The 49,456-nt window shown below is 53.1% G+C and carries 42 protein-coding genes; 1 reads left to right on the forward strand and 41 read right to left on the reverse strand.

What is annotated here, in order from left to right; translation table 11 throughout:
• The 23 genes from NTU47_05690 to NTU47_05800 all read right to left on the reverse strand — a co-directional run.
• A partial coding sequence (locus tag NTU47_05690; protein ID MCX6133289.1) for a response regulator occupies nt 1–728 on the reverse strand: 728 nt, incomplete at its 3' end.
• 243 nt (nt 729–971) lie between these two features.
• The gene (locus tag NTU47_05695; protein MCX6133290.1) at nt 972–1,694 is read right to left on the reverse strand and encodes a response regulator; all 723 of its coding nucleotides are present in this window, start codon (nt 1,692–1,694) and stop codon (nt 972–974) included.
• The gene (locus tag NTU47_05700) at nt 1,687–3,471 is read right to left on the reverse strand and encodes an ATP-binding protein (GenBank protein ID MCX6133291.1); all 1,785 of its coding nucleotides are present in this window, start codon (nt 3,469–3,471) and stop codon (nt 1,687–1,689) included. Before NTU47_05700 ends, NTU47_05695 begins: the two co-directional genes overlap by 8 nt.
• Before the next feature lie 106 nt (nt 3,472–3,577).
• Complete coding sequence (locus NTU47_05705; protein ID MCX6133292.1) at nt 3,578–5,842, reverse strand: PAS domain S-box protein; 2,265 nt, start codon at nt 5,840–5,842, stop codon at nt 3,578–3,580.
• A gap of 110 nt (nt 5,843–5,952) precedes the next feature.
• Nucleotides 5,953–7,653, reverse strand: coding sequence for a GspE/PulE family protein (locus NTU47_05710; GenBank protein MCX6133293.1), 1,701 nt, complete (start codon nt 7,651–7,653; stop codon nt 5,953–5,955).
• Nucleotides 7,650–7,988 carry a zinc ribbon domain-containing protein gene (locus NTU47_05715; GenBank protein MCX6133294.1) on the reverse strand — a complete coding sequence of 113 codons (339 nt, stop codon included), beginning with the start codon at nt 7,986–7,988 and terminating at the stop codon, nt 7,650–7,652. Before NTU47_05715 ends, NTU47_05710 begins: the two co-directional genes overlap by 4 nt.
• A complete protein-coding gene (locus tag NTU47_05720) occupies nt 7,985–8,383 on the reverse strand; it encodes a response regulator (protein MCX6133295.1) in 399 nt (132 codons plus the stop codon). Before NTU47_05720 ends, NTU47_05715 begins: the two co-directional genes overlap by 4 nt.
• Nucleotides 8,384–8,447: 64 nt before the next feature.
• On the reverse strand, nt 8,448–8,837 hold the full coding sequence (locus NTU47_05725; protein ID MCX6133296.1) for a hypothetical protein: 390 nt from the start codon (nt 8,835–8,837) through the stop codon (nt 8,448–8,450).
• Between the two features lie 40 nt (nt 8,838–8,877).
• Nucleotides 8,878–9,318, reverse strand: a complete 441-nt coding sequence (locus NTU47_05730) for a hypothetical protein (protein ID MCX6133297.1) — start codon at nt 9,316–9,318, stop codon at nt 8,878–8,880.
• 120 nt (nt 9,319–9,438) lie between these two features.
• Nucleotides 9,439–9,819, reverse strand: a complete 381-nt coding sequence (locus NTU47_05735; GenBank protein MCX6133298.1) for a response regulator transcription factor — start codon at nt 9,817–9,819, stop codon at nt 9,439–9,441.
• 353 nt (nt 9,820–10,172) lie between these two features.
• The gene (locus NTU47_05740; GenBank protein MCX6133299.1) at nt 10,173–10,805 is read right to left on the reverse strand and encodes a response regulator transcription factor; all 633 of its coding nucleotides are present in this window, start codon (nt 10,803–10,805) and stop codon (nt 10,173–10,175) included.
• Nucleotides 10,802–15,898: a PAS domain S-box protein gene (locus NTU47_05745; GenBank protein ID MCX6133300.1), complete on the reverse strand. Its 5,097-nt coding sequence runs from the start codon at nt 15,896–15,898 to the stop codon at nt 10,802–10,804. Before NTU47_05745 ends, NTU47_05740 begins: the two co-directional genes overlap by 4 nt.
• Nucleotides 15,895–16,359: a PAS domain-containing protein gene (locus NTU47_05750; protein MCX6133301.1), complete on the reverse strand. Its 465-nt coding sequence runs from the start codon at nt 16,357–16,359 to the stop codon at nt 15,895–15,897. The genes NTU47_05745 and NTU47_05750 overlap by 4 nt, the downstream gene beginning before the upstream one ends.
• 471 nt (nt 16,360–16,830) lie before the next feature.
• The gene (locus tag NTU47_05755) at nt 16,831–17,571 is read right to left on the reverse strand and encodes a succinate dehydrogenase/fumarate reductase iron-sulfur subunit (GenBank protein ID MCX6133302.1); all 741 of its coding nucleotides are present in this window, start codon (nt 17,569–17,571) and stop codon (nt 16,831–16,833) included.
• The gene (locus NTU47_05760; GenBank protein MCX6133303.1) at nt 17,571–19,484 is read right to left on the reverse strand and encodes a fumarate reductase/succinate dehydrogenase flavoprotein subunit; all 1,914 of its coding nucleotides are present in this window, start codon (nt 19,482–19,484) and stop codon (nt 17,571–17,573) included. Before NTU47_05760 ends, NTU47_05755 begins: the two co-directional genes overlap by 1 nt.
• Nucleotides 19,485–19,539: 55 nt before the next feature.
• Nucleotides 19,540–20,202, reverse strand: a complete 663-nt coding sequence (locus NTU47_05765; protein MCX6133304.1) for a succinate dehydrogenase cytochrome b subunit — start codon at nt 20,200–20,202, stop codon at nt 19,540–19,542.
• A gap of 271 nt (nt 20,203–20,473) precedes the next feature.
• Nucleotides 20,474–21,361, reverse strand: a complete 888-nt coding sequence (locus NTU47_05770; GenBank protein MCX6133305.1) for a permease-like cell division protein FtsX — start codon at nt 21,359–21,361, stop codon at nt 20,474–20,476.
• 2 nt (nt 21,362–21,363) lie between these two features.
• On the reverse strand, nt 21,364–22,194 hold the full coding sequence (gene pheA, locus NTU47_05775; protein MCX6133306.1) for a prephenate dehydratase: 831 nt from the start codon (nt 22,192–22,194) through the stop codon (nt 21,364–21,366).
• A gap of 12 nt (nt 22,195–22,206) precedes the next feature.
• Nucleotides 22,207–22,713 carry a hypothetical protein gene (locus tag NTU47_05780; GenBank protein MCX6133307.1) on the reverse strand — a complete coding sequence of 169 codons (507 nt, stop codon included), beginning with the start codon at nt 22,711–22,713 and terminating at the stop codon, nt 22,207–22,209.
• A 99-nt stretch (nt 22,714–22,812) separates the two neighbouring features.
• Nucleotides 22,813–23,412: a hypothetical protein gene (locus NTU47_05785; GenBank protein ID MCX6133308.1), complete on the reverse strand. Its 600-nt coding sequence runs from the start codon at nt 23,410–23,412 to the stop codon at nt 22,813–22,815.
• Between the two features lie 31 nt (nt 23,413–23,443).
• Nucleotides 23,444–24,040: a recombination mediator RecR gene (recR, locus tag NTU47_05790; protein ID MCX6133309.1), complete on the reverse strand. Its 597-nt coding sequence runs from the start codon at nt 24,038–24,040 to the stop codon at nt 23,444–23,446.
• Nucleotides 24,041–24,187: 147 nt separating this feature from the next.
• Nucleotides 24,188–24,529: a YbaB/EbfC family nucleoid-associated protein gene (locus tag NTU47_05795; protein ID MCX6133310.1), complete on the reverse strand. Its 342-nt coding sequence runs from the start codon at nt 24,527–24,529 to the stop codon at nt 24,188–24,190.
• Nucleotides 24,530–24,693: 164 nt separating this feature from the next.
• The gene (locus tag NTU47_05800; GenBank protein MCX6133311.1) at nt 24,694–28,359 is read right to left on the reverse strand and encodes a PAS domain S-box protein; all 3,666 of its coding nucleotides are present in this window, start codon (nt 28,357–28,359) and stop codon (nt 24,694–24,696) included.
• A gap of 1,256 nt (nt 28,360–29,615) precedes the next feature.
• Here NTU47_05800 and NTU47_05805 point away from each other — a divergent pair.
• Nucleotides 29,616–29,939: a GIY-YIG nuclease family protein gene (locus NTU47_05805; GenBank protein MCX6133312.1), complete on the forward strand. Its 324-nt coding sequence runs from the start codon at nt 29,616–29,618 to the stop codon at nt 29,937–29,939.
• Between the two features lie 452 nt (nt 29,940–30,391).
• Here the strand turns inward: NTU47_05805 and NTU47_05810 are convergent, their stop codons facing one another.
• From NTU47_05810 to NTU47_05895, 18 genes are all read right to left on the reverse strand, one after another.
• A complete protein-coding gene (locus NTU47_05810; GenBank protein ID MCX6133313.1) occupies nt 30,392–31,081 on the reverse strand; it encodes a response regulator in 690 nt (229 codons plus the stop codon).
• The gene (locus NTU47_05815) at nt 31,074–33,761 is read right to left on the reverse strand and encodes a sensor histidine kinase KdpD (GenBank protein ID MCX6133314.1); all 2,688 of its coding nucleotides are present in this window, start codon (nt 33,759–33,761) and stop codon (nt 31,074–31,076) included. The genes NTU47_05810 and NTU47_05815 overlap by 8 nt, the downstream gene beginning before the upstream one ends.
• 95 nt (nt 33,762–33,856) lie before the next feature.
• The gene (locus NTU47_05820; GenBank protein MCX6133315.1) at nt 33,857–35,215 is read right to left on the reverse strand and encodes an outer membrane beta-barrel protein; all 1,359 of its coding nucleotides are present in this window, start codon (nt 35,213–35,215) and stop codon (nt 33,857–33,859) included.
• Between the two features lie 127 nt (nt 35,216–35,342).
• Nucleotides 35,343–35,537 (reverse strand): hypothetical protein, encoded by a 195-nt coding sequence (locus tag NTU47_05825; GenBank protein MCX6133316.1) that lies wholly within the window; start codon nt 35,535–35,537, stop codon nt 35,343–35,345.
• Nucleotides 35,534–37,669 carry a potassium-transporting ATPase subunit KdpB gene (kdpB, locus tag NTU47_05830; GenBank protein ID MCX6133317.1) on the reverse strand — a complete coding sequence of 712 codons (2,136 nt, stop codon included), beginning with the start codon at nt 37,667–37,669 and terminating at the stop codon, nt 35,534–35,536. Before kdpB ends, NTU47_05825 begins: the two co-directional genes overlap by 4 nt.
• A 1-nt stretch (nt 37,670) precedes the next feature.
• Nucleotides 37,671–39,413: a potassium-transporting ATPase subunit KdpA gene (kdpA, locus tag NTU47_05835; GenBank protein ID MCX6133318.1), complete on the reverse strand. Its 1,743-nt coding sequence runs from the start codon at nt 39,411–39,413 to the stop codon at nt 37,671–37,673.
• Entirely contained in the window at nt 39,410–39,502 is a 93-nt protein-coding gene (kdpF, locus tag NTU47_05840; GenBank protein MCX6133319.1) for a K(+)-transporting ATPase subunit F, read from the reverse strand. The genes kdpA and kdpF overlap by 4 nt, the downstream gene beginning before the upstream one ends.
• 106 nt (nt 39,503–39,608) lie before the next feature.
• Complete coding sequence (gene kdpC / locus NTU47_05845) at nt 39,609–40,202, reverse strand: potassium-transporting ATPase subunit KdpC (protein MCX6133320.1); 594 nt, start codon at nt 40,200–40,202, stop codon at nt 39,609–39,611.
• Nucleotides 40,203–40,804: 602 nt separating this feature from the next.
• Entirely contained in the window at nt 40,805–41,737 is a 933-nt protein-coding gene (locus tag NTU47_05850) for an NAD(P)-dependent alcohol dehydrogenase (protein MCX6133321.1), read from the reverse strand.
• A gap of 23 nt (nt 41,738–41,760) precedes the next feature.
• Entirely contained in the window at nt 41,761–42,807 is a 1,047-nt protein-coding gene (locus NTU47_05855; GenBank protein ID MCX6133322.1) for a S41 family peptidase, read from the reverse strand.
• Nucleotides 42,804–43,583: a hypothetical protein gene (locus NTU47_05860; GenBank protein MCX6133323.1), complete on the reverse strand. Its 780-nt coding sequence runs from the start codon at nt 43,581–43,583 to the stop codon at nt 42,804–42,806. Before NTU47_05860 ends, NTU47_05855 begins: the two co-directional genes overlap by 4 nt.
• A 205-nt stretch (nt 43,584–43,788) precedes the next feature.
• Entirely contained in the window at nt 43,789–44,799 is a 1,011-nt protein-coding gene (locus tag NTU47_05865) for an NAD(P)-dependent alcohol dehydrogenase (GenBank protein MCX6133324.1), read from the reverse strand.
• A gap of 97 nt (nt 44,800–44,896) precedes the next feature.
• On the reverse strand, nt 44,897–45,877 hold the full coding sequence (locus NTU47_05870) for an NAD(P)-dependent alcohol dehydrogenase (protein ID MCX6133325.1): 981 nt from the start codon (nt 45,875–45,877) through the stop codon (nt 44,897–44,899).
• Between the two features lie 133 nt (nt 45,878–46,010).
• Nucleotides 46,011–46,736: a hypothetical protein gene (locus NTU47_05875; GenBank protein MCX6133326.1), complete on the reverse strand. Its 726-nt coding sequence runs from the start codon at nt 46,734–46,736 to the stop codon at nt 46,011–46,013.
• Nucleotides 46,737–46,942: 206 nt separating this feature from the next.
• A complete protein-coding gene (locus NTU47_05880; GenBank protein MCX6133327.1) occupies nt 46,943–47,281 on the reverse strand; it encodes a heavy metal-binding domain-containing protein in 339 nt (112 codons plus the stop codon).
• A gap of 17 nt (nt 47,282–47,298) precedes the next feature.
• Nucleotides 47,299–47,661 (reverse strand): hypothetical protein, encoded by a 363-nt coding sequence (locus NTU47_05885; GenBank protein ID MCX6133328.1) that lies wholly within the window; start codon nt 47,659–47,661, stop codon nt 47,299–47,301.
• Between the two features lie 106 nt (nt 47,662–47,767).
• Entirely contained in the window at nt 47,768–48,691 is a 924-nt protein-coding gene (locus tag NTU47_05890) for a hypothetical protein (GenBank protein ID MCX6133329.1), read from the reverse strand.
• A 279-nt stretch (nt 48,692–48,970) separates the two neighbouring features.
• On the reverse strand, nt 48,971–49,423 hold the full coding sequence (locus NTU47_05895; GenBank protein ID MCX6133330.1) for a LytTR family DNA-binding domain-containing protein: 453 nt from the start codon (nt 49,421–49,423) through the stop codon (nt 48,971–48,973).
• Nucleotides 49,424–49,456: the final 33 nt, after the last annotated feature.

Raw genomic sequence — 49,456 nt, forward strand, 5'->3', positions numbered from 1 at the left:
TCGAGTTCACCTAACCCATGGACCCAACGCTCCTCGCCGTTGTCATGTCGAACTATCTTGTATTCCTTGTCGAAAAGTGAACATTTCGCAATTACTTCCCTGGCAAAATACTCCAGCATCATGTCACGACAATCCGGATGAATGAGTGAACCCCATCCTTCAACTGAACGAACATAATTTTCATCAATGCCGAAGATCCCGTCCAGCACTACCGAACTTGTCCAGGTTCCCTTCGGAATTTCAAGGACATAGGTCCCCAGGCCCGCGATCACCTGAGATTCCATAAGCAGGTGTTGGCTGTCCCGCAGATCGACAGCTTGCCGTTCAAGCTCTTCGCGCAAACGACCTATTTCAATATGGGTATGGACGCGTGCCAGAACTTCTTCTGCGTGGAACGGCTTGGTGATGTAGTCGACGCCACCCGCCTTGAAACCCTGGAGTTTGTCCTTGGTTTCGTCCATCACACTCAGGAACACTATGGGCAAATCACTGGTCGCTGAATCCGCCTTCAACCGGGCACACACTTCATAACCGCTCAGATCCGGAAGCTTGATGTCGAGCAATAGCAGGTCCGGCTTCGCGGCCTGAATGGACGCCAGTGCTTCCAGTCCGGACTTCGCGGCACGAACAGAGTAGCCACGCTCAGTTAACATGTGTGAAAGGAGGCGCAGATTGTCGAGCGTGTCATCGACAATCAGGATGCTTCCACCAGGCGTGTTATGTCTCATGGCATTTCTCCCGAATGTGGCTTACCGCAGTGCACACTTCAGATAATTTCGTGGTCAATCGAATTGCGACCACGTGGGTAACAATCACCTTCCCGAGCTCGATTAAGTGACCGGCACACCGCGCCGTGTAAGAAGTCCGATTCGATGTAGAAGTCCGTCTTGGTGTAGAAGCCCGTCTTCTGACTATGGTTTCTCTCTGTGAAAAGACGGACTTCTTACTTTGGTAACGGACTTCTGCCATGGTTAAAGAGCACCCCCCGGCGAAGTCTTCTGAGCAATCCCTGGGAAGTACAGCTCCGCGCAGTCCGGGCAGATCCCATGCGTCAACTTCGCGTCGGTGTGTTCTACCAGGTATTTCTCAAGTTGATTCCAGAAGCCCTTATCGTCGCGAATTTTCTTGCAGGAAGAACAAATCGGAACCAATCCATCCAGAGTCCTGATATTTTCCAGTGCTGATTGCAGTTCCTCTATCAGCTTTTCGCGCTCTTGTTCCACCCGCCGGCGCTCGGCGATTTCAATGGTAAGCCGTTCGTTGGACAATTCCAGGTCTTCAGTGTGTCGCTTCAGCTCAGTGCGCAAATGGCTTAGATTAACTTGCGTTTGGACGCGCGCCAGGACTTCTTGCTCGTGGAACGGCTTAGTGACATAATCGATGCCTCCGACCTCGAATCCATGGAGTTTGTCCTTGATTTCGTCCAATGAGCTGAGAAACATAATGGGCACATCACGCGTCGCCACATCCGCTTTTAGCAGGGTACAAACTTCATATCCGCTCAGATCCGGAAGCTTGATGTCGAGCAAAACCATGTCTGGCTTTGCGGCCTGAATGGACGCGAGCGCTTCCCGTCCGGATTTGGCTGCGCGGACAGAATGGCCGCCAGCGGTTAACATTTGTGAGAGCAGGCGCAAATTATCAAGTGTGTCGTCGACAATCAGGATGTTTCCGCCGCGCTTGTCTCTATGCATGGATATCCCCTTCAGTCGCGGCGCGGCAAAGCGCCGCCCGGATGGTATCGTAATCAAAATTCTTCGCGCATGTGCGTAACCTCGTCGCCGCGGCCGGGTTTTGCACGCACAGGCGATCGGCAAGCTCGGTAATCTTTAGAGCATCAGTACTGGTCACCGCCCCGTCCAGTTCCGCCCGCATCTCAGGATCTATGGATCGCAGGTCCATTTCGCCATCGGGCGGCAACGCCCCTCCTGCATCCTCCACCAGCTTTTCTTCATACACATACTGAAGCCCAACGTGCTTTGCCATGACCTCAAAAATCTCGTGTTCCCGGTACGGTTTTCCCACAAAGTCATCACAGCCCGCCGCGATGATATCTTCCCGCTCCTCTCCAAAAACATGAGCAGAAAGCGCAACCACTTTGGTGCGATTTCCTTTTTCAGTAGATTTGATTCGCCGCGTCGCCTCCAGTCCGTCCATCACCGGCATCCGGATGTCCATCCAAACAAAGTCAGGTTGCCATTGTTCAACTACGTCCACGGCCTCGCGACCATTGGAGACTGCACGCACATCAAGACCCACCGATGTAAGCAGCTTGACGAGAAGAGTCCGATTTGCCTCCGTGTCCTCCGCTACAAGCACGCGTGGAACCTTTTGCCGGGGCTCCAGTCCAATAACCCGTCGCGCAAGGGGCCTTTCCACAAAGTCTCCCCCTTTCCCCTCAGCAATGGGTATCTCGAAACGGAAGATGCTTCCCTCTCCCACATGGCTTCTGACAGAGATTTCTCCTCCCATCATCCGAATATAATCCTGACTGATTGCCAGTCCCAATCCCGTGCCGCTTCTGGAGAGCTTGCCGCTTTCGGTTTGGATGAAATACTTGAAAAGCTTGTCTTTTTCACCTTCTGCGATTCCCGGTCCGGTGTCTTCCACTTCTACACAAAGAATCATCTCCTCAGGACCTTCCTTCCGATGAGAGAGGCGCATCGTGACATAACCGTTTTGTGTGAACTTGACCGCATTCCCCAGCAGGTTGATCAACACGACGCGAAGTTTTTTTTCATCCGCTACGACGTAGCGAGGCAGTTCATCGATTCCGTAGATTTCGAAGAGCAGCTCTTTAGAGTCCGTCCGGACTTGAAACATCTTCTTCAGGTCAAGGATCAGGGCATGGAGATCAAAGGCGAAAGGTTCCAGCGTGACACGATTCGACTCGATCTTGGCGATCTCGAGCACATCGTTGATCAGTTCCAGTAAATGCTCCCCACTGCGATTGATAATCTTCAAGTTGTCCTGATGTTCGCGTAATAGTGAAGCATCTCTCTGCATGAGTTGTGAGTACCCCAGGATGGCGTTCAGTGGTGTGCGAAGTTCGTGGCTCATGTTTGCGAGAAAAGCGCTCTTGGCATGGTTCGCCGCTTCTGCTTGTTTTTGTGCCTCGCTCGCCCGCTCATTTGCACGCCGCATGGCTTCGGCAACGGTTGATATCATCGTGCCTGTAAGAACGAAAACGGCCACGCCAAGCCAATCGGCAGGGTTTTTTACGAACGGTTGTGCCGCAATCACAAACCACAACGTTGTTGCGATGAGACAGCCAAGCAACGTCCCTAGTAATCCCGACCAGAAGCCTCCGTATATCGCAATGACCATAACGGCGGGATAGAACGTCAACCACGCGAGAGTTGAACCAAGTGAATGGAGTGGCCACACTCGCAACGCGGCAGCTACCGCGATGATTGCGACAGTGACAATGAGACGCTTGAATGTCAATGGGGTAATACGATTCAAGAACATAGTTGCTTTCTCATCTTCACGTGGGTGCCCGGCGCCATGTGAGAAGTCCGTCGCCGTGTAGAAGTCGGACTTCTCAAGCAGGTTCTCGATGTAGAAGTCCGACTTCTCACCTGGACGGACTTCCCCCCGGCGAAGTCTTCGCAGCAAGCCCCGGGAAGTACAGCTCGGCACACTCCGGGCAGAGTCCATGCGTCAACTTCGCGTCCGTGTGGTCCACAATATATTTTTCCAGTTGGTTCCAGTAACCCTTGTCGTCGCGTATTTTTTTGCAGTGAGCGCAAATAGGGACCAAGCCATCCAAAGTCCTCACATTCTCGAGAGTGGTTTTCAATTCTTTGATGATCGATTCCCGCTCCTGCTCGGCCCGCTTGTGGGCGGTGATGTCGCGTGCAACTCCTACTGTCGCGATCACCTTTCCAGACTCATCTTTCACGACCGATGTCCAGAGCTCTATTGGAAAGTCAGTCCCATCTTTCCGGCGGTTGAAGATTTCACCATACCATCCCCCGGCAAGCGTTTCTTTCAGGATTTTGCTCCCGATCTCCGGAGAAGTCTTCCCCGAACGGACAATTACAACCGGATGGCCAACCAACTCTTCACGAGTATATCCATACGTGTGCAAGAAGGCATCGTTCACGAAGATGATATTGTCATCAAGATCTGTAACGGACACGCAGTCTTTCGTCGAGGAGAGGGTCTGCGCCAGCAATCTGATCTCGCGTTCCGCTTTCTTGCGTCCGCTGACGTCACGGATGATACCCGTGAACATCACAGAATCATCAACCTTCACCATCGCCAGGGAGAGTTCGATCGGGAATTCACTCCTGTCGCTCCTCAATCCGACTAACTCCACAGTTTTCCCAATGACCCTCGGCTTACCCGTTTCCAGCAGCCGATGCATTCCAATCCGGTGAGCGTCCCGATAACCTTCTGGAATGATCAGATTCAGTTGCATACCCAACGCCACATCGGACGAATAGCCAAAGATTCGCTCGGCCGCTTCGTTCCAGGAAAGGATGGCCCCTTCTTCTCCGACGGTCACGATGGCGTCTGTCGCTGTCCGCACGACGGCGCGCCATCGTTCTTCACTCCTTCGCATTTGCTCTTGAGCGAGCTTCAACTCCGTGACATCCTGGAGCGTGGTGCGAATTCCGGTGATGCGCCCGTCGGCATCCCGCAGAATCGTATCTTCGCTCACGACATCAATCGTCGTCATGTCTTTTCGACGGTAGACGCGCTCGACGCCTTTCGCCGGCGGTTTGGTGCCGGCCAATTTAGCAAGGACCGACTGCCTTGAGGCCTCCTGGTCGTCGAGAAATTCCCACACGAAGTGTCCCAGCATTTCTTCGAGGCGATAGCCGAGCGACCGGAGTTCGGTTTGGTTGACCCGAGAAATACGCCCTTCCAGGTCCAGTTCGTGATATGCTACCGGGGCATCGTCGAACAGCTCCTTGAAGTATTTCTCGCTTTCGATCTGTTCCTTCTCCATGCGCTTGCGTTTCGCATCGAGTTTGTTGAGCGATCGGGCGGTTCTCCACGTCAGAACCAACGCAATGGCGATGTATGCAGCCGCTGCAATGACATCGCCAAACTGATTGCCATAGAGACCGTTCCTTTCACCCTCCGTAGTGATCCAGCCAATAAGGATCGGTATGCCCACTGCAGCAGGCAACAGGCGGCGGGCCATGAAACCACCGAACCCGTCGACAATAATTTCGCCGATGATTCCATCGTCGGGATTGAGCGATAATACTCCGATAGAGAGAAGAATGAATGTCATCGCACCATGAGCAGCCATCCGCGTGTGCACGGCGTAGCCCAGGAATTCCGGCAAATTGGGGATGTAGCCGAGCAGACCAATCAACCCCAGAACGCCCACAATCGTCGCCAGGATCTGACTGAACACAATGCCGCGGCGACTTCTCGCTTCAAGCACAAAAAAAGCAATGCCAACGCAAACAAAGCTCACGGCAGCGCTGAAAGGCATTCGCCCCCCATGCAATGCACCAGCCGCTCCTGGTAAATCCTTAAACAGAAGTTGGTCTATTCCGGCATTCCAGCCAAACGTATACTCTATTGATGTGAGTAGCCCGATCAGGATGACGAACAACGCGAGAGCCTGTGAAACGCGTCTCAGCTTCATGCTTTGCGCTGACGAGTGTAGAAGCAACATGCATGTTCCAGCGAGCATAAATGCAAGCGCCGCGTTCGCTTTCATGGAAACCATGCTTGGGTGCAGGCTCTTCAAGAGTGGAATCTCAAACATCCAGCCGACAAGAACGATTGAACCGACGACAACCGCGGCGCCACCCGAGATACGCGGAAACGCGTTGATCCACATGTTGAGGGAATTGTTCGCTTGTTGGTTCATTATCTATCCATCCAAGTAAGAAGTCCGTCGCCTTGTAGAAGTCGGACTTCTCAGGCAGGTTCTCGACGTAGAAGTCCGACTTCTCACCTGGACGGACTTCTACCTTCTTCTTAAATCGTCTTCTTTGAAATCCGCCGCACCTCATCGAGTGTAGTGATTCCCGCCAGGGCTTTTTGTACACCGTCGAAGTACATGTCACGGAAGCCGTTCGCGGCGGCAAGAGCCCGAAGTTTGCTCGTCGTTACCTGTCCATAAATCATGTCGCGCATCTCCTCCGTTATCACAAAGACCTCATGGATGGCGACCCTCCCTTTGTATCCGCCTCCTCCACAGTAGGTGCAGCCGCGCCCGCGGAAAAACGGTGTCCCCCGTGGAAGGAGAGCCAAACCGAGTTCATCGAGCGTATTGGCATCGGGAACATACTCTTCTTTGCAGCGCGCACAAATCTTGCGGACCAATCGTTGCCCAAGGATCCCGATCACTGACGCACTGACCCAGAACGACTCGATCCCGAGATTGATCATACGTGAAATCGCTCCCACAGCGTCGTTGGTATGAAGTGTGCTCAAAACAAGATGCCCGGTCAACGCTGCTTCCGTTGCAATGGTCCCCGTTTCCGTATCCCGGATTTCCCCGAGAAGAATGACATTCGGATCCTGGCGAAGGATGGCGCGCAGTATCGAGGCAAACGTAAGTCCGCGGTCCGCGTTCACCTGGACCTGATTGACAAGTTCGAGCATGTACTCCACGGGATTTTCAACTGTCGTAATATTGCGATCCATGCTTCTGATCTCATTCAAGCCGGCGTAGAGCGTCGTGGTTTTTCCGCTGCCTGTCGGACCGGTAACCAGCACGATTCCGTTCGGCAGCCTGAGCAGCGAACGGAACAATGAGAGGTTCGCATCCGAGAAACCGAGATTGTCCAGATTGGCCATCATCGCGGTGGTGCTGAGGAGCCGCAACACCATCTTGTTCCCGAACAACAGAGGAAGTGAGCTGACCCGAACATCGATCTCGCGATCAGCGAATTTGAGAGACATTCTGCCATCCTGCGGAATCAATTGCTCGAACATGTCCATTCCGGATTTCGCTTTCAGAATAGAAAGGATCCCCGGGTGATACGACATCGGCAGAGACACGATGCGCCGAAGATAACCATCAACGCGGAACCGGATCAGGAGTTCGTGCTTCCCCGGCTCTATATGGATATCGCTGGCGCCCATCTTTGCCGCCCGGAGCAGGAGCTCCTCTGCAAGCCGGGCCATGGTTTCTTCCGCTTTCCCATCATCAGAGAATCCTTTGATTTTCCCCTCTCCCACCCGAATATCGAATTTGTCCAGATCAAACAACGATCCGACCCTTTGTACTTTGTCAAGGGCACCCGAATACTTGCTCAGGGCAGACTCGAAATCAGAGACAGTCGAGATGACCGGGAGCACCCTGTAACCGCTGATTTTCTGCAACAGCACGCGGATTTGAGGAGTTGGTGGATCGACGAATGCAACGGTCAGTTCCAATCCCATCTGGAAAATCGGAAGCACCCGATAACCGACGATTTCTTCTTCCGCGAAGATGCCGGTGGGCGCCGTTGCCATTTCGCGGGCAACATGCATCTGCGGAAGGTTGAACGACTTCGCGATAGTCCCGGCGACATCGGTTTCGGCCACATTCAGGATTTTGACGAGGCTTTTTGCGATTCCCTCGCGCCCGACGGCGTCGTCGAATTGCGACCGCTTCCCCTTCAGCACCTCTCCGTCGATTCTCCCTTCCTTGAGCAGGACGTCAATCAATTGCTGATATTCAGTGGTCATTTCGTCCTCCCGAACAGTTTGTCAATGTCGTCCTGACGGAGGCTTTCAAGGGAATCCTCTTCCTTCTTGAGCTTCGTCCGCAGGGAGAGAAGCTCTTTAATATCGCGGGCCGTGTACTGCCCTGGTCTGTCCGGCTGCGGCATTTCTAATGGGTCAGAAGGTGAAGACATCTCTTTGGGCATTTCCAGTAGCTTGAATCCGCACATGCCACAGTACGTATCGCCGAACGGGTTCACGATCTTGCAGCGATCACACATCACTCCGATCGCAATACCGCAGTCACGGCAGAACTTGCGGCCATCTTCGTTGTCAGCATCACAGTGTGTGCATTTCATGAGGCACTCCCCGGTCTGCTCGCAAGAATCTCGATGGCTTGATTTATCACCTCCTCGAACCTCTCCCTGTCAAAAGGCTTGAGAATGTAGAAGTCTGCCCCCGCATTTTTAAATGCCATCACCTTCGACTTGTCCGACAGGGACGAACAGATAACAACAACCGTGTTCGGACTCTCCTTCTTGATTTCCGGCAGCGCCTTTATCCCGTCCAGTTCGGGCATAATGCCGTCGAGGATAACAATGTCAGGCTTCGTCGATCTGGCTTTGTCCAGGCCGGCCCTCCCGTCTTCTGCAGTGTCGATAGTCTCAAACCCGAGGTTCTTGAAGTACCGTGTGAGTATTATCCGGACTTCGCCGGAGTCATCAATGATCAGTGCCGAATATGTCTTGGCCATGAAGGCGATCCTTCCTTTGTGATGACGCCTACTGTTCAACCCTCTGTCTCAACATTTTCTCATATCAATTGCTGAAAATGGTCTTCGTAATTTTTCTGGTCGTGATCGTGGAGGTAACTGTCACCGGGCTGGTGCCGTTATTTCCCTTCACGTTGCCAGTACCAATAATTGTCAGACCTGTCGTGCCAGACACGGTTGCCGTGAATGTCCCGGCTACAGTTTGCGTGAAGCCTTTGGGCAATTTGAAATTCGTGTATGTCCCCGCACCCCCGGCCTGTCGTTGGGACTTTGTCGCGTACTGTTCGGCAACGGCGTAGATTTGCTGCGCCTGCAACGCCAGCTGGTCTCTGTTTTGCTGCATGTTCTGGTCGTCAACCATTCGTAGTCCCACCCTGATCGAAATACCCACGACGATGGTGGCCAGAATCAATAAAAGCAATTGTTGTTGTCCCATGGTTCTTCTCCAGGTTGTTTTGTGACCTCAGACGGTTGTTTTAATTGATTTTCATCCCAACGCTGTCGATGCCGCCAAGCAATGCGTGAGAGTTGTCTCCCCTGATCGAGATGACAGCCTGCGCCGCTCCGCTCTTCTCGGCACAATAGGAGCCCAGAAACGCTATGATCGTGGTCTTCTCATCATGCGATATTTCTTTCCAAACGGCCTCGTCGACCACGACCGTGGCAGAAGCGTTGTCGATCGACTTCACGAACCCATCATGCTTCCACGCCGCTACAGTCCCTTCCTGATCGCGGAGATCCAACGGCAGACGGGCTCCCTTTTCGCGCGTAACCAAATCAACGGCAAAAACGATGAGTGCCAGGACTGTCACAATCCCGGCGATACGGAGAACCTTCTTGTTGCGAGTCTGGCTCACTTTTCCCCGCTCAGCCGTTTCCGCCATCTTCTGCTTCTGTTCTTCTTCTGACCAGCCCATACGCACCTCCTGTGTGTTGTAGAATAGTTAGCCTGCTTATGTGACGCATTCTCCCGTTATTATGATGAAGGTTCTCTTCTTGATTGCAGTGTGTACCCTGTATTCATCCTTACCAAATCCTCACAGTCTGGAATGGGAAAAGGTCTCTGCCAGAGCCTCTATGACATCGATCGCTTTCTCAAACTCCCTCGACTTATCAAAAAAATAGTCTGCCCCGAGCTTTTTGCATTCTTCACGATGCCTGCTTGTCGCATAGTTCGTCAGAACCATTACCAGTGGGTGCGATGCGAGCCCTTTGATGAGAGGCAGGACTTCGAAACCACTGGCGACCGGCATTTTCAAGTCGAGAATGACGAGATCGGGTTTTGATTCGGGGATACGACGTAGCGCCTCTGCACCGTCGGCCGCTTCACCGACGACCTCAGCATTCTTCAATTCTGAGACCATTCGAACGATGCGTTCACGTATTGCCGAGGAATCATCTGCTACAAACAGTTTCATTTTTCTTCACCAGGCCTCTCTGCCATTGTGCTGGCGGTGAAGGATACTCATGTCGCGTTCGATTCGGTATCGGACAATTCCTGATAAGTAGTAGGATTGTTTGCGATGTTCGTAACCGGGTCACTTTTGGGAAAGCTGCAGGAAGGCAATGGTGGCGGGACATCGGGGGATTTCAGCAAAGGAATATTCGATAATAAATGCGGGGAGTAGATTGGGCGAGGGGCGAGTTCGACTGAGTCAGAAGTCCGTCAACAAGTAAGAAGTCCATCGACAGGCAAGAAGTCCGTCTTCTCACCCAGTGTAGCGAAGTAAGAAGACGGACTTCTACACGTGACGGACTTCTACCAGAACCTTCACTCCACCAGCTTGTTCTCAATCGCGTACCGCATCAACTCGGCGTTCGTGTGCAAGTTCATCTTGTCCAGGATATGCGTCCTGTGTGTGTTCACAGTGCTGACACTCAGGTTCAATTGAGCCGCGATATCCGATATTGCTTTCCCCGCTGCGATCAACTGGAGGATCTGGAACTCCCGATCTGAGAGCGCTTCGTGCATCATCAACGGCACTTTCCCACGCACTTTTTCAAGAAGATTTTCCGACAAATTCTGACTCACATACTTGTGTCCCCCTTTTATCTGGCGGATTGCAGTCGCGAGCTCTGTAGCAGCGCCTTCCTTCGAAAGGTACCCATCTGCCCCCGCTTTGACCGCCCTCAGCGCAAAGCGGTCTTCGGGATACATACTCAGAATGAGAACACAGAGGTGGGGAAGCATATTCTTGACTTCTCTCAAAACCTCCATGCCCGGCCTGTCGGGCAGCCCCAGATCCAAAACAAGGATATCGCATTCGGACTCCGCAATCTTGGCGAGAATTTCCGCGGCAGTTCCCGCTTCTCCAACGACGCACAGGTCCGGTTCCTCTCGGAGGATTTTCTTGAACCCTTCCCGAATAAGGACATGATCATCAGCGATGAAAATTCTTATCATAAAGCGACACTCCCATTGGTAAGCGATTGTTCGTACGGTATGCGGAGAAGGATTGTCGTCCCCTTCCCCTCAATCCCGCTAATCTCCAGAGTTCCACCCAACAGAATCGCCCGCTCACGCATGCCGGTAAGTCCGAAAGACTGGATTCTTTGTTGGGCAGCGGATGAGATTCCTATTCCGTTGTCCACGATTGCGAGGACCAGACCCCCGCCTTCCTTTCGAAGCTCGACTTCGACACTCGTGGCCTTGGCATGCCGCGCCACGTTTGTGATGGCTTCCTGGAAGATCCTGTAGACTGCGATCGCTTTCGTTGCTTCAAGTGCGATCGGGTCAACCGTCGAACTGAATGTGCATGCAATGCCGCTTTTCCGTTGGAATATCTCCGCTTCCCACTCCAACGTCGGGATAATTCCAAGTTGGTCCAGGAGCTCAGGCCTTAGCTCGGACAAGATTTCCCGTATGATCGCGATCGCTCTGTCGATCATATCTTGGGACGACTCAATACCTTGAGCGATGACTGAACGTGACGGTACCTTGCTGGTGTCTGTGATTGCCCGGTTCAGCATCGATAAGTCCATTTTGATCGCAGTCAAAGCTTGCCCAAGCTGATCGTGGAACTCCTGCGCCAAATGCTTTCGCTCTTCTTCACGCACACTCTGCAAGTGTCCGGCGAGGAGGTGAAGCTGCTCTCGCGATAGCTTCAGACGCTCCTCACCGAGCTTGCGATCGGTGATGTCGCTGAAGAACGCGGCAAATCTGTTGCCGCCCAGGGCGCTAGCGTATACATCAAACCACCGATGGAGCGAAGCATTGTACTCCTCGAAGTGTATCGGCTCACGAGTTCGGACAAGCTTGCCATAGCGGTCCAGCCACGCCTGCTCAACGATTGGTAGTATCTCCCTGATGCGTTTACCAACCACCTGTTCTCTGCGAAGGCCCGAGTGCTTCTCGTAGGCAGGATTCACATCGAGGATGATGTTGTCGACCGGACGGCCCTCCGCGTCGAAAACCATTTCGCAGAGCTGAATTCCCCCGCCCATCCATTCGAATAGACCGCGGAACTTGGCCTCACTTTCACGAAGGTTTTCTTCCGCCTGCTTGCGCTCAGTAATGTCGCGTGCCAAACCGCGAACTGTCGGCACCGTTACACCTACGGTGCGCAGCGTGTTGAAATATTCCCATATGCGTTTTTCCCCGCTTTTGGTGATCACCGGAAGCAGACCGCTGGCGCTGCCAGTGGCTCGCATTCGAGCCAGGTAACCCTTGAACATCCTCCGACCTTCAGGAGCCAGGAATTTCAGCAAGTTCTTGCCCACCATCTCCTCTTCCGTGAATCCGCTAAGCCTGGTGGCAGCCGGATTTACCGAGAGCAGATTTCCTTCTAAGTCATGTATGCAAATGAGATCGAGGCTGTTTTCTACCAGGTCTCTGTAACGCTCTTCACTTTCACGCATAGCATCTGTCGCCAGCTTGCGCTCGGTGATATCCTGGGCCAGGATGGCGATATTTCCAGCCATCGGTACAACGACGATCCGGAATGAGGTCGGTGTTGGCATGCTTTCGCCAGAGTAGTCGGCCTCAAAGATGCGGGTCTCCCTTGATTCCGCGACCTGCTGATAGGTTCTCAGTATAGGCGTGCCGCGGTGGCCGGGGAACAGCTCCAGCAGTCGCTTGCCCACCACTGCTTGCGGATCCGTGCCGTTCAACCGCGCAACCGCAGCATTCTCATAAATCCAGGTGAAATCGACGACTCGCCCCTGGGCATCGAGTACTGGTTGAAGGATTGTGAACCCATCGGGGGACATATCCTGCGCAATACGGAATTGCTCCTGGCTCGCCCGCAGCGCCACTTCGGCACGCTGGTGCTCGGTGATGTCGCGAAAAACACTCAGCAACAATTCCGGATGACCGGGGATAGAGAGCACCGCGTTGGACATTTCCAGGAAGAGTTGATCGCCACTCCAGATCGTGACTTCCGCTTCCAGGAACGACGCGATTGTGCGATCCCGGAACGCTTCACGATATTGCTCCACTATTTTTTCATTCAGTATTGGAAGGTACGTCTCCGCCAGCGAACGCCCGACCAGTTCTTCGCTCCCTTTCTTAAACAATTGGCAAAACGATTGATTCACCATCACGATGTTTCCCTCTGCGTCAGTGAGCCGCATGCCGTCGAGTGCATGCTCCCACACGGTTCTGAATCTCGCTTCCGATTGGCTGAGATTCTCCAGCACGCGGTGCAATTGTGTTATGTCCCTGTTCACAACAATCAACCCGAAGACGCGATCGTCACTATCGCGCAGAGGCGTTTTCGTGGAGAGAAAGGCTCGCACGAGCTCACCGGTCGCTTCATCTCGCTTCAGTTCAGGTAAATCGTTGACGAGAGCTTCACCGCTCGTCAACACGCGAATGTCTTTCTCCCTCGCATCAGAGACAAAGCGTTCAGGAACGAGGTCTTCATCCCGCAGGCCTACCACCTCGTCCATCGTGTGCTTTCCCAATGCGAGCAAGCAGCCCTTATTGGCAAGGACGAATCTCCTCTCCAGGTCCTTAACCACGATCTCATCGGGAATAGCATCGATGATCGACCGCAACAGGTTGCGTTCTTCTTCAATGAGCCGTTCCGCCTGCTTGCGCTCGGTGATATTTTGAACAGAGCCAAAGATTCTGAGCTTACCCGCAACCGAAGGGTCAGAAACACATTTCATCTTGTTGCTGATCCATAACACTCTGCCATCCTTCGCCACAATCCTGAATTCTTGATTAAGAGATTCTCCTTCGTGCAAGCCGTTGAATTGATCAATAATGGTTTGGCGATCACCCTCGTGAGCTGTAAACAACCAACACTTCTGTTCTCTGAGTTCTTTTTCGTTATAACCGGTTATGGAGTAGAATGCATCAGTGATCCAATCAACCCAATAGCTTTTTTCACCGGAGTGTACACAAGAATATGAAAAGTCAGAACTCAATTGTGATAATGTCTTGAAGCGGGCCTCTGAAACTCTCAATGCATCCTCCGTACGCCTGCGCTCGGTGATGTCGCGGGCTGAAGTGTGCATGTAGAGCTTTCCATCAATCGAAATACACTTGTTGCTAAACTCCGTGTCTATCTTTATTCCTTCAGTTCGCAGTATCTTCGCTCCGCTGACGATTTCTTCTCCGGCAAATATTCGTTGATGAAAAGTCTTGTATGCATCCAGATCAGGATCTTCATGAAGATCGGCAATCCGCATGGTAAGCAATTGTTCACGCGAGTATCCCGTGAGGTCAGATGCAGCTTTGTTGACCGCAACAAATCGGGAATCCTGATCTGAGATGAACACAGAGTCGCGTGAACCCTCAAAGATCGCATCCTGCCATTCGAGCGCTCGTTTGAGGTTGTCTTCCGTTCGCTTGCGCTCGGTAATATCCAGAGCGATCCCGACCATCCCTATGACATTCTCGTCGTTGTCTTTGACAACGGATGAGGAGAGGTAGACAGGGAATTCATTTCCGTCTTTTCGCCGGTTCATCAACTCGCCTTGCCATCCCCTGGCGAGCGTCGCTTCGTGGATGTCCGCGGCCGTTGGAGCTCCATCGGATGGACGCAAGAATTGAATGGTCTTTCCAAGAACCTCGCTTTCCTGATATCCATACGATTCGAGGAAGCTGTCATTTACAAAAATGAGCCGCCCCTCGGTGTCGGTGACCGTGACGCACTCTGATACGCTCTTGATCGTGTGGGCCAAGAGGTGAATCTTTTCCTCAGCACGCTTTCGCTCTGTGATGTCGCGGGCAACCGCAAAAAGAACACCATCATCAGCTGGAGCCGCATGCCACTCCAGCACCTTGTAAGTACCGTCCTTGCACCGATAGCGATTTTCAAAATTGACAGTCGATTGTCCGGCAAGTTGCCTCTCCACTTCAACCATCGTTGATTCCCGATCATCCGGATGCATCAAATCGACATATGAGGTTGCCAGTAGCTGCTCCTGGGAAAACCCCAGGGTCTTTACAAAAGCTCGGTTCACATTTAGGAAATGGCCATCAGGACTTGCTGTGCAAATCATGTCAGGGACGAGGTCAAGTGTACGCTTGAGTTCATCTGTTGTTTTGGCAAGCGCCCCTTCCACCCGCTTGCGCTCGGTGATGTCTTTATCCACGCCGCGGTAACCTTTGAGATTTCCATCTATGTCCACTATGGGCACACCATTGGTCACGAGACAGATTCTTTCGCCCTTCGTCCCGACATTCCAATTCTCAAGGTCCTTTATGGGCGCCTTGTGTGCCGCGATGTCAGAAAATATTGACGCTACTCTCTTCGCTTCATCCGGTGGCATGAAATCGAATAGTGTCTTTCCGATAACATTTTCACGGGAGGGCCCAAATAGGTCAAAGCCCTTTTGCGAACTGTAGGTATAGACGCCGTTCTGATCCACCTCCCACACCCAATCAGCCGAGCTGAATATAATATCCCTCAGTCGCTCTTCGCTGATGCGGAGTTCTGCTTCTGCTTTCTTACGTTCTTCAAGTTCCCGCGCGACGCGCCCGGCAGACGTGTCAATGCGGTTGACGGCGATTCCGGTAAACGCTGCGGTGATTGAAAGGTAAATTGAGAAATCGGCGAAGACGTTTACTTGTGAATATGTCACCGCAGGTGCGGGCAGCAGATTATGCAACGAAAGATACACTATGAGTCCGCCTGCGAGGAGACTGCTAACCGTCACGGTGATGGCGCCCCGTAAGCCAAGCACCAGGCCGGCGAAAACGACGAGCGCTACATTCCCGGCGAAGGAACCCGACGTGATTCCTCCTTCTGTGAAGGTTCCTACTGTAAAGATGAGCCAAAGAGTGGAAGCTGTCAGAATACTGGAGAGATTGAGATGGCCATGGCGGAGGAGAAACATCCCGATGACGGTGCATAACATCGCTGAGGCGATGAATATATTCTGTCCGGCGATGATTGAAGCGGGCGCGACAAGATAGAAGAACACGGCAACAAATACGCAGAGAAAGCAAACGTGAAGTATTTCCGCGCGTCGTTGTTGTTGTTCGTTGTTCCACGTGCCGGGAGTCCTTAAAACCGTCCGTAGCTGTTCCCAAAGAGTCTTCATTTTATGCCTGTACGGGGATGACAGTGTGGAGAGGAGCTTGAGCCGTCCTGTGAAACAATCCTGGAATTGTCGGAGGTTAGGAGCCCGCCGGCATCCAGGATTGCGACTCCAACGGCATCGCGATCCGGCGAGACCAAATTAGCCTGTTCGGCAATACTGGTGACACCCTCCTCGGGGGTGGTAGACCCCAGCAGCTTTGCGAGAGCGGGGTTAACATCAAGAAATTTCATTTCAAAGGAGGAATGGAAGATGCCAGGAGAGGCATTGCAGTGAGAATCGCGATATTGGTACTGACTCTCACGCACGACAGCCGCTGCCTGTTTGCGTTCGGTGACGTCGCGGGAGATGATCTGCACACCACCGACGGTATCATCGTCTGACTGTTCAAGCCTTTTCAGCTCGGCCTTCAGAGTCCCGAGTTCACGGACTAATTGCGCCTTGGTCTTTCGCTCATCTTGCATGAGACACCTTCCGGTTCTCGTTGAATCAATCAGAAATGAAATAGTTTGATGCCCGCAGGTTCCATTTTGTCACGCTGGGGGCACCACAAACAAGAAAACCTCTTTCATCACATTCGTGAGTCCGGAGGTCCATCACAATTCCTCGTTTCTTGAAGCCATCCCCGGCTTCGATATGCGTTCATAGTAAGCCGATTCCAAGCGAGTGTCAAGGAGCCGAGATTTTCCTTCTCTTAACTCTCAATTTTGGCCAGTTTCCATCCAACACGAACCATGGTCCTCACGACATAGGAAGCTCTTGGCGGGGTTTTGGAACAACGAAACAAGAGCGGCAGGAAATACAAGTCTCCACTGCTGTCATCAGGGGTTGTTTCACGTAATAGCACAATAGTCCAAGGCAAGAAAAAAGACCGCATCGCAACAAAAAAAAGGCGACCGATGGTCGCCCTTTTGCTTTCTCTGATGAGAACAGTCTCAGGTAAGTTCTGCAAGCAGAAACTCTCTGTTCAAACGGGCGATGTGCGTGACCGAAATCTTCTTCGGACACTCCGCTTCGCATGCATAGTTGTTTGAACAGTTTCCGAAACCTTCCTTGTCCATCTGCTCAATCATCTTGAGGACGCGCTCCTTGCGTTCGACCTTCCCTTGCGGCAACAATGCCAGGTGAGAGACCTTCGCCGCAACGAAGAGCATCGCAGAGGAATTCGGACAGGCCGCCACACACGCGCCGCAACCGATGCATGCCGCCGCATCCATCGCCTCTTCGGCATCAGGTCTCGGAATCTGTATCGAGTTTGCCTCGGGCACAGCCCCCGTCTTGGATGAAATATACCCGCCGGCCTGGATAATCCTGTCGAGCGACGTGCGGTCGACAATCAGGTCCTTGAGGATCGGGAACGACTTGGAGCGCCATGGCTCGGCGACAATCGTCTCCCCGTCCTTGAACCCGCGCATCCGCAACTCACAGGTCGCGATGCCCCGGCCCGGACCGTGGGAACGCCCGTTGATCACGAGGCCGCAACTCCCACAAATGCCTTCCCGGCAATCGTGGTCGAATGCAACCGGCTCTTCCCCCTTCTTCACCAGGTCGATGTTGAGGATGTCGAGCACCTCCAGGAAAGACGCGTCGGGAAACACGTTCTTGACTTCGTACTCAACAAACCTGCCCCGGTCGTCCCGATTCTTCTGGCGCCAAATCTTCAGTTTGAAATCCATTACTTGTAGCTCCTTTGTGACGGTTTCACGTACTCGAACGTCAGTTGCTCTTTATTCAGGATCGGCTTCTTGCCAACGCCCGTAAACTCCCACGCTGCTACATAAGAGAATTTCTTGTCGTTCCGCTGGGCTTCCCCTTCTACCGTCTGGTGTTCCTCACGGAAATGACCGCCGCATGATTCCTCGCGATGCAGCGCATCGTAGGCAAGCAGCTCGCCAAGTTCAAGGAAATCGGCTACTCTTCCGGCCCGTTCCAGTTCTGCGTTCAGATCGTCCGATGCTCCAACGACTTTCACGTTCTTCCAGAACTCTTCGCGCACCGCAGGGATCTCCTTGAGAGCCTTCTGAAGGCTGGTCTTGTTTCTTCCCATGCCCACGTTGTCCCACATGATCTTCCCCAATTCACGGTGAAACTCTTCCACGGTCTTCTTGCCATTGATCGACATCAGCTTCCTGATCAATTCATCGACATCCGCCTGCGTCTTCTTGAACGCGTCGTCATCTGTTTTCACCGGTTTGAATTTCGTGGAGGCCAGATAGTCCCCCATCGTGTACGGGATGATGAAATACCCGTCTGCAAGCCCCTGCATCAGCGCGCTCGCTCCGAGACGGTTCGCGCCGTGATCGGAGAAGTTCGCCTCGCCGAGCACGAACAAACCGGGGATCGAGCTCATCAGGTTATAGTCCACCCACAGCCCGCCCATCGTGTAGTGCACCGCGGGATAGATCCGCATGGGAGCCTGGTACGGATTTTCCGCCGTGATCTCATGATACATGTCGAACAGGTTCCCGTACCGCTCTTCAATCACGTGCTTTCCAAGTCGATTGATGGATTCGGCAAAATCAAGATACACTGCAAGCTTGGTCGGGCCGACGCCAAATCCCTTGTCGCACATTTCTTTTGCCCGGCGGGACGCCACGTCGCGTGGCACGAGATTTCCAAACGACGGATACATCCGCTCGAGATAGTAGTCGCGTTCTTCTTCCGGAATATCCTGCGGCTTGCGCGTGTCGCCCTTCGCCTTCGGCACCCAGATGCGTCCGTCGTTGCGAAGGCTCTCGCTCATCAGCGTGAGCTTCGACTGGTAATCGCCGCTCTGCGGGATGCACGTCGGATGGATTTGCGTGAAGCATGGATTTGCGAACGCAGCGCCCTTCTTGTGTGCGCGCCAGATCGCGGTCGCGTTGCTGGCTTTCGCCATCGTGGAAAGATAAAAGGTGTTTCCATATCCGCCGGTTGCAAGTACCACCGCGTTGGCGGCATAGGTTTCGAGTTTTCCCGTCACAAGGTCGCGGACCACAATGCCGCGCGCCTGTCCGTCGACCAGAACAAGATCGAGCATCTCGCGACGCGGGAAGAACTTCACCGTCCCGGCCTTGACCTGCCGGCTCATCGCAGAATACGCGCCGAGCAGAAGCTGCTGGCCCGTCTGACCCCGTGCATAGAACGTACGGGAAACCTGTGCGCCTCCGAACGACCGGTTGTCGAGGTAGCCCGAGTAGTCGCGGGCAAACGGGACACCCTGCCCAACACACTGATCGATGATGCTGCCGCTGACCTGCGCGAGGCGGTAGACGTTCGCTTCACGCGCGCGGTAGTCACCGCCTTTGACGGTATCATAGAACAGACGCCAGATGCTGTCACCGTCGTTCGCGTAATTCTTCGGAGCATTGATTCCCCCCTGGGCAGCGATGCTGTGAGCCCGGCGGGGCGATTCGTGATAGGAAAAGGAGAGGACGTTGTATCCAAGTTCACCCAGGCTCGCAGCAGCCGAAGCACCGGCCAGACCCGTTCCAACCACGATGACCGAATACTTGCGCCTGTTGGAAGGATTGACCAGCTTCATTGCGAAGCGGTGATTGTCCCATTGCTTCTCTATCGGACCAGATGGTATCTTTGAGTCAAGCTTCATTGGTTGTAGCTCCCATTGCGATGGTCAACATTCGGGCGACACGGCATCGACGCGTTTACTTGAACCAGAGGAAATATGCCGGCATAGCGGCAAATGCGAGCGGAATGAACAGCCAGAATATCACCGCCACGCTGTCAATGAGCCACTTGTAGCGCTTGTCGCTCAGGCCCAGGGTCTGAAATCCCGACTGGAATCCGTGCCTGAGATGGAAGGCGAGAAAAACCAGCGCGACAAGATAGAACAGGCCATAGACCGGATCGGCGAACGCGGCGGCCACGAGATCGTAGTTCGATTGCGGCGCAGCAGCCCAGAACCGGTTTGGCACCCAGAAGGTCTTCAGGTGCACGACGAGGAAGAAACCCACGAGGCTGGCACTCGCAGTCAGCATCGGGGTCCTGGAGGTAAACGTCGTATTGTCCTTCAGCTGGTACATCTCATATCCAACCGGACGGGACGCGCGGTTCTTCAGCCACACCACGACGCCGCTGATCACGTGAGCAATCAGACCGGCGAACAGCACGATCTCGATCACTCGAATGAACGGGTTCGTGGACATGAACTCCGAGTAGCGATTATATGTCTCTCCACCGTCATGCTTGAAGATGAACAGGTTGATCACGAGGTGGACGACAAGGAAGGTGCAGAGGAAGAGCCCGCTCAGGCTCATGATGATCTTCTTGCCAACAGAAGACCGGTACAAGGCAGTGAATTTATTCATAGATCTTCGATAATGTGATAAATCGAATATTGAGCTTCGGTAATGTGATAAATCGAATATTGAGCTTCGGTAATGTGATAAATCGAATATAGATCTTCGCTAATGTGATCATTCGGATGAAGTCACTCCCAGGTTTGTGCCGCGTATGTACCGAAGGTACCCGCGGTCGGCCAAACCGGGCAGGTGGTGTCAAAGAGTGGGTTCTGCTGGACCTTGATGTGCTCGATCAGCGTGTGGAGAGTGTAGAAAAGAATCCCTGAAAAAGCAATTCTCAATTCTTTTCGTGTACGACGCTTTCGGTGATAAAGCGGCGTATCGAAATGGCGCTTCCGACAAATCCAAGAATGCAGCCGACTACGACGACGATGCCGTAATACAGCGGTTTCACGCGCACGAAATCCGCCAGTTCGGCGGAGATCCACCGCGCGAAGTATTCAAAAACGAGAAAAAGGATGGCCGCCGCAAGTGCGCCGCCGACAAAGCCCTGCACCAGCCCCTCGAGAATAAACGGCCCGCGGACGAACGATTTCGTCGCGCCGATGAGTTTCATCGTTTGAATGATCTTGCGTTTCGCATAAATGGCGAGTCGGATCGTATTGGCCACAAGAAAGACAGACGATATCGTTATAAAGAGGCCCATCCCAAACACGATCCAGAGAAACGTGGTGGCCCGGCGGTCGAGCATCTCCATGAGTGACTTGCGGTAAATGACGTCTTCCACTCCCCTGATCTTCTTCGCAGCCTCATAGACTTCTTCAGCCCCTTTCGCAGTCCGATAGCCATCTTTCAAGAAGATCTTTACAGACGCCGGAAGCGGATTGAAATCGAGGACTTTATGAACATCTTCTCCAAACTCCTCTTTGAAGATTTTGGCCGCATCCTCCTTGGAAACGTATCTCACCTCACGGACGCCCGGGATCAGGGCGATGCTGTCACGCACGATCGATGTCTCGACCGGCGAGATGTAGTCAGCGAGGAACGCCTCCATCTCCACCTTCTCCCGCAGCGATTCGACGACAGTGTTGGCGTTGAGGACAAGAATGGCGAACGACCCGAGCAGGAGGAGCGAGGCGCAGATTGTCATAATGGCCGCGAACGTGGAGAGCTTCGCCCGACGGAATCCCGAAAATCCTTCACGAAATATGTAGCTCAGCTGCATGGTCAACTCTTGATGGTTGATCCGAATGGATAGGCTCCGAGCACCCTCACGAATGTCGTGAGTTCATCGAGGTTCTTCAGCGCCTGACGCACCCTCGCCTCTGCGGGAGAGCCTTCGATATCGAGATAGAAGAGATACTCCCATGGTTTCCCCACGTGCGGGCGCGATTCGATCTTGAGCATGTTGATCTCTCTGAGCGCGAACACCGCAAGCGCTTTGAACAGAGCCCCCGGTGCGTCCTTCACCGCGAACACGAGGGATGTCTTCTCTTCGCTCTTCGCGGGGCCCTTCGCGGCGGAAAGGACAATAAACCGGGTAAAGTTGTGATGGTTGCTTTCGACGTTCCGTTTGAGAATCGACAAACCGTACGTGCGGGCCGCGCGGGCACTCGCAAGCGCAGCCGCGTCCCTTCTCCCTTCATCGCGAATCATCTTGGCGGATCCGGCGGTATCGTAGTAGGCAACGACGCTGACGGCCTTCAGGGAGCGGAGATACTCTTCACACTGCCCGAGCGCCTGCGAATGAGAGTACACAGAACGGATATCCTTCGCCTTCACTCCCGGCAGGACCATCATGTGGAGCTGAATCCGGAGTTTGAGCTCGCCGATAATGTGCAGCTTGTGGCGCAGGAGAAGATCGTAGTTCTGGTGGACGCTGCCAAAGACCGAATTCTCGATCGGAACGACGCCGAACCCTGACGGGTGTGCCGAAGCGAATTCGAAGACATCTTTGAAGCTCTGCTTGGGAAGCAGCTTCGCCCGGGGACCGAAGAAACTGCGCGCGGCTTCTTCGCTGAATGCGCCGGGTTCGCCCTGATATGCGACTTTCACCATGGTCGTGTTCGGTTAGAAATTTGATTCATCCCGCCAGCGAACGATTTGCCACGGCTTCGTCGGATTGGAACGGGCCAATGCGAGCGTGGCATACCCATCGATGCGGGGGTTGTCGCCAGGATTAAATGTGACCGTGAGATTGAAATTGCGGCTCACGCTTGCGTGCAGGTTCATGGAATCGCTGGAGACCGCGATGATGTTGTTCCACACGAGATCGAGCCGCTGCACGTTCATGAACAGTCCGCGCGTCGTCTGCATTTCTTCATCTCTTCCCCACGTCATTTCGACGCCGCGGTCGTAGTCCGTGAAGACGAATGAAAACTCGGAACTCAGCAGCTGGCCGTAGATCGTCGTGTCACGAAACGTGTACGCATACTTCATGTTCTGAAACACTCCGTCGATCGTCGCCGGGTCGCCCAGGATGGAACTCCCCTCCTGCAGATTTTCGTCCAACCCCGGCGCGAAAGGATTGCAGGAGGTGAACAGGAACAGAATCAGAATACTGGCTACCAATCTCATGAGACCCTGAACATCCGCTGATCGAGGTTAGGAATACAGAAGTCAGGAGTCAGAATCTTTGATTCTGTCTTCTGGATTCTGTTTTCTGGATTCTGCATTCTATTGCCCAAACTCGCCTTTTAGATCGCTCCACGTGAAGCTGCTTGTTCCGGTCGGCACATCGATCCATCGCCAGATGACCCAGTTTCTTGACCGGTCGGCGAGCAGGAGGAACTGCGCCTTCCCTGTCGCCTGCTTCGGGACGCTCGCCACGGAGTGCGAAGCGGTGAGCGTGTATGTCGCCTCGTACTGGGCGGAATCCGATTGAATGCTCTGCACAGTCAGCGTCTGAAACACGAGCGATGCAGCCGATCCGCTGGGTATTTTCGAGCGGAGGTTTTCGAAATACTGCTGCTCGGATTGCCTGTTCCAGAAGAGAAATGCGCCGCCATATTTGACTTTCGCCTGTGGTGTCGGCTCGAAACTGAAGCCCCGTCCAGCAGCCGACGAATCGGCAAACGACTTGAGATAGTTGAGAGAATTCAGATCACGGAACGCATTCGACATGTTCGAGAACACGAGCGATGGCTCCGTTGCAGGTGTGTAACTGGAGCTCGACTGCGTTGGCGGTTCAGGCGGCCTCGTCTCAAAGATGTTGCAGCTGAAGAACGTCGCTGCAATCCACAGGCCGAGCATCGGCAATCGGGTCTGCACATTCACGTTCGTGTCCTGATGTGCGAGGGGTTCCGCTTCAAACAGCGACCCGCCCTTCCAGCGCCCGGCTCAGCGTCGCCTCATCGGCAAACTCGAGGTCCGTCCCGATCGGCAGGCCGCGCGCAATGCGGGTTATCTTCATCCCCAGAGGCTTGAGCAGTTTCGAGAGGTAGAGCGTTGTCGCTTCCCCCTCAACATTCGGGTTCAAGGCCAGAATAATCTCTTCGACGCCCGCGTCGCTCACCCGGTGGAGGAGTTCCCTGATCCTGAGGTCTTCCGGGCCAATTCCATCAAGCGGAGAGAGCGCTCCCCCCAGAACATGATAGAGGCCTCTGAACTCGTTTGTTCGCTCAAGCGCCAGGACATCTGTCGGTTCTTCGACGACACATACGAGCGTCCGATCGCGTTTCGTGTTGGAACAGATCGGGCACGGGTCGGCTTCCGTGATGTTGGAACAGATCGTGCAGTATTTCACCTTGTCCTTCACATTGACAAGGGCGCGGGCGAGCGTGACGACTTCTTCCCTCTGCATCTTCACAATATAGAGGGCGAGCCGGTGCGCTGTCTTCCGGCCTATGCCGGGGAGCTGGGAAAATTGCTCGGCGAGCTGTTCTACTGATTCAGCAGTGAATATCAAGCCTTTGATTCCTTGTTGTTCAATCGCGCAGTGTGGAAGACGAACCGCTAAGGCCGCTAAGAGCGCAAAGCGCTGGAGTCTGCATGAACTCGGAATTCTTCAGTTATTTCTTGGCGTTCTTGGCGGTTTGATTCTAATCTTTATCTAGAAGCCAGGGATGTTGAGCCCGGGAATATTCGGCATCATGCCACCGGTCACTTTTTGCATCTCCTGCTGGGCCATCGCCCCCGCGCTCTCGAGCGCCTTGTTGGTGGCGGCGACGACGAGATCTTCGAGCATTTCCTTCTCTTCGGGGTTGACGACCTCTTTTTCGATTTCGATCTTGATGATCTGCTGTTTGCCGTTGGCGGTGACTTTCACCATTCCTCCCCCGGCTTCTGCAACCACGGTCTTGAGCTCAAGCTCAGCCTGGACCTGGGCCATTTTGTCCTGCATTTTCTGCAGCTGCTTCATCATCCCCTGCATGTTCGGCATGCCACCCTTCATCATAGATGCTCCCATTCGAAAGAGAAAATTGATCCAATTTTGAAGCAATATAGTCTGAAATGCGAGGAATGTCAACGAGACAGGACAGGGGAAGGAGGATCATCCGGAATGAATCCCGGGTCCGCCTTCCCCTCGTGCAATATGAAGGGATTGGAAATGTAAACTTACTCTTTCTGTGGAAGGAAATCGCGGATAAGTTCCCTCAGCTTGTCATACCGGTACGGTTTCTGGATAAAGCCTGTCAGTCCGAGCTCGCGAAGGTCATCCGACACCTCCGTTTCGCTGTAGCCTGAAGAGAGGATCACCTTCACATCGGGATTCACACCTTTGAGCAGCCGGAACGTTTGCTTCCCGCCGATACCTGGCATCGACAGATCGAGCAGGACGAGGTCTATTTCGCCGGGTTGAGACTCGTACGATCGCAGCCCCTCTTCGCCGTTCGCTGCCAGAAGTGTTTTGATGCCGGCATCTTCCAGCATGTCCTTGACAACATCGCGGACCGGCTCTTCGTCGTCGATGAGGAGTACGCAACCTTTGTAGCGCTGAAGCGCCGCCCGCTCGCTGCCGGAAACCGGCACCGGACGTTGATCGGCGCTGACCGGAAAAATGATCTTGAATGAGGTCCCCCGGCCGGCTTCGCTTTCGACGCGGAGGCCGCCGTGGTGCCCTTTCACGATGCCGATCACAGCTGACAGACCCAGGCCGCGGCCCGTCACTTTCGTGGTAAAGAACGGGTCGAAGATCTTTCGCAGCGTCTCCGCTGCCATCCCGACACCATCGTCCGACACTTCCAGAAGAACGAACTCTCCCGGCGTCAACGCGCCCGTGGCGCGGGTCCACTGATCGACGGCCCTCGGAATTATTGTTTCCACCGACGTGCGCAGAAATATCTTCCCCGACCGGTCTCCCACCGCTTCCGACGCATTGATGATCAGGTTCATCACAACCTGTTGCAGTTGTCCCGCATCCGCATCGATCAATGGCAGGTCCATTGCAAGATCCTCGTGCAGCGTCAGACCCTTGGGAATTGCCAGTTCCAGGAACCTGAGGTTCTCCTTGAGCAGCACATTCAAATCGAGCGGGCGGACATCGAACTTTCCTTTGCCCGAGTACGCGAGCAACTGCCGCGTCAGCTCCGCAGCGCGGTGAGCCGCGTGTTCGGCTTTTGAGACATTGCCAAAAGCGGGACTGTCTTTGGGAATCCGGCTCATCGCTAACGACGTCTGGCCGAGCATCGCCTGCAGGAGGTTGTTGAAATCGTGCGCGATGCCGCCGGCCAGCACGCCCAGGCTCTCCGTCTTCTGCGAATGTCTGATCGCCTCTTCCGCCCTCTTTCTCTCTGTAATGTCCCGGTACATTCCCTGGATAGCGGGTCTCCCCTTCCACTCGAGGTAGGCAACTGAGACATCGAGGTCAACATACGAGCCGTCACGCCGCATGCCGCGCAATTCGTATCGCGAGGGTGCGGTTTCCCCGCTATGATACCGACGGAGTCGTTCCTCGACCACAATTCTGCTCTCGGGCGCAACGATCGAAAGCAGGCTAAAACCTTCGCTCAGCGCCTCCGCACTCGAATATCCGAAGAGCTCTTCCCATGCCCGGTTTACGAACATCAGGCGGTCGTTCTGCAACATATAGACCGGATCGGAAGATTGTTCGATGAGCGATTTGTACATCTTTTCCGATTCCTGCAGGGCCTCTTCAGCCCGCCTGCGCGCTGTGACATCCATCGCAACACCGATGGCACCCACGATTTCACCAGAACTGTTATGAAGATGCGTGTAGTGCGTTTCGAACACAATGGGCCCGATCGAAACCACGCCAGCTACTGCTTCACCCGCCAACGCCCGACGAATCTGGTCAAGGGCTTCCGGAAATTCTCTGTATACATCATACACGGACTTTCCAACCACTTCCCCCGGCTTCAATCCCAGTGCACTCAATCCTCTTCCTTCTGACAGCGTGAACATGCCCTGCTGGTTGACTGAGAAAAGGACTACAGGCATGTGGGCAACGACCGTCCTCAGCCGCTGCTCGCTCTCCCGCAGGGCGATTTCCGCCAGGTACCGCTGCGTGACATCCCGGGAGGCGACATGGATCTCCATCGCCTCGCCCATCCCGCCATCCGCCACGAGCTGACTCGACGATTCGAACCAGATCCACGAACCGTCCTTCCTTACCACACGAAACAGAAACGGCGAGGATGCCTTCGTCTCGAGTTGGCGTCTGTGGTGGTCTTCCACAATCTGTTTGTCATCGGGGTGAACAAAATCGTAGGCAGACCGGCCAACGACTTCCTCGGGTTCCCACCCGAGCAGTGTGCGGGACGAAGGTGACACATACAGATAGCGCCCTTCGAGATCGTGGCGGGAAATCATGTCTGTTGAGTGTTCGGCAAGGAGACGGAATTGTTTTTCGCGTTCACGCAGAATGTCTTCTGCCGTTCTCCGATGGGCGATCTCCGCCTCCATCTCACGATGCAGACCCCTGAGGTTATCGGTCATCTCATTGAAAGTTTCTCCCAGCAGCGAGACCTCATCTTCCAGTTCTGCAGTATCGACGGTAGCGCTGAAATCCCCTTTTCCCACCTGTCGGGCCGCATGGGTGAGCTTGCTCATGGGTCGCCCCACGAGTATCCAGATAACAAGTCCGGCAACCGCGCAGATGAAGAGAATGCTGACACCGAGTCTTGCATAGATCCCCTCCTGCAGATCTATCAACGCGTGATCGACCATCTTCCGCCCCTGCACTGCGATCACGCGGTCGCGGGTGCCTTGAATGGGAACATAGCCGAAAGCAAACTGGCCCTGTGCATCGATACCCATGCCGGTCTTTCCATTCAGCATTTTTTCGACCTGCGTCGCAGTGAAATCTTCGGCAACGTTCCTCCCGATTTTGCTCGAGTCTATATGGTCCCGGTAGGTTCCAATGCTGTCGATAACAAAAAGCGTTTGACTGGAGGATTTGCGATGAAAGAGTTCCTGATGAGATTGCCGAAATCCATATCGATGGACTTCACTCGCTATGATGCGCGCTATTTCACGCTGTTTGCCCCCTTCCGCTCCCAGAAGCGCCGTCGACACACTGTCTCTCACAAACAGGCTGGCGACAACCATAGGAACAAGCGCGAGGAGGAAGAACCACGCCATCAACCGTACGCTGAGATGCCCTTTGGATTTTCGGAGAAACTTTTCGTCTCTCACCCCTTGATTCTGCCTTGCTTCCGGATTGTCGCGGAACGGTCGGCGCCATACCGGCACGCGATACCTCTCCGGCAGCATGAAAAAGATGGCTATGCTCACGATAAAGGTGAAAACAGACTCATAGACAAGGGCTTGAAGCACGTTGAAGACCCGTTCGTGTGCACTCAGTGACGATGCCGTGTCGACCATCAACGACGGGAACACCACCATCACCGCAAGAAGGACAGAAGTATAGACGAGGAAGTAGTAGGTACCGACGAGGCCAAACCACGAAGAAATCACTCCGCGCATCGTGCGGCGGCGGTAAACGAATCGATAGTAGAACCACCCCGCCCAACTGCCGAGTATCACGTGCACGACGGTCGGAAGCCAGCGGATATGAGCTTCCATCCCTGAGAACAACCCAATCAGGGCACCCCCCCACGGTCCGGTCAGGCACGCACCGAGGATAAGGAGCACTTCGCGGATATCCAACTGCATGGCGGTCCCGGGAACTGCCACAGAGAATCCGAACCACAATGCCAGTCGGATGGCGGAACCGAAGAGAATGGCCAAGACAATCACCAGGACGAAGCGTCGCACGCGCGCCCGGCGCTGATTGAAAACTTCACCGTCGGTATGTGTCATCCACCGTCCTCAATTGTTGGTAGAATCAAAAAGAAATGAAACCCCCGCGCTCGGCCAGTGCAATTCCGGGATTGCCATGGAGAAAGGGAATTGAAGATAAAACCGAGAGTGATGGAATAATATCAGAAATGATAGCACACTTCAGAGTGGGGGTCAATACGTCATATCGTGTATTACGCGTTCTTGCAGAAGAGCTGAAAAACAGGCGGAAAGTTGCGCAATTTCTTGACTTTCCGTCAAAAGCTTGATATATTTGATGAACCCGGACGTGCCATTCCGGGTTGTTCTTTCAGGTGCCACCAGCCAAGTGGCATCTTGTTCTTTCAAATTCCGCGATAGCTCAATGGTAGAGCATGCGGCTGTGAGGTACGCGTGAAGCGACAAGGAGAAGCGCACATACGCAGAAAGACGGACTTACCTTATTGCGGCGGTCACAAACCGCAGAAAGAGAGTTCGTCAAAAAGCGATAGACTACAAAGGCGGCGTGTGTCAGCTTTGTGGCTACGCTCGATGCAAGGAGGCGCTTGAGTTTCACCACCGTGATGGAGAATCGAAAGACTTCGGTGTTTCATCTAAAGGTTACACTCGAAGTTGGGAGAGAGTGAAACAAGAGCTCGACAAATGCATCCTCGTTTGTGCAAATTGTCACCGAGAGCTTCATGCAGGATTAGCAGCTTTCCCGAGTAATCGGGATTGAAAAATTGGGTGAATTCAGGGAAGCCTTCCTTTCGACAATCGAGAGATGGTAATCCTGAGCGAAGCCCCGCAAAGAGAAAAGCAATCAGTAGCGGGGAACGTGCAGAGACTAGAGGATGAGGAATCTCGCCAATAAGCCTCGACAGCGCCCGACGTCCCACCTCAGAATTCGTGAGAGGACGATGAGATAGTCCGGGCCAGATCGAAAGATCTGGAGAGTACCGTAACCGCAGGGTTGTAGGTTCGAGTCCTACTCGCGGAGCCCTTCGACTCGCCCCGTTGCTTCGGCAATGGGGCGTTCTTATTTCGCAACGGGGCTCGCTCAGGGCTTTGCCCCTCTTGCGGAAGGAGAGCGAGTCGAAGAGTCCCGAGCGACGCCGAGTGAGTCACGCCATCGTTTGGCGGGACGAAACGAGGCGGAGTCGAGGGACCGAAATCCATGGGGTTCGCTCACCGCTACTTCGTAGCCCTGATCGAGTGAATCGAACCCTTCGATGCCACTTCGTGGCCCTCAGGGTTCGACCCTGAGTTCATCGAAGGGTCGAAGGGCCCAAGAAATCATGCAATCCTGGTTCTACATCCTCCGCCTCCAATCCACACACCTCTATTGTGGTTCCACCCGTTCTCTCGAGAAGAGACTCAAAGATCATTTTGCAGGCCGGGCCTGTCGCACGACCAAGATCGATCCTCCAATCGTCCTGGTCTACTCAGAAGAATTCCCATCATACAAGGAAGCCTTTCGACACGAACATCAGGTGAAACATTGGAGTCGTGCGAAAAAGGAGGCGCTCATTGCTGGCCAGTTGGATCAGTTGAAGAGACTCGCGAAGAAGAGAAGACGTGAGGACAAGCGGCAGATCCTCAATACAGCGACGCCCAAGTAATGAGCTTGGGCGTTCCTGTTTTCAGCAAGAACTCATCGAGCCTCAAAAACTGGGTAAACATCCCAGCCCCTGATGCAGGGATAGACTATGTTTGGGCATAGACGCGGACAGGGAGTACCATTGTATTGGTACCAAAGAACTGAAGTCGTCGCTGGAATTCATTTGCAGTCTCATCGTACAGGAATCGCTGATACCACCGCTCTCGTTGGCAGACCAACTTCCCGGCAAAAAAGATCGATCGGCGGTATTTCGACGCGATCTCCTTGCATAATTTGTCGGCTTCATCCAATACCTCTGTCCCCACCGCGGTGCTATCCTTCGGACAGAATCCAAACTGCTTTGCAGGAGAAACGCATTTCTTTTGGTTTTCTTCCGTGAATGAGGCAGCGCGAGCGAGTTCTTCGGCGCCCTCTTAATCCCCCTCGCAGCCAAACAATGGACCGGCGTGCGGACTATTCATCCACCCCTAGCCGATAACCGATGCCGGACTCCGTAAGAATGATGTTGGGATTCGTCGGGTCATTTTCGATTTTTTTACGGAGCTGCCCTACGTAGACCCTGGTATACTGCGTTTCATCAGCGTGTGCCGGGCCCCATATCTCTTGAAGAATGAATCTATGTGTGAGCACTTTTCCGGCGTGGCGGATAAGGAGGGCCAACAGCGAATACTCCGTTGCCGTCAATTTAACTATGATTCCAAACTTCTTCACCGTACGTGCAGCCAGGTCGACTGACAAACCGTGACATTCGAACAGGTCTCCGATAGGCTGACCCGGGCGATGACGCAGAGCCGTGCGGACTCGAGCAAGCAGCTCGCCTGTCCGAAACGGCTTTACCAGATAGTCATCTGCTCCGGCATCGAGACACGCGACAATGTCAGACTCGGAGTCTCGCACCGACAGAATGAGCACGGGCATCGACGACCACTGTCGTATTTTCTTTAGCACATTCAGGCCATCCATGTCGGGAAGGCCAAGGTCCAGAATCGTCAGTTCCGGACGATCCATCTCCGCTTGACGAACGCCCTCTTGTGCCGTGTCAGCAAGCAGCACCTTGTAGCCGTTCGATTTCAGCGTGAGCTCGAGCAGGCGGCGGATCTGTATTTCATCATCGATGACGAGCACGACAGGTTTGTCACTCATCCGGGTACTCCGCATTCGGTTGCACGCCGGCTTCCAGGGGCAGGCGGATGGAGAATTTCGCTCCGCGTTCGGCGAGGTTTTCTACAGTGATTGTCCCTCCGTGCGCCAGAACGAACCCCTGAGCAATCGATAGACCAAGTCCGATTCCTCCGGTCTTTGATCCTGGTACGCGGTAAAACTTCTCGAAGATGTTCTTGAGTGAATCCGGCGGAAAACCCGGGCCGTTGTCTGCAATCGTCATGATACATTCTTTTCCCTCAGCCTGCGCAGTCACTGCAATGGACGAACCGGACTGAGTGTGCAGCGCAGCATTCCTCATGAGATTGACAAGCACCTGTTCGAAGAGGGCGAAGTCAAGTTTGACCAAAGGAAGTGACGGAGGTATGTTGATCGACACGTGGTGACCCGCGAGTTCTTTCTTTAACTTTGCCTGGCATGAGTGCACAACGTCACGGAGATCTGTCCAATCCCGCCGGGGTTGAATGAGCCCTGACTCCAAGCGCGTCATGGCCAGGAGGTTTTGCACGATGTTGTCGAGACGTTCCGAGGCGGACTGAATTTCCTGGGCGAGTTCTCGTCGCACGTCAGGCTGCCCCCCGACTTTGTCGTTCAGGAGGCTTTCCGAAGCTCCTACGAGAGCCGTGATAGGCGTCCGCATCTCGTGGGAAATCGAATTGAACAATGTTGTATACAAGCGCTCGGACTCAACGAATGCAATGGATTGCTTTGTCATTTCATTGAGAAACTCGCGCTCAAGAACAGAAGAGACCTGGCTGAGAAAGTTCTCCAGCAGTGCCTCCTGGTCTATGGAAAGGCGGTCCCCTGCTCCCGTCTTGACACCAATAACGCCGAGCGGATAGCGGGGACTTGAAAGCGGGTAGTAGGTCGCCTCGGCGAACGGAAGCGTTTCAGTAAATCTCCCCGCCCTCTTTTCGTTCCAGTGGACCCATGCGGGCACACTGAGCTCCTTTTCCCCTGGCAGGTACGTGCTTGCCGGGTGCGCTTTATTAACAAGGTCACCATCGAGATCGCTGACAAACACAGCGAGGTCCGCGTTGAAAAACTTCTTGAAGTTTGTCACAGCAGCCCGAACAACATCATCCTGGTTTTTCGCAAAGGAGAGGTCATTTGTCAGAGCATAGAGGGCAACCGCCCGTTCTTCACGGGAGCGAACGGCCTTTTCCCGCGCGCGCACTCTCACGGTCAGAACCCCGGTCACTGCGGCGATGGCGAAATATGTAAACACCATGAGCAAATCCTGCTTCGTCGCAATTGCAAATGTGAATCGTGGAGGAATGAAGAAGTAGTCCCACGTAAGCACACTGAGCAATGCAGCGAGGATGACGGGACCAACACCAAGCCGTAGAGGAAGCAGCACTACGATCAGAAGAAGTATGAGCGAGACGGTTTGGTAGCCCAGGAAATCGCAGAAGGGGTAACACACGGACGAAACAAAGAGAATAATCGCTGCGGCCGCAGCGTACTGCGTGAATCCTGAGTGTATTTCCGGGACGACAAACCGCCACGTGGCACTTCTTTCAGAAGGCTCCTCCCCCGATGTCACATAGACGTCTATGTCCTTATCCAGGTCGAGCAATTGGTCGACGAGGCTTTTCTGCCAGAACCACCTCTTCCCGCCCCTCCCGACGATGATTTGGGTCGCATTCTGCTCGCGGGCGACTCGAAGCAGCGCTACCCCCACATCTTCGTCAGCGGTCGTAATAATCTCCGCTCCAAGCTCACGCGCGAGGGCGAGGTTCTTAGCGAGCTGATCCTTTTCGGCTTCATTGAGAGGTCTTGATCGCTCGACAAACACTGCTATCCAATTCGCCTGCATCGTGGAGGCAATGCGACGGGTCCAGCGGATCAGTTGCACTGCCTGCTGGCTCGCAGTGAGTCCCAAAATCAGCCGGTGGCCCGACTTCCAGGGCCCCCGTATATGCTCCGTCTGCATGTAGTCCCGCAACTGCCGATCGACCCGCTCAGCGCCCAATCGGAGCACCATTTCCCGCAAGGCAGTCAGGTTTCCGACACGGAAGAAGTTCTGGATCGCGCGCTGCGATCGCTCTGTCGCGTAGACCTTTCCCTCTGCGAGTCTCTTCAGAAGCTCATCGGGCGGCAGGTCGATGACCTCGACCTCGTCTGCCCGCTCGAATACGGAATCAGGGACAGTCTCCCGAACGATAGCACCGGTGATCTGCGCTACTGTGTCCGCACGGCTTTCGAGATGCTGGACGTTGAGAGTCGAATAGACATCGATCCCGTTGTCGAGCAACTCCATGACATCGAGGTAACGCTTGGTATGTCTGCTTCCGGGGGCGTTTGTGTGAGCGAACTCGTCGACGAGAACCAGACGCGGTTTGACTTCAAGGATCGCGTCGAGATCCATTTCTTCGAGCGAGACGCCACGGTAGTCGATTTTTTTTCGCGGTATGATGGTGAGACCGCTTACAAGCGCCTCCGTTTCCGCTCGGCCGTGAGTTTCCACATAGCCGATGACAATATCGGTCCCTTTCTTCTCCGCTTCCTGGCCGGCCTGGAGCATCTCATACGTCTTTCCGACGCCGGCGCACATACCGAAGAAGATCTTCAGCTTCCCCCGCCCCTCCTTCTCTTCAGCGCGTTTGAGCGAACGGAGGAGTTGTTCTGGATCGAGTCGTGTTTCGTCGCGGGTTGCCATACGGTGCTAATATAAGGAAGAAGAGATGGAAAATCGCCCCATGAAATAAGCGAGCGAAGCCGCAATTTCATTCATGAATGGAGTGAAAGACCGGACTAGAACCGAACAAGGAGTGCCCCAATGAAACGGGTTTCCGATCTGACGAGATCGGGCGCCCAGTTCGCCGGCAAAGAAGTATTGGAGTAACCGTCTGGCGAAGTCACACCCCCAGGTCCGGCAAAGTACGGTACGTCTGCTTCCCGGTGGACGAGCTCGATGCGGAAGGTCAAGAAGTCATTTGGCATCCAATCGAGCGTGGTCGAGCAGTCCCATCCATGGAATTGATCGCCTGGATTGGCTGTGAATGGATGCGTTCCGGTCAGTCCTGAATTGATGGCCGGTATCGGATTTGCGTCCCCGGTCGGGTAGAGCACAAGATAGCGTCCCGGGTTGTTGATGTACCCTCCTCCGATCGTCCAGCCCATGTGGTCGTTCGCAAACCAGATACGATTATAGATCATCCCGCTCAGAAAATACTGCCTTGGTCCATCGTTTCCGCTGAACCCACTCACGCCTCCCCCATTTTCGAATCCTGCATCTTGCGTGAAAGAGAAAGCAGCGCGGTTGATGCCCGCTCCCGGGTTGTTCACGTAGCGAATCTCCAGGCTGTTATCGGTATGAAATCGGACGCGATCGGGATGATCCTGGGTATCTGTGCCATAGTAGTTGTTCGAGAGAACCGACAGGGCCTCGGCGGGCCTCCACAGAATCTGACACCCTGCTCCAGGACCGCTGTTGAACTTCGCGTATGATTGCCAGCCGTTCACAAGCCAGAATTCGAGCTTCAATCGATCCGTCGGAAACGCCTGGACCCGAATGCCATTGAAAAACCAGGGCGTGTTGTCGGAGGTGAACGATGGCTGATACGCCCAGTTCTCTGCATTGTAGTATGAGAACAGGCCGACATATGACATGAAAAGACCGGCGTCGACATTAATGCCATGCCAAACATCGAAATGATAGCCCGCGTTCGACTCGCTCAAATAGCGATATGCGTTTGCGAGATCGAACTGCCCATGAAGGACACTGAAATCGTTTCGGGGAACGACTGTCGCCCGAGTTCCTAACTGAAGCAGGACAGAAGCGCGCACGTTGTCATAATGGAAATCACCTCCGATTGCGGCAACTGAAATCTGAAACGTGTTATCGCGTGCAAGAGCCGTCGAACCGACCACAGTCTGATCGATCGGGTGTTGATTGGAGGCCGTATAGTTCACATCAAGAAGAAACCTTCCGGTGAAGTACTTGGAATCAAGCAGTTGGGTGTGCCGGCGGTCGTTCCCGTTGAGCCATGTAAAGTCTCCCCAGGCGAACGGTTCGCTGGCAACCTGTTCTGGAGAAGTTGTCTTTGCAGAATCGGTTTGGCCGAAACAAAGCGACGACATTGAGATCAAAGCAAGAACTAACCTTGTCATATTCCCTTTCTGTGTGATTTTCTAGATGAAGGCATATGCCTATTCTCTGGTTCATTGGATCACATCTGAGCATTGTCAAATACCATGACAAGAACACATTCGCCTTGGTATGGCACCGAAACGTCTCTCAGTGCCCCGCCTTCACGGTCCCTGTGTTCGCTGGATTTCCATACGGGGATGACTTCCATACAGGTAGATTGTCGGAGATTGTCTTGTGACTCAGCAACCCGAGGATGATCAGGACAATAATCAGAACGGCAAGCCAGGCAACCCTCGTTTTAAACCGCCGGAGAGGGTACGTTTCAATTTCAAGGGGGATCATGATAGATTGATTCCTTTCAGTACCATATCGATCAGCTTGATACCGAGAAATGGCGCGACAATGCCTCCGACTCCGTAAATGAGGAGATGCGTACGCAGCAGTTGCACGGCACTGACAGCCCGGTACTTCACCCCCTTGAGCGCGAGAGGAATCAGGGCCACAATGACCAATGCATTAAAAATGACTGCGGAGAGAATTGCGCTTTGCGGGGTTGCGAGCCCCATGATATTGAGTGCATTCAGTGCTGGATAGGTCGTGGCGAAGGCCGCAGGAATGATCGCGAAGTACTTGGCAACGTCGTTTGCGATACTGAACGTCGTCAGTGTTCCGCGCGTCATCAGGAGCTGCTTGCCGATTTCAACGATCTCAAGAAGTTTGGTCGGATTGCTGTCGAGGTCGATCATATTCGCGGCTTCGCGTGCGGACTGAGTTCCGGTGTTCATCGCGACAGCGACGTCGGCCTGAGCAAGGGCTGGCGCGTCGTTCGTTCCATCGCCGGTCATCGCGACAAGCCTACCCCCCATCTGGTAGTCACGGATGAGCTTCAGCTTGTCTTCCGGCGTGGCTTCGGCCAGAAAATCGTCAACCCCAGCTTCGGCAGCTATTGCTGTCGCGGTGAGCCTGTTGTCTCCGGTGATCATCACCGTCTTGATCCCCATTCTGCGCAGGTGCGCAAATCGCTCTTTGATACCACCTTTGACAATATCCTTCAAATGGATCACCCCCAGCACGTCTGTGTTCTCGACGACGACGAGAGGCGTTGCGCCCAATCGGCTTATTTCCTGTACGGCCTGTTGCACGGCGGGAGGAAACGCTCCTCCCTGTGCTTCGATGTACGCCTTGATCGCCTCTGCCGCCCCTTTCCGGATGATACGTCGCCCGTTCTTGCCTTCCGGTTGAAGATCGACGCCGCTCATGCGGGATTGGGCCGTGAACGGGACAAAATGTGCCGCAATATCGTGAACCTCCCGGCCCCGCAAGCCGTACTTCTCTTTTGCGAGGATGACAATCGATCTCCCTTCCGGAGTCTCATCCGCCAGTGACGCCAGTTGCGCCGCGTCAGCCAGACGCTCCTTCGTGATTCCGGGTGCGGGAGTAAACTCGGTTGCCATACGATTGCCGAGCGTCACGGTTCCTGTCTTGTCAAGGAGAAGGACGTCGACATCACCCGCGGCTTCGATTGCGCGGCCGGACGTGGCAATCACGTTGTGACGGATCAATCGATCCATTCCAGCGATGCCGATTGCAGAGAGGAGCCCACCGATGGTTGTTGGTATCAGGCAGACCAGGAGTGCGACTAAGACCGTCAACGAGACAGGGACACCTTGACCGACTGCGTGAACGCTGTAAATCGAGAACGGCAGGAGTGTTATGCACACGACCAGAAAGATGATTGTGAACGCTGCAAGGAGAATGTTGAGTGCAATCTCATTCGGCGTTTTCTGTCGCTTTGCACCTTCGATCATTTTGATCATTCTATCGAGGAAGCCCCCGCCCGGCTCCGCCGTCACGCGCACCACCAGCCAGTCGGACAGGACTTTCGTCCCACCGGTGACCGCGCTCCTGTCGCCCCCCGACTCGCGAATGACCGGCGCACTCTCACCAGTGATTGCGCTTTCATCCACGGAAGCTACCCCTTCGATCACTTCACCATCGGCCGCAATGATGTCACCCGCCTCAACAAGCATCACATCATGTTGTTTCAACGACACAGACGAGACGAGAGAGAAATCAGATCCCCACTTGGGTTTGTGCAGCATTTTCGCCGTTGTGTCTTTGCGGGCACGTCGCAATGCTTCGGCCTGCGCCTTTCCACGCCCTTCCGCGAGAGCCTCTGAGAAATTGGCAAAGAGCACGGTAAACCATAGCCAGAGCGAGACGCTGCCGATGTACCAGGCAGGAGCCTCCCCGCTTCCGGCCAGTGCCTGGATCCAGAGGACAGTGGTCAGCACACTTCCCACCTCGACGACGAACATCACGGGGTTTTTGGCCATCGATCGCGGATTGAGTTTCACAAAGGAATCAGTCAGGGCACGGCGGTACATCTCACCGGTCAGTCCTTCCGGCTTCTTGAGCTGCTGAATCCCCTGCGTTCCAAGGTTCACCTGATCATGTTTCGTTTGCGTCACCATGTTATTGCACCATCATGAAATGTTCGACAATTGGTCCCAACGCGAGTGCCGGGAGGAAATTCAGGGCTCCGACGATGAGGACGACAGCAATCAGCCAGAAAATGAACAGAGGTCCGTACGTGGGAAGTGTCCCCTCCGATGCAGGGATCATTTTTTTCCGAACCAGTGAGCCGGCAAGGGCAAGCGTGGGAACTGCGAGCCAGTACCGGCCGATAAGCATCGCAATGCCGCCCGTGAGATTATAGAAAGGGGTATTGGCTCCGATTCCGGCGAACGCACTTCCATTGTTGTTCCCCTGAGAGCTGAACAAGTAGAGTACTTCGCTGAAGCCGTGTGCCCCCGGATTGAAGATGGTGGCCTTGCCGGCATCCATCAGGAGTCCGAGCGCTGTCAACCCCAACACAGTCAGAGGCATGATCAGGATGAGGAGCGACGCCATCTTCATTTCGTATGCCTCGATCTTATGGCCCAGGTATTCCGGAGTACGTCCCACAAGCAGTCCGGCGACGAAGACAGCGACGATGACGAAGATCAGCATTCCGTACAATCCAGACCCTACGCCACCAAAGACCACCTCGCCCAGTTGCATCATCACGAGCGTGACCATGCCTCCGAGAGGCATGTACGAGTCGTGCATCGAATTCACCGAGCCATTCGATGCCGCAGTCGTCGCGGTCGCCCAGATAGTCGAGTTCACGATACCGAAGCGGACCTCCTTCCCTTCCATGTTTCCGCCTGCCTGCAGCGCGCTTGCGTGCTGATCGACTCCGATTCTGGTAAACGCCGGATTTCCGCTCTGCTCAGCCCATGTTGCGAGCGCGAGAAATGCGACCAGAATAATTGTCATTGCGGCGATAAATGCCCAGCCCTGACGAGTGTCTCCCACCATGACGCCGAACGTGTGGCAGAGGGCAGCGGCAATGAGAAGGATCGAGAGCATCTCGAGGAAATTCGAGAGCGGTGTGGGGTTTTCAAACGGATGCGCCGAATTCACATTGAAGAAGCCTCCGCCATTCGTCCCCAGCTGCTTGATCGCGACTTGCGAGGCCGCCGGACCCATCGCGATGACTTGCTCCGTCACGTTCGCACCGCTGGTATCTGCAGTCGGTTCGACTACTGAAACGGATGTGTACGTCGAAAAATTCTGAATGACGCCCTGCGAAACGAGAATGAGGGCGAGGACGACAGAGAGAGGAAGGAGGATATAAACGACGCTTCGAGTCATATCCACCCAAAAATTGCCCAGGGTCTTCATAGAGTGACGCGCAATCCCGCGGATAAAGAGTGCGAGCACGGCCATACCGGTTCCAGCCGATACAAAATTCTGCACGGTAAGCCCAAGCATCTGCGTGAGGTAGCTCATCGTCGTTTCACCGCCGTAACCCTGCCAGTTGGTGTTGGACGCAAAACTGACGGCGGTATTGAAGGAAGAATCGGGACTGACGGCACTAAGGCTTTGCGGGTTCCATGGCAGGTATTGCTGAAGGCGCTGCAGCGCGTAGACAACGAATAGCCCGACGATGTTACATAATAGCATGGCAACGGTGTTGGCCTTCCAATCCATTTCTTCATCCGGATTGATCCTGGCGAGCCGGTACATGAAGCGCTCCACCGGACCCAGGATAGGATCTAGAAACGTGCGCTCGCGTTGGAAGACGCGGGCCATAAAAGCTCCGAGGGGTTTCGCAAGCGCCAGTAGCACCACTATAAAGAAGACGATTTGAAGAATTCCGTTGAATGTCATTCGAAGATCTCCGGCCTAAGCAGCGCAACAAAGAGATAGACCAGCAATCCAAGCGATATGATGCCGGCTATAAGATAGAACCAGTTCATGAGTTACCCCCCGAGTTATCCCTTTGTAGAACTTCACACATCTTCATGAGACCCCACGTGAGCGCAAAGAACACTACGACGGCTCCGAGATAGACGAGATCCATGATCATTGTGCCTCCGAGGTTGATTTCATTTCATCAAGCGCGACGTTCAGTTTGAGAACATTCACACGAGGTTCTCCGAGAATCCCCAATGTCCGGCCCTCGCTGTGTTGATTCACCAACGATTTGACCTCTCCTTCACTCACGCGCCGTGATCGTGCCACCCTCGGCACCTGATAGAGTGCTGCTGCGACAGAGATGTGAGGATCGAGGCCGCTGCCGGAGGCGGTCACGAGGTCGACGGGGACAGGTTCGGCATTCTGCGGATCGGCATCCCTCAGTTCTTTCACCCTCTTCCCGGTCGCATCGAGGAGAGCCGGATTGAGTGGACCGTAGTTCGATCCCGTCGAAGCCGCCGCGTTATATGCGTACGGCGACGTTGCCGATGGCCGGCTCCAGAAGTACTTCGGGCTGCTGAACGGCTGACCGATCAACTCGGAACCGATTGCCTTGCCTTCCTTCATGAGCATACTTCCATTCGCCTTGCGCGGAAACATCAACTGGGCGAGACCGGTGACGATAAACGGATAGACCAAACCGGTGAGAACCGTGAACAACAGAATCACAATGACGGACGTTCGTACAGATTTCAGAAACATGCACTTGCCTCATGTAGGAGTAATTGACTTTCCATTTGCCTTTGTGCACAGATCAGTGAATCAGGAATGCTTCTTTTTCCTGAATTAAAAATGCAGGATATGGCTCGTAACCACAATGAAGGAGGCGTAAAGAAGGGGGGAAAAGCTGTAAAGAAATTGTAAGAAGATGACGCTAACGATGGTCGAGCGACTGAATGTCGGATGAACGAGAGAAGTGATGCACTCTATGTGCGCTTTTCTCCGATCCTGGGTTGGATCAGTTGAAGAGATTCGCGAAGAAGAAAAGACAGTATAAGCCAGCCAAAAAAATACTCACGCCCGCCTGCCTCTGGAATTGCCCGAGGCGGGCAGGCAAAGGCGCTAAGCCGCAAAGGATGAACACAACTATCGTTTCTTTTGGCGACTTTGCGGCTTGGCGTGAGTCTCTCTTTTCTTAAGAAGTGTTTTTGAGATAGGCTCTAGGACAAGCGGCAGACCCTCAAGACAGCAACGCCCAAGTGATGAACTTGGGCGTCTCGTTTACAGCGAAGCGCTATCGATTCGCCTGACATCGATGATCGTCAATGGCGTATGAGCCCCTGTTGTGCGTTTATTTCTTGTTTTTAAACGACCTTTATTGCCACTCCTCCCCTTTTATGTCCTTTGCCAACATACCTGTGAGCTTCGACAAGCTCTTCAAATGGATAGCATCTGTCAATAACAGGTTTGATATGTCCAGCTTCAACCAACTCTTTGATCAAAGCAAGGCGTTTGGAGTCCAACAGGAGCGCTCCATCATCAATTGATGCGTATTTCCCTCCCGGAGCAAGAGCTTTTTTACACGCCTCTTTCAGTTTTGATGTTTTGCTTTTGCCAACGGCATCAAGTATAAAATCGTATTGTACCCCCGGGTTGAGCGTATCCACTCTGGTATAATCAATGACAGCGTCTGCTCCCAGAGATTTCACCAACTCCATATTTGCCGTGCTGCATACCGCTGTAATGCTGGCCCCCAAGTACTTCGCATATTGAATTGCCGTTGTTCCAGTTGTTCCAGAAGCTCCATAGACAAGCACTTTTTGTCCACGTTGGATATTCCCCTTTTCCATAAATTGAAGTGCGAGAAGCCCACCATAACCAACCATGGTAGCCTCTTCATAGGAGATATTCGTCGGCTTCAACGCCAGGCACCCATGCGTTGAATCTGTCTCTTTCATGCATTTGTACTCGGCATACGCACCAAGATCAAATCCGGTAAGCCCATAGACCTGGTCACCTGTTTTGAATCTCTTAGCGTCTTTCCCCGTTGACTCAATCTCTCCTGCCAACACCAATCCTATGATGGGCTTTCTCGGTCTCGTCAAACCCATCATGAGGCGAAATGGTATGAGAACTCGGATAGGGACTTGAGAACTTCGGATGAAAATATCACTTGCCGTCACCGCTGTCGCAAGTATCTTTATGAGTACTTCATCATCCTTTGGCGCAGGTTTCTCTGCGTCTTTGAGCTGAAGAACTTCCGGCGGTCCGTATTTCGTGCAGACAATGGCTTTCAAAGGAATCTCCGATATATCTGAGACTATTGTGATTTCCTGATGATTTCAATCCCCTTTTCCAATATTCTGTCAATTCCGTTCGCTGAATCAGCGGCTGTTGTCAGTACAGGTATATCAGGAAACACACCGGCGCCTTCAATGATGCGACCTTGAGCGTCCGCTTCTATTTCTGTCGACAACCGGTACGTCCACCCGTTTGGTAATTCCCTGAATATGGGATTGCCAACGCCGCCACCCGTCGTATCGCCGGCGATGGTGACGTTTGGCAGAACCTGCATCGCCATGACAAACATTTCTGCAGAACTCGAAGTGGCGCGGCTCGTAAGAACGACGACGGGTTTAAGAAATTGATACGATCCTTTCGGTTCAATCGAAGAGCTTTTCCAGGAAGAATAATCGTCCTTCCCCGGTCCGTTCTTCTGGCGACGGTACGAATACACGCGCGATTGATCGGCAAAGCGGCCTGCTACCGTTTCTGCATTGATGCTGTTGCCGCCGCTATTCCCGCGAACATCGATGATGATACCCTTCTTATCCTTCCATTGCGAAAGTATGTCATCGATCACGAGATAGCGCGAATCTGCCATCGTTAGTCCTTCTCCCTGCCCGCTGAATGTGGGAATGATCATATATCCGATGTCGGTATCCTGACATGTTCGATATTCAATAAGAGAATTCTGTGGGGCTCCGCATTGGACATACTTGCAGACATTGATCATTCTCCTGCTGGGATAAGAAGCAGGGATCATGGTTTTCCAGTACACATCACCCATAGGAGTGTACAACGTAACGTGCATATCGTTGATGCCGAGAACGATATTTGAGAGCATAGTAAAAAGCTGTCGATCGGGGGTGGATGGGGATATCTGCGGGCGGTACAATGCATAGACCGAATCCCAGTTGATGTGTCGCAGAGAGAACTGTGCGTAGTACCTGTCAAAATCTTTCCAGAATATCTCGAAGTTCTTGTCCGGCACGTTTACCGGATCGGGTTCCAGGATCATTTTCTCGCACCCGTACAATGCGAAAAGCAGAACGAGAATACCGAAAGAGCGTATCATCCTGGTCATAGTTTCACCGTCAGGCCAAGGAGGACTTGATTGTTCAGAACCCGCGCACGGAACAAATCCTGATACTGTGCAAAGGAATAGTACAACAGGCGATACTGCAGGTCAAAGGCGATATGATTACTTACAAAGAATATGTATGAAACATCTGCCTGCACCTCAAAGAATCTGTTGAAGGTGACAAAGTCTCCTTTTGTAAATAGTTGCCATAGAAGGCTTTGCTCGAAATCAACATTGTCAAATTTCTCGCTCACATTGGCGTTGTAGCGATCGGTAAGAAGAACATAGGAGACGCAGGGAATATTTATCCCTACTCTCAGGAGATTGTTTGATTCTTTCTCAAGAGAAGTCTCTGTGAGAAGGTGGATTCCAAGTCCAGTCATTTGTTCTGCTGACATGTGGTTTTTGTCCTGCAGGACATAGTGGTTTCTCAGATTAAGAATGCTGGACAACCTGAGGCCAAGAAAGCCAGTGGTGTTATAATCATCAAGCGCTGTAACTTTCTTTTCAAACGAGTATTCAACATTCAGATTCAGGTTTTTGATGTAGTGCGATACCGCCACATCATTAGTGACTTTGGTGATTGAAGAATTCAATTCGGTGTTGTCATAGGAGAATAAGACGGTATGCCGGTTTTCTAAACCACGGAAACGATACGTGAACGCTAATGGAATCTGTGTACCTCGATACATAAGGGGCGACATCATTTCGTCACGCACAGTGCGGGAACTGAGACCGGAAGAAAGCGTCAACCAATGTTGAGGTGCAATCGGTATCATGGGGGTGGATTCCTGCGAAAAGGACGTGCGCATGGAAATGAGCGCCAACGATATTACGAGGATTGACCTGTAACTCATAGAGTGTCCTCAGTTTGTCCGACAAAGCAACAGAAGAATATTCATTCGATGCTTGCGTTGCTTGCCTAACGATCGTTTCAGCTGCGTCGCGGAGCAAAGCGGAAACTACTGCAGATGCACATCGGTGTCAGGTTGTGCTGTCTTGTTCCAACGTGATGACAACATTTCCCCTTTTATGCCCTTGCTCGACATACCGGTGAGCCTCGGCAGCCTCTTCCAACGGATAGCGCCTATCGATGATCGATTTGATTTTCCCCGCCTCGACAAGGTCTTTGACGGAAATCAAGTCTTCGACACTTCCTGGTGCAATCGAACAGACGACTTTCCTGGTGCCTGCCATTGAAGTCCAGAGCATTTGAAAAAGTTGTTTCATCTTAAAACTGGCGAAAAGAAGAGTCCCATTTGGTTTGAGCGAGCTTTGACACAGTGAGAACGAACTTTTGCCTAAGATGTCAAAAATCAGATCATAGGTTTCACCGTTTTTAGTAAAGTCATCTCCAGTGTAATCAATGACCTTGTCCGCTCCCAGAGATTTTACGAACTCCAATCTCGGCGTACCACAGACCGCGGTGACTTCTGCCCCGAAGTGTTTGGCAATCTGCACCGCGGCCGAGCCTATCCCGCCGCTGGCGCCATTGATCAGAACCCTTTGCCCAGGCTGGATATTCATTTTGCGCAACAGATGCAAAGCCATAATCGCACCGTAGGGAACAACGGCGGCTTCCTCATAGGTCATATTGGCCGGTCTTATGGTCAGCACGCCATCTTCAGGCATACAGAGATACTCTGCATACGCGCCAAAGCTCTGACCGGGATATCCAAAAACCTGGTCACCCTTCTTGAAGCGTTCTACGTCCCTGCCGACCGCTTCAATGTCCCCGGCAAATTCGCTCCCCAGGATGGTTATCTTCGGTTCTCTGAGGCCAAGAGATATTTTCGCCAGTAGCCAGAAGAGAAAAGTCATGTTGAACTCGCGAGGAGTGATTGCTTTGAAATTGCGCGCTATCATATCCCCGAAATTTACCGATGTCGCACAGACTCGGATCAGAACTTCGTTGTCCTTGGGGACAGGCTTTTCGACCTCTCTGAGCTGAAGGACCTCCGGTGGTCCGTATTTCGTGCAAACAATAGCTTTCATAAGAATCTCCCACGCATTCCAAATGTAATGTTTTCATAACGCAATCTAGCGATTGGTTTCAATCGCGCAGCGGAGCGACGTCGGCTCCCAACCGGTCCTAGGTTTTGCTACTATGCTCCATGGTGATGACTATTTTTCCCCGGGCGTGTCCCTCTCCGAGATACCGGAGAGCGTCAGCCGTTTCACTCAACGGGTAACGTCTATCGATGACCGGTACGACTCTGCCGGCTTCCAGAAGGCCTTTCATAAAAACCAGGTCCTCCTGCTTTGGTCTTCCCGTTACGCCTCCCATTTTCTTGCCGCCGGTTTTGGACATCCACGGTCCCAGGAGGATGGCCTGGAAGATCTGGGCCCCCGTACCTCCGGCCATGACATAGATGCCCTGGGGAGTCAGGGCGCGTTTATAATCAGAGAGCGGATGATATCCGTTCACAGCAAGAATCAGGTCGTACTGCTGCCCGCTTCTAGTGAAATCTTCCTTCGTGTAGTCGATGACATGGTCTGCCCCAAGCGAGCGTGCCTGCTCGAGATTCCTGGTGCTGCACACAGCTGTGACTTCAGCACCGAACGATTTGGCAATCTGCACTGCAAACGTCCCCACCCCGCCGGATGCCCCTTGAATCAATACCTTTTGCCCTTGCTGAATTTGCCCGTAATCGCGCAGACCCTGCAGAGCAGTGTTGGCCGCCATAGGTACTGCAGCTGCTTCCGCAAATGTCAGGTTGGTCGGCTTAAGCGCCAACGAGCTTTCGGGAACAGCTACATACTCGCCAAAACCGCCATCACCACATGCAGAAATATCCCCGAACACTTCATCACCTGGCCGAAACTGCTTGACGTTACTTCCAGCCGCTTCAATCCGCCCGGCGATGTCTGCGCCTGGTATCGGATGTTTTGGTCTGAGCAGTCCCCCGCCCATGAGGCGGACAACGAATATGTCAGCTGTCAGTAGATGCCAGTCATACATATTTACAGATGCCGCGTGAATTCTAACAAGGACTTCATCGTCCTTGGGAGTAGGTTTTTCGACTTCTTTAAACTGGAGAACATCCGGTGACCCGTACTTAGTGCATATCATTGCTTTCATTGTTTCCATACTATCTCATGTATACGTTTGATGGCCTGTTTACAATGACGCCTGACGATTAGCCGGATTTATCCGACATGGTTCATCTTGTGTCGGGTGGAAAAGCTGGACATACGTTTTTAGATCAATTATTTGCTACTAATTTTATCCCATATGGTATGCATGCAATCGCTATTAAAACCGCAGCTGCTAAATTGATGATCTCAACACCGTCAGGAGTTCCAATAAAAAGAACTCCTATCAAGAAACACATGCTTTGCCATGTTGCCAGAATCCTGGACTTGAGTAACCCTACTGCCTGAATAACAAAACCAATAGGCAACAGAACCATTCCCCAGATCAGAATTAACCAACCTTCTTTCCCAAACATAGCGAGCAAGCCGGGCATCATCGCTGAAAACTTGTCTTCAGGTATAGTATCGAGAGCACTCATTGTCAGGCACAAAGCACCTTTGTCAGCTGCCAGCATTAATGCTCCAAAGATTGCTATCACGCCACCGGAAAGACCAAACCATTCAGCCTTTGTGTTCTTTAACCTATTCATAAAGTGCATTGCAACAACAACCAGCAGGCCTGTACACAGCGTAACCAATGCATGGCCGAAATGCAGAAGTATCTGATTATGTGCTCTCTGAATGAGTTCCGCCGATCCTAAGAAATGAGGATTGAGAAGATTGGGATGACCAGCAAAAGCAAAGACAAAAATCAGGGGGAATGCAATGAATGATAAACCAACACCTATGCGTTTAGTATTATTTATCCTGCTGTTTTGACTATTCATATGTCTGCCTTCAGAAGGCTGAAGTTTCCCATTATCATCTCCGCTCATTTCTTGTTTTGTGCTTTCCATTCCCCCATAGCAGGAATGTCACGTTGCATCCCAGAATAGGAGTCGATTCTGCCTTCTGAATTCGAGGACCTTTACCTACCCCCTGCGATGACACCAGGGTCGGCGAGCAATAGCGCGCCCGCCTGCCCCGATCTCTTTCGGGGTCCGCCGTGATTCACCGTTTGGCGGAAGCACTTGGTGTTTCTCATTGATTCCATGAATTTCGCTCACTGCAGATATCGTACCGCAACCCCTTGGGCACCCCCGCCTTCCTCTGCCATATTGAGTTTAAATCCAATGATGGCATTGGCTCCATATTTTGCAGCTTGAGCCCTTAGATTATTCTTTAATTGATCCCCTGCATGATTGGCGTCACTTGTATAGGTCGACACATATCCAACAACTTCAAATTTGACCGAAGGATACACGCTTGAATAGATCTCAATGGATTTCGGATCCGTCACGGTGTAAGTTTTCGAATCTCTTAGATAGACCGCGTTTCCTGTACAACTCGACAAAAAGAACGATGCCAATACTACCAGCATGAAAACATTGAAGTTCTTCATTTTAGAAGTCCTTTGTATTATTTGGCAATTTTGATTGCTGTGCCAGAAACGAAATATGAGTGGATCGGGATTGGGATAATGAGGATGAACACTACCCGAGTTTGAACCTTTATTTCCACGTTTATGACGCCGTCAGCTCCCATTTCCGCCGCTTTTTTCTGTAATAACTCAATGCCTTTTGTTTCGGATTTTTCAGCCACGACGATGTGTCCAACCTCTGTGGCTGTCGGAGTTGTTTCGCCTTGAAGAAATATTTGTACTTTCTCCGGAACTGTCGCCGGGTATGAACGCTCCTCATTTGTCAACGTCGCTTGGTATGGCGTACATCCTGTAAGCCATACTCCGAAAACGAGTACGAGTAGATGCATCGATCTTTTCATTGGTACCTCCTTGTTAGATTCTCGATGTATTGTTTCCAGATAGTTTTGATAGATATGGAATTAATCAGCCCACCCATACGATGACACCAAGTTTGGCGAATCACATTTACCTGAGTTTCTCGATCGCCGAAGACGCCACCCAATAGATGCTGTTCCCGGTGAAAGAGTGACGAGTGAAAAACAGGTATTTCCCGTCAGAAGACAGGTGCGCACCATACTCATCGTCGGAACTATTGAATTTGTCTCCAAGATTGATGGGTACCCCCCATCCCCCTTTCGCATCACGGAAGCTCACATAGAGATCCGAGCTTTTCCCGTCTCCCGCAGAATAGAAGATGAGGTAATGCCCATCCGGCGCGATGCATGGATCACCCTCGAAGGATTTCATGTTGATGGGAGGGCCCACCAGTTCGACAGCCAGATTCTGAGACGCATCCTTGTATCCTTTGTACACCTGCATCATTCCTGATCGTGATGAGCCAAAGTACATGGTTCCATCCGCCATACTGCTGCCGCGGTACTCCTTGGCGCCACTGTTGATTGGAGAGGGCATCGCGACGGGTGTGTCCCATCCCTGAGCCGCCAATCTCACGGTCCAGAGGTCCAACGTCCCGGTCCCCTTTTTCCCGGTGAACGTGAGGATGGTTCCATCTGCTGAAAACACGGGTTCGTGCGAAAAAGTGAAACCGGAAATGAAGGGCGGCTCCGAAAATGGCGTCCACACATTGTTCACGCGCTTCGAACAGTAGAGTTTCGCGCTTGAATACGTTGAGTCACCCACCGCCAGAAAGAAGAGAGACCCGTCCGGAGAGAACGCTGTGGCTTCTACCCACGCACTTACCGATCGAAGAACCTCAGGAGCAAAATGGACGGGGGTCTCGCCAGGTAATGTCTGGCCAAAGTAGATCCCTCTGATCGGATCGGTCTTGATAACCGTTTGGCTAAAGGAGGTGATCGCCATCGCGAAGAACAGAGTTGAAAAGAGTATGAACCGACGAAGAGCGATCAGTTCCGAAATCGAGAGATGCATTGTGCCTCCACTTTCCTGTTTTTGTTATCGGTTCCCGAAGGAAGAAGGCATAGCAATGCAACGGCGACAATCTTGTTCATCGAGCATTACCCCTTTTGAGAATTGGAAGGACGGTACGTCACGGTGCGGATGGTTCACAGTCTATACGCCGACAACTCTCCAAGGTTGCAATCATTAGCTCATTTGAGGCGTCCGATTCCAGACAGTCGAAGCAATGAACACAGTGATGCGCGCTTCCTGGCCTCCGTTGATCCGCAGGGGTTTCGAATGTTCGGATAGTCACCAGATAAGATGTTTGATCTTGGCTCCATATGTCCTGCTCACCCGCACCCGAGCACCGTTTCGCAGCATCGCCTCGTACCCCCCTTCGCCGTCACTTGTCATATGTGTGATGGCGGCAGCTGAGACGATGAACGATCGATGGACCCGGGTGAACTTAACAGGATCCAACCTCGCCTCCAGTTCGCCGAGACTCAGATTGCTGAGATACGAATTGTCGTCCGTGTGAAGGTCGCAGTAGTCGCCATTCGCTTCAATCCAAAGGATGTCGGCTGTTCGTACTGCAGTGATTCTCTTTCCTGATCGGACGAAGACTGATTCGAATTTCGCATTCGGTGAACGCACCTCCTGCAGCACCTTTACAAGGCGATCAAATTCATCCGTCTCGGAGCGATGGACCTCCAGGACTTTTTGTATCGCTCTGGCGAATCGCTTCCGATCGTACGGTTTCAAGATCGGAAGAGCACACGTCTAGGGAAAGAGTGT

The sequence above is a fragment of the Ignavibacteriales bacterium genome (assembly GCA_026390595.1).
Lineage (GTDB): Bacteria > Bacteroidota > Ignavibacteria > UBA10030 > UBA10030 > UBA9647.

What these genes read in the sequence shown, in the direction of transcription:
- NTU47_05745 (MCX6133300.1), bottom strand. Translation starts at nt 15,898, where the DNA reads ATGAAGACTCTTTGGGAACAGCTACGGACGGTTTTAAGGACTCCCGGC.
- NTU47_05760 (MCX6133303.1), bottom strand. Translation starts at nt 19,484, where the DNA reads ATGAAGCTTGACTCAAAGATACCATCTGGTCCGATAGAGAAGCAATGG.
- NTU47_05770 (MCX6133305.1), bottom strand. Translation starts at nt 21,361, where the DNA reads ATGCAGCTGAGCTACATATTTCGTGAAGGATTTTCGGGATTCCGTCGG.
- NTU47_05875 (MCX6133326.1), bottom strand. Translation starts at nt 46,736, where the DNA reads ATGGAAAGCACAAAACAAGAAATGAGCGGAGATGATAATGGGAAACTT.
- NTU47_05700 (MCX6133291.1), bottom strand. Translation starts at nt 3,471, where the DNA reads ATGTTCTTGAATCGTATTACCCCATTGACATTCAAGCGTCTCATTGTC.
- NTU47_05705 (MCX6133292.1), bottom strand. Translation starts at nt 5,842, where the DNA reads ATGAACCAACAAGCGAACAATTCCCTCAACATGTGGATCAACGCGTTT.
- NTU47_05805 (MCX6133312.1), top strand. Translation starts at nt 29,616, where the DNA reads ATGCAATCCTGGTTCTACATCCTCCGCCTCCAATCCACACACCTCTAT.
- NTU47_05765 (MCX6133304.1), bottom strand. Translation starts at nt 20,202, where the DNA reads ATGAATAAATTCACTGCCTTGTACCGGTCTTCTGTTGGCAAGAAGATC.
- NTU47_05885 (MCX6133328.1), bottom strand. Translation starts at nt 47,661, where the DNA reads ATGAAAAGATCGATGCATCTACTCGTACTCGTTTTCGGAGTATGGCTT.
- NTU47_05825 (MCX6133316.1), bottom strand. Translation starts at nt 35,537, where the DNA reads ATGATCCCCCTTGAAATTGAAACGTACCCTCTCCGGCGGTTTAAAACG.
- NTU47_05730 (MCX6133297.1), bottom strand. Translation starts at nt 9,318, where the DNA reads ATGGGCTGGTCAGAAGAAGAACAGAAGCAGAAGATGGCGGAAACGGCT.
- NTU47_05725 (MCX6133296.1), bottom strand. Translation starts at nt 8,837, where the DNA reads ATGGGACAACAACAATTGCTTTTATTGATTCTGGCCACCATCGTCGTG.
- NTU47_05715 (MCX6133294.1), bottom strand. Translation starts at nt 7,988, where the DNA reads ATGAAATGCACACACTGTGATGCTGACAACGAAGATGGCCGCAAGTTC.
- NTU47_05710 (MCX6133293.1), bottom strand. Translation starts at nt 7,653, where the DNA reads ATGACCACTGAATATCAGCAATTGATTGACGTCCTGCTCAAGGAAGGG.
- NTU47_05880 (MCX6133327.1), bottom strand. Translation starts at nt 47,281, where the DNA reads ATGAAGAACTTCAATGTTTTCATGCTGGTAGTATTGGCATCGTTCTTT.
- NTU47_05820 (MCX6133315.1), bottom strand. Translation starts at nt 35,215, where the DNA reads ATGACAAGGTTAGTTCTTGCTTTGATCTCAATGTCGTCGCTTTGTTTC.
- NTU47_05815 (MCX6133314.1), bottom strand. Translation starts at nt 33,761, where the DNA reads ATGGCAACCCGCGACGAAACACGACTCGATCCAGAACAACTCCTCCGT.
- NTU47_05890 (MCX6133329.1), bottom strand. Translation starts at nt 48,691, where the DNA reads ATGCATCTCTCGATTTCGGAACTGATCGCTCTTCGTCGGTTCATACTC.
- NTU47_05780 (MCX6133307.1), bottom strand. Translation starts at nt 22,713, where the DNA reads ATGAGATTGGTAGCCAGTATTCTGATTCTGTTCCTGTTCACCTCCTGC.
- NTU47_05865 (MCX6133324.1), bottom strand. Translation starts at nt 44,799, where the DNA reads ATGAAAGCTATTGTTTGCACGAAATACGGACCACCGGAGGTCCTTCAG.
- pheA (MCX6133306.1), bottom strand. Translation starts at nt 22,194, where the DNA reads ATGGTGAAAGTCGCATATCAGGGCGAACCCGGCGCATTCAGCGAAGAA.
- NTU47_05735 (MCX6133298.1), bottom strand. Translation starts at nt 9,819, where the DNA reads ATGAAACTGTTTGTAGCAGATGATTCCTCGGCAATACGTGAACGCATC.
- NTU47_05855 (MCX6133322.1), bottom strand. Translation starts at nt 42,807, where the DNA reads ATGACCAGGATGATACGCTCTTTCGGTATTCTCGTTCTGCTTTTCGCA.
- NTU47_05755 (MCX6133302.1), bottom strand. Translation starts at nt 17,571, where the DNA reads ATGGATTTCAAACTGAAGATTTGGCGCCAGAAGAATCGGGACGACCGG.
- NTU47_05695 (MCX6133290.1), bottom strand. Translation starts at nt 1,694, where the DNA reads ATGCATAGAGACAAGCGCGGCGGAAACATCCTGATTGTCGACGACACA.
- NTU47_05870 (MCX6133325.1), bottom strand. Translation starts at nt 45,877, where the DNA reads ATGATATGCACTAAGTACGGGTCACCGGATGTTCTCCAGTTTAAAGAA.
- kdpC (MCX6133320.1), bottom strand. Translation starts at nt 40,202, where the DNA reads ATGTTTCTGAAATCTGTACGAACGTCCGTCATTGTGATTCTGTTGTTC.
- NTU47_05860 (MCX6133323.1), bottom strand. Translation starts at nt 43,583, where the DNA reads ATGATACCGATTGCACCTCAACATTGGTTGACGCTTTCTTCCGGTCTC.
- NTU47_05740 (MCX6133299.1), bottom strand. Translation starts at nt 10,805, where the DNA reads ATGATAAGAATTTTCATCGCTGATGATCATGTCCTTATTCGGGAAGGG.
- NTU47_05750 (MCX6133301.1), bottom strand. Translation starts at nt 16,359, where the DNA reads ATGCAAGATGAGCGAAAGACCAAGGCGCAATTAGTCCGTGAACTCGGG.
- NTU47_05795 (MCX6133310.1), bottom strand. Translation starts at nt 24,529, where the DNA reads ATGAAGGGTGGCATGCCGAACATGCAGGGGATGATGAAGCAGCTGCAG.
- NTU47_05720 (MCX6133295.1), bottom strand. Translation starts at nt 8,383, where the DNA reads ATGGCCAAGACATATTCGGCACTGATCATTGATGACTCCGGCGAAGTC.
- kdpF (MCX6133319.1), bottom strand. Translation starts at nt 39,502, where the DNA reads ATGAACTGGTTCTATCTTATAGCCGGCATCATATCGCTTGGATTGCTG.
- kdpA (MCX6133318.1), bottom strand. Translation starts at nt 39,413, where the DNA reads ATGACATTCAACGGAATTCTTCAAATCGTCTTCTTTATAGTGGTGCTA.
- kdpB (MCX6133317.1), bottom strand. Translation starts at nt 37,669, where the DNA reads ATGGTGACGCAAACGAAACATGATCAGGTGAACCTTGGAACGCAGGGG.
- NTU47_05800 (MCX6133311.1), bottom strand. Translation starts at nt 28,359, where the DNA reads ATGACACATACCGACGGTGAAGTTTTCAATCAGCGCCGGGCGCGCGTG.
- NTU47_05810 (MCX6133313.1), bottom strand. Translation starts at nt 31,081, where the DNA reads ATGAGTGACAAACCTGTCGTGCTCGTCATCGATGATGAAATACAGATC.